This window comes from Enterococcus sp. C63, assembly GCF_040887215.1.
Taxonomy (GTDB): domain Bacteria; phylum Bacillota; class Bacilli; order Lactobacillales; family Enterococcaceae; genus Enterococcus_B; species Enterococcus_B hirae.
The window spans coordinates 1-57,671 of record NZ_JBFOFI010000008.1 but is presented as its reverse complement, the minus strand read 5'-3'; the positions used below and the strand labels follow the sequence as shown (position 1 = coordinate 57,671).

At 37.6% G+C, this 57,671-nt stretch carries 49 protein-coding genes, 1 pseudogene and 1 riboswitch (1 of these 51 running past the window's edge); of the genes and pseudogenes, 44 read left to right on the top strand and 6 right to left on the bottom strand.

Features of this window, described 5'->3' with window-relative positions; all coding sequences use genetic code 11:
* The 3 genes from rny to AB3H90_RS11810 all read left to right on the top strand — a co-directional run.
* On the top strand, nucleotides 1–262 hold the 3' portion of the coding sequence (rny, locus tag AB3H90_RS11820; protein ID WP_010720620.1) for a ribonuclease Y. It extends 1,295 nt beyond the left edge of the window; the window shows 262 of its 1,557 coding nt (coding positions 1,296–1,557); its start codon lies beyond the left edge, outside the window; it ends in the stop codon at nucleotides 260–262.
* A gap of 474 nt (nucleotides 263–736) precedes the next feature.
* Nucleotides 737–3,640, top strand: coding sequence for a type 2 lanthipeptide synthetase LanM (gene lanM / locus AB3H90_RS11815; protein ID WP_368016769.1), 2,904 nt, complete (start codon nucleotides 737–739; stop codon nucleotides 3,638–3,640).
* A 124-nt stretch (nucleotides 3,641–3,764) separates the two neighbouring features.
* Nucleotides 3,765–3,926, top strand: coding sequence for a hypothetical protein (locus AB3H90_RS11810; protein ID WP_010720618.1), 162 nt, complete (start codon nucleotides 3,765–3,767; stop codon nucleotides 3,924–3,926).
* Between the two features lie 153 nt (nucleotides 3,927–4,079).
* On the opposite strand, the gene proC is transcribed toward AB3H90_RS11810, so the two are convergent.
* Nucleotides 4,080–4,886, bottom strand: coding sequence for a pyrroline-5-carboxylate reductase (proC, locus tag AB3H90_RS11805; protein WP_010720617.1), 807 nt, complete (start codon nucleotides 4,884–4,886; stop codon nucleotides 4,080–4,082).
* A 174-nt stretch (nucleotides 4,887–5,060) separates the two neighbouring features.
* Between proC and mprF the strand changes: the two genes are divergently transcribed.
* The 9 genes and pseudogenes from mprF to thiT all read left to right on the top strand — a co-directional run bounded on the left by mprF (nucleotide 5,061) and on the right by thiT (nucleotide 16,060).
* The gene (gene mprF, locus AB3H90_RS11800; RefSeq protein WP_010720616.1) at nucleotides 5,061–7,634 is read left to right on the top strand and encodes a bifunctional lysylphosphatidylglycerol flippase/synthetase MprF; all 2,574 of its coding nucleotides are present in this window, start codon (nucleotides 5,061–5,063) and stop codon (nucleotides 7,632–7,634) included.
* 241 nt (nucleotides 7,635–7,875) lie between these two features.
* Nucleotides 7,876–8,724: pseudogene (ispE, locus tag AB3H90_RS11795) on the top strand (4-(cytidine 5'-diphospho)-2-C-methyl-D-erythritol kinase).
* Between the two features lie 324 nt (nucleotides 8,725–9,048).
* Entirely contained in the window at nucleotides 9,049–10,005 is a 957-nt protein-coding gene (locus AB3H90_RS11790; RefSeq protein ID WP_170081774.1) for a metal ABC transporter substrate-binding protein, read from the top strand.
* A 17-nt stretch (nucleotides 10,006–10,022) separates the two neighbouring features.
* Complete coding sequence (locus AB3H90_RS11785; RefSeq protein ID WP_368016768.1) at nucleotides 10,023–10,703, top strand: metal ABC transporter ATP-binding protein; 681 nt, start codon at nucleotides 10,023–10,025, stop codon at nucleotides 10,701–10,703.
* On the top strand, nucleotides 10,676–11,500 hold the full coding sequence (locus AB3H90_RS11780) for a metal ABC transporter permease (RefSeq protein ID WP_010720612.1): 825 nt from the start codon (nucleotides 10,676–10,678) through the stop codon (nucleotides 11,498–11,500). Before AB3H90_RS11785 ends, AB3H90_RS11780 begins: the two co-directional genes overlap by 28 nt.
* 165 nt (nucleotides 11,501–11,665) lie before the next feature.
* Nucleotides 11,666–12,484: a pur operon repressor gene (purR, locus tag AB3H90_RS11775; RefSeq protein WP_010720611.1), complete on the top strand. Its 819-nt coding sequence runs from the start codon at nucleotides 11,666–11,668 to the stop codon at nucleotides 12,482–12,484.
* 376 nt (nucleotides 12,485–12,860) lie between these two features.
* Nucleotides 12,861–14,234, top strand: a complete 1,374-nt coding sequence (gene glmU, locus AB3H90_RS11770; protein WP_094940743.1) for a bifunctional UDP-N-acetylglucosamine diphosphorylase/glucosamine-1-phosphate N-acetyltransferase GlmU — start codon at nucleotides 12,861–12,863, stop codon at nucleotides 14,232–14,234.
* 93 nt (nucleotides 14,235–14,327) lie between these two features.
* A complete protein-coding gene (locus tag AB3H90_RS11765) occupies nucleotides 14,328–15,296 on the top strand; it encodes a ribose-phosphate diphosphokinase (protein ID WP_010737274.1) in 969 nt (322 codons plus the stop codon).
* Between the two features lie 17 nt (nucleotides 15,297–15,313).
* A riboswitch (TPP riboswitch) is annotated at nucleotides 15,314–15,415 on the top strand.
* An 84-nt stretch (nucleotides 15,416–15,499) separates the two neighbouring features.
* Nucleotides 15,500–16,060: an energy-coupled thiamine transporter ThiT gene (gene thiT / locus AB3H90_RS11760; RefSeq protein ID WP_368016767.1), complete on the top strand. Its 561-nt coding sequence runs from the start codon at nucleotides 15,500–15,502 to the stop codon at nucleotides 16,058–16,060.
* 76 nt (nucleotides 16,061–16,136) lie between these two features.
* Here the strand turns inward: thiT and AB3H90_RS11755 are convergent, their stop codons facing one another.
* Nucleotides 16,137–16,913: a hypothetical protein gene (locus AB3H90_RS11755; protein WP_010720607.1), complete on the bottom strand. Its 777-nt coding sequence runs from the start codon at nucleotides 16,911–16,913 to the stop codon at nucleotides 16,137–16,139.
* 261 nt (nucleotides 16,914–17,174) lie between these two features.
* Between AB3H90_RS11755 and AB3H90_RS11750 the strand changes: the two genes are divergently transcribed.
* The 18 genes from AB3H90_RS11750 to AB3H90_RS11665 all read left to right on the top strand — a co-directional run bounded on the left by AB3H90_RS11750 (nucleotide 17,175) and on the right by AB3H90_RS11665 (nucleotide 35,370).
* Complete coding sequence (locus AB3H90_RS11750; RefSeq protein ID WP_034700036.1) at nucleotides 17,175–18,890, top strand: patatin-like phospholipase family protein; 1,716 nt, start codon at nucleotides 17,175–17,177, stop codon at nucleotides 18,888–18,890.
* On the top strand, nucleotides 18,860–19,078 hold the full coding sequence (locus AB3H90_RS11745; RefSeq protein WP_010720605.1) for a YdbC family protein: 219 nt from the start codon (nucleotides 18,860–18,862) through the stop codon (nucleotides 19,076–19,078). Before AB3H90_RS11750 ends, AB3H90_RS11745 begins: the two co-directional genes overlap by 31 nt.
* Before the next feature lie 18 nt (nucleotides 19,079–19,096).
* Entirely contained in the window at nucleotides 19,097–19,987 is an 891-nt protein-coding gene (locus AB3H90_RS11740) for a YicC/YloC family endoribonuclease (RefSeq protein ID WP_088775061.1), read from the top strand.
* A gap of 15 nt (nucleotides 19,988–20,002) precedes the next feature.
* Complete coding sequence (locus AB3H90_RS11735) at nucleotides 20,003–20,287, top strand: hypothetical protein (RefSeq protein WP_368016766.1); 285 nt, start codon at nucleotides 20,003–20,005, stop codon at nucleotides 20,285–20,287.
* A 303-nt stretch (nucleotides 20,288–20,590) separates the two neighbouring features.
* Nucleotides 20,591–21,205: a guanylate kinase gene (gene gmk / locus AB3H90_RS11730; RefSeq protein ID WP_010720602.1), complete on the top strand. Its 615-nt coding sequence runs from the start codon at nucleotides 20,591–20,593 to the stop codon at nucleotides 21,203–21,205.
* Between the two features lie 4 nt (nucleotides 21,206–21,209).
* A complete protein-coding gene (gene rpoZ, locus AB3H90_RS11725) occupies nucleotides 21,210–21,515 on the top strand; it encodes a DNA-directed RNA polymerase subunit omega (RefSeq protein ID WP_010720601.1) in 306 nt (101 codons plus the stop codon).
* 245 nt (nucleotides 21,516–21,760) lie between these two features.
* Complete coding sequence (gene priA / locus AB3H90_RS11720) at nucleotides 21,761–24,169, top strand: primosomal protein N' (protein ID WP_368016765.1); 2,409 nt, start codon at nucleotides 21,761–21,763, stop codon at nucleotides 24,167–24,169.
* Between the two features lie 13 nt (nucleotides 24,170–24,182).
* Nucleotides 24,183–24,674, top strand: coding sequence for a peptide deformylase (def, locus tag AB3H90_RS11715; protein ID WP_010720599.1), 492 nt, complete (start codon nucleotides 24,183–24,185; stop codon nucleotides 24,672–24,674).
* Complete coding sequence (gene fmt, locus AB3H90_RS11710; RefSeq protein ID WP_034700030.1) at nucleotides 24,667–25,608, top strand: methionyl-tRNA formyltransferase; 942 nt, start codon at nucleotides 24,667–24,669, stop codon at nucleotides 25,606–25,608. The genes def and fmt overlap by 8 nt, the downstream gene beginning before the upstream one ends.
* A complete protein-coding gene (rsmB, locus tag AB3H90_RS11705; protein WP_368016764.1) occupies nucleotides 25,608–26,966 on the top strand; it encodes a 16S rRNA (cytosine(967)-C(5))-methyltransferase RsmB in 1,359 nt (452 codons plus the stop codon). Before fmt ends, rsmB begins: the two co-directional genes overlap by 1 nt.
* A 12-nt stretch (nucleotides 26,967–26,978) precedes the next feature.
* Nucleotides 26,979–27,719, top strand: coding sequence for a Stp1/IreP family PP2C-type Ser/Thr phosphatase (locus tag AB3H90_RS11700; protein WP_368016763.1), 741 nt, complete (start codon nucleotides 26,979–26,981; stop codon nucleotides 27,717–27,719).
* Entirely contained in the window at nucleotides 27,716–29,749 is a 2,034-nt protein-coding gene (gene pknB, locus AB3H90_RS11695) for a Stk1 family PASTA domain-containing Ser/Thr kinase (RefSeq protein ID WP_368016762.1), read from the top strand. The genes AB3H90_RS11700 and pknB overlap by 4 nt, the downstream gene beginning before the upstream one ends.
* A gap of 128 nt (nucleotides 29,750–29,877) precedes the next feature.
* A complete protein-coding gene (gene rsgA / locus AB3H90_RS11690) occupies nucleotides 29,878–30,777 on the top strand; it encodes a ribosome small subunit-dependent GTPase A (RefSeq protein ID WP_010737282.1) in 900 nt (299 codons plus the stop codon).
* A gap of 12 nt (nucleotides 30,778–30,789) precedes the next feature.
* A complete protein-coding gene (gene rpe, locus AB3H90_RS11685) occupies nucleotides 30,790–31,440 on the top strand; it encodes a ribulose-phosphate 3-epimerase (protein ID WP_368016761.1) in 651 nt (216 codons plus the stop codon).
* A complete protein-coding gene (locus AB3H90_RS11680) occupies nucleotides 31,441–32,076 on the top strand; it encodes a thiamine diphosphokinase (RefSeq protein WP_010720592.1) in 636 nt (211 codons plus the stop codon).
* 155 nt (nucleotides 32,077–32,231) lie between these two features.
* On the top strand, nucleotides 32,232–33,086 hold the full coding sequence (gene mreC, locus AB3H90_RS11675; RefSeq protein WP_010720591.1) for a rod shape-determining protein MreC: 855 nt from the start codon (nucleotides 32,232–32,234) through the stop codon (nucleotides 33,084–33,086).
* A gap of 3 nt (nucleotides 33,087–33,089) precedes the next feature.
* Nucleotides 33,090–33,599 carry a rod shape-determining protein MreD gene (gene mreD, locus AB3H90_RS11670; RefSeq protein WP_010737284.1) on the top strand — a complete coding sequence of 170 codons (510 nt, stop codon included), beginning with the start codon at nucleotides 33,090–33,092 and terminating at the stop codon, nucleotides 33,597–33,599.
* 217 nt (nucleotides 33,600–33,816) lie between these two features.
* On the top strand, nucleotides 33,817–35,370 hold the full coding sequence (locus AB3H90_RS11665; RefSeq protein WP_368016760.1) for an NlpC/P60 family protein: 1,554 nt from the start codon (nucleotides 33,817–33,819) through the stop codon (nucleotides 35,368–35,370).
* Nucleotides 35,371–35,834: 464 nt separating this feature from the next.
* On the opposite strand, the gene AB3H90_RS11660 is transcribed toward AB3H90_RS11665, so the two are convergent.
* A complete protein-coding gene (locus AB3H90_RS11660) occupies nucleotides 35,835–37,637 on the bottom strand; it encodes a M3 family oligoendopeptidase (RefSeq protein WP_368016759.1) in 1,803 nt (600 codons plus the stop codon).
* Nucleotides 37,638–37,755: 118 nt separating this feature from the next.
* Here AB3H90_RS11660 and AB3H90_RS11655 point away from each other — a divergent pair, with 118 nt between their 5' ends.
* Nucleotides 37,756–38,262: a VanZ family protein gene (locus AB3H90_RS11655; protein ID WP_010720587.1), complete on the top strand. Its 507-nt coding sequence runs from the start codon at nucleotides 37,756–37,758 to the stop codon at nucleotides 38,260–38,262.
* 238 nt (nucleotides 38,263–38,500) lie between these two features.
* On the opposite strand, the gene AB3H90_RS11650 is transcribed toward AB3H90_RS11655, so the two are convergent.
* From AB3H90_RS11650 to AB3H90_RS11640, 3 genes are all read right to left on the bottom strand, one after another.
* Nucleotides 38,501–38,944 (bottom strand): hypothetical protein, encoded by a 444-nt coding sequence (locus tag AB3H90_RS11650; RefSeq protein ID WP_063627632.1) that lies wholly within the window; start codon nucleotides 38,942–38,944, stop codon nucleotides 38,501–38,503.
* 111 nt (nucleotides 38,945–39,055) lie between these two features.
* Nucleotides 39,056–40,462, bottom strand: coding sequence for a L,D-transpeptidase family protein (locus AB3H90_RS11645; protein ID WP_126342916.1), 1,407 nt, complete (start codon nucleotides 40,460–40,462; stop codon nucleotides 39,056–39,058).
* Nucleotides 40,463–40,632: 170 nt separating this feature from the next.
* Nucleotides 40,633–41,607 carry an L-lactate dehydrogenase gene (locus tag AB3H90_RS11640; protein WP_005875171.1) on the bottom strand — a complete coding sequence of 325 codons (975 nt, stop codon included), beginning with the start codon at nucleotides 41,605–41,607 and terminating at the stop codon, nucleotides 40,633–40,635.
* 353 nt (nucleotides 41,608–41,960) lie between these two features.
* Between AB3H90_RS11640 and pth the strand changes: the two genes are divergently transcribed.
* The 13 genes from pth to AB3H90_RS11575 all read left to right on the top strand — a co-directional run bounded on the left by pth (nucleotide 41,961) and on the right by AB3H90_RS11575 (nucleotide 57,148).
* The gene (gene pth / locus AB3H90_RS11635; protein ID WP_010720584.1) at nucleotides 41,961–42,521 is read left to right on the top strand and encodes an aminoacyl-tRNA hydrolase; all 561 of its coding nucleotides are present in this window, start codon (nucleotides 41,961–41,963) and stop codon (nucleotides 42,519–42,521) included.
* A gap of 15 nt (nucleotides 42,522–42,536) precedes the next feature.
* Nucleotides 42,537–46,058, top strand: coding sequence for a transcription-repair coupling factor (gene mfd, locus AB3H90_RS11630; protein WP_368016758.1), 3,522 nt, complete (start codon nucleotides 42,537–42,539; stop codon nucleotides 46,056–46,058).
* 15 nt (nucleotides 46,059–46,073) lie between these two features.
* Entirely contained in the window at nucleotides 46,074–47,684 is a 1,611-nt protein-coding gene (locus AB3H90_RS11625) for an oligosaccharide flippase family protein (RefSeq protein WP_368016757.1), read from the top strand.
* Nucleotides 47,684–47,938 (top strand): RNA-binding S4 domain-containing protein, encoded by a 255-nt coding sequence (locus tag AB3H90_RS11620; RefSeq protein WP_368016756.1) that lies wholly within the window; start codon nucleotides 47,684–47,686, stop codon nucleotides 47,936–47,938. Before AB3H90_RS11625 ends, AB3H90_RS11620 begins: the two co-directional genes overlap by 1 nt.
* Nucleotides 47,939–48,021: 83 nt before the next feature.
* A complete protein-coding gene (locus tag AB3H90_RS11615) occupies nucleotides 48,022–48,435 on the top strand; it encodes a septum formation initiator family protein (RefSeq protein WP_010737290.1) in 414 nt (137 codons plus the stop codon).
* Nucleotides 48,436–48,479: 44 nt separating this feature from the next.
* A complete protein-coding gene (locus AB3H90_RS11610; RefSeq protein ID WP_010720579.1) occupies nucleotides 48,480–48,962 on the top strand; it encodes a S1 domain-containing RNA-binding protein in 483 nt (160 codons plus the stop codon).
* A gap of 110 nt (nucleotides 48,963–49,072) precedes the next feature.
* On the top strand, nucleotides 49,073–50,515 hold the full coding sequence (gene tilS / locus AB3H90_RS11605; protein ID WP_368016755.1) for a tRNA lysidine(34) synthetase TilS: 1,443 nt from the start codon (nucleotides 49,073–49,075) through the stop codon (nucleotides 50,513–50,515).
* Complete coding sequence (gene hpt / locus AB3H90_RS11600; protein ID WP_010737292.1) at nucleotides 50,515–51,060, top strand: hypoxanthine phosphoribosyltransferase; 546 nt, start codon at nucleotides 50,515–50,517, stop codon at nucleotides 51,058–51,060. Before tilS ends, hpt begins: the two co-directional genes overlap by 1 nt.
* Before the next feature lie 90 nt (nucleotides 51,061–51,150).
* Entirely contained in the window at nucleotides 51,151–53,262 is a 2,112-nt protein-coding gene (gene ftsH / locus AB3H90_RS11595) for an ATP-dependent zinc metalloprotease FtsH (RefSeq protein WP_010720576.1), read from the top strand.
* A gap of 175 nt (nucleotides 53,263–53,437) precedes the next feature.
* Nucleotides 53,438–54,325: an Hsp33 family molecular chaperone HslO gene (gene hslO, locus AB3H90_RS11590; RefSeq protein ID WP_010720575.1), complete on the top strand. Its 888-nt coding sequence runs from the start codon at nucleotides 53,438–53,440 to the stop codon at nucleotides 54,323–54,325.
* Complete coding sequence (gene dusB / locus AB3H90_RS11585) at nucleotides 54,326–55,321, top strand: tRNA dihydrouridine synthase DusB (RefSeq protein WP_034700012.1); 996 nt, start codon at nucleotides 54,326–54,328, stop codon at nucleotides 55,319–55,321.
* 118 nt (nucleotides 55,322–55,439) lie between these two features.
* Entirely contained in the window at nucleotides 55,440–56,936 is a 1,497-nt protein-coding gene (gene lysS / locus AB3H90_RS11580; RefSeq protein ID WP_010720573.1) for a lysine--tRNA ligase, read from the top strand.
* A 14-nt stretch (nucleotides 56,937–56,950) separates the two neighbouring features.
* Nucleotides 56,951–57,148 carry a hypothetical protein gene (locus AB3H90_RS11575; RefSeq protein ID WP_325821916.1) on the top strand — a complete coding sequence of 66 codons (198 nt, stop codon included), beginning with the start codon at nucleotides 56,951–56,953 and terminating at the stop codon, nucleotides 57,146–57,148.
* Nucleotides 57,149–57,671 lie beyond the last annotated feature (523 nt).

The window sequence follows — 57,671 nt, the reverse complement described above, 5'->3', positions numbered from 1 at the left end:
AAGTGAATCCTTGGAAAATTATATCCGTCGCTTAAGAAGCTTAGAAAACATTTCAAATAGCTTTGCCGGAGTAGAATCTAGTTTTGCTGTTCAAGCTGGACGAGAAGTTCGGGTTATGGTAAAACCAGAAGAGATCTCTGATTTAGATGCAGTTCGTTTAGTACGAGATATCCGTAAACGAATTGAAGAAGAATTAGATTATCCAGGGCATATCAAAGTCATCGTTATTCGTGAAACGCGTGCGACAGACTACGCTAAGTAAAAAATAAAAGAACGTTACGATTAGTTAGGATAATCGTAGCGTCTTTTTTGTTTTAAACCACTATTTATTCAAGCTTGATCGTTTTAACATTATTTTGATAAGAGGTTGAGCAGCTATAAACATGGTGTGTTAACTTTGAGTTCTAAATTAGCTTCTTAATAAGAAGTAGGCATAATCTAACTAGAGACGATTATTCTATCATTAAAGTAAATCAAAATTATTCTTAATGACTACTAGAAAATCAAACTAGGATGAAGAATAGTTAGGAAATAAAATTTGTTGCATTAGTGTACATTTTGTTAACGAGAGATAAAAGTTGTATAAACTCGTAATATATTGATCTATGAGTTTGAAATCAATTTTATGTACAATTTTTTACTAGGATTTATTGGGTAGAAAGATATAGTTTTTGTTCTTGAAAACACAAGTAATTGATTCTATATGATCTAAATATAGATGAGGTGGGGTAAGCAGATGGATAATTATGAGTTGTTGGAATACAATTTAGCAGAATTTATGACTTCAGATATGCAAGAGGAATTTTTACAATTTTTTCATTTTCAGAATATTAATGAATTTAAGGAACAGTATGTTCATTCAAAAAAACTGCTAAAAGATCAGAACGAAGAGATGTTGAATGAACTAAAAGAATGGAGACAAGTTGATTCAATTGAAAAATTCTCGCAACAAGTAACAATAAAGCTAACTGAGCAATATTTTATGAAGTACCCAAATCTAATAAAATACAAAAATGTTAGCAATAACATTAATGAAAACCTTTGCAAAGATATTCATGAGATTCTTTTGCGAACGATTGTTTATGACTTTAATCTATTAAAGTCACAGTTACAAAAACTCTCTGTGAAAAGTTATATTAGAAATTATTTATCTAATGAGAAATACGTCACAGGTTTGTTTCAAAGATTTCCTGTTTTATTCAATTTAATAGATAAAAAAATCAAAGAAACAATCTGTTACATTTCTGAAGTTATCCAACATGTAGAGTATGATTCAAAGGAAATTAACGAATTGTTTAGCATTCAACTTGATCAAGAAATAGGAGTTGAATTTTCTTCGGGTGATCCGCATCTGTCAGGAAAATTTCCACTCGTGATAACAGGTAAAAAGAATAAAATTATTTATAAACCACGAAGTAATTACAATGATTTATTATTTGGAAAATGCGTTGCTTTATTTAATAAAAATAATTTTAACAAACAACTAGCACAAATAAAATTATTGAATCGTAAAACGTATTCTTGGTCAGAATTTATTGTAAGTGATCCTTGTCAATCAGAAGAAGAAGTTCAAGATTTCTATTATAAAATGGGGGCAATTATTGCAATTCTTTTCTATTTAAATGCTTCGGATATTCATCTTGAAAATCTAATTGCAAGTGGTGGTTCACCCATGCTCATTGATTTAGAATGCTTGTTTAACAATTTAGATCGTATGGAAGCATTATCTGTAAATGATAAGATACATGAAATTTTGACTAATTCTGTTCTTAATTCTGGAATTGTACCTATGTACAACGAATTTTTTAAAGATGATATTTCGGCTTTAGGAAGCCATGAAAACTTATTCCAACGTTTTTCAGTACCACAATTGATTGTTTCAGAAGATGATTTAGAAATTAAATTCACTGAAAATTCTGATGAATTTAAATATTCATATTCTAATGTTCCGATGTATCATGGACAAAATTATCGTTTTTTAGACTATAAGCAACAGATCTATCAAGGATTTACAGAAACATTTCACCTATTTTTGGATAAAAAATCAGAGCTGATTGATATTGTTGAGCGCTATAAAAATGATATTACTATCCGACATTTAATAAAACCAACAGCAACTTACAGTAAAATAGCGACTTTAAGTTATCATCCTAGGTTCTTGACAGCACCGTTTGATCGCTTGTTATTTGTCTATTCTCAAATGGCAAGATTTGGTTCTACACCATTTCTTACCTATGAAATTGAGGACATACTAGAGGGGGATATCCCTTATGTTTTTTCAAAACTTAACTCAAATACACTTAACATTTCAAAAAAAATGACATTTACGAATAACAGTCGTATAGATTTCTTAACACTATGGAAAAAAAAGATCCATTCTCTTAGTGAGAAAGATTTAAACTACCAATTAAATATTTTGCAAAAAAGCTTTGGAGATAAAAATATTACGTTAGAAGATCTTTTTATAATTGGAGAAAAAAATGATGAGATCAAGACTTTAGAGTCTTACATCCATAGTAAAAGGATAGTACACAATAAGCAGGTGACGTGGCTTCATACTGGTTATGAAGATTTAACAAAAGACAAAGATTTTAAAATTCGTTTAAAACTGCAGCCAATGAATAACAGTTTGTATAATGGGAAAATTGGTGTAGCAATCACTTACTATTATTTATGGAAAACAAAAAATGATTTTGATTACAAAAACAGATTTCTATTAATATTGAATGATTTACTTGATCATTTTGATTTATCTAATCAAAAAAATTATGATATAGGGGTTTTTTCTGGATTAGGTGGTTATATCTATTTATTTAATTTGATTGCTCCATCCTTGCGAACATCAAAACTGATCGCAATTGAGCAAGATATCCTTCAATATCTGGGACAAAAAATAAAAAAAGACAAAATTCTGGATATTATGAGTGGTACGGCGGGGTTATTACTACTTTTTTGTAATATTTATAAAAAGAGCCCTAATAAAGAATTAAAAAAATTAATTGGACTTTGTGTGGAGAATTTATTAAATAATTTAATAGAATCAGAGGGAAAAGGAAGTTATTGGGAATCCTCTGTAGAAAAGAAACTTATTTTAGGTTTTTCTCACGGAACATCAGGTATTCTTTATGCTTTAGCGATTTATGAAGAGTTATTTTCGGTAACCAAAATAAAAGAAACGATTGGCGCAGTTACCTTATTTGAAAACCAACATCGTAAAAACGGTGTGTGGTTTGATACAAGAGGAGAAAAATGGATTGAGCAAAATACTTTTTATTGTAATGGTCTTGTAGGAATGCTTACTCATCGATATCTTATGGAAGGAGAAAGCCCAGAGGAGCTATTATATTTTGCTCGATTAAAAGAAGAATTAAACAAAGAACGTGTAGATAGTTGCTTATGTCATGGCTTTTTAGGAAATATGTGGCTTTACCGTCATTTCTTCATTCATCATAATATAAAGTCATATGCGTTCTTACTCGATGATTGGAATGCATACTTAGACAAACGAACAATTAATGAAAGTTGTTTAGAAGACGAGTTTCTAGATGTTGGTTTGATGACCGGTCTTTCCGGGGTGATTTTGGGATTGTTAGCGTTGGAGAACCCTAACATACCAAACATACTTTTATTCGATTTATAGATAAATCCTTCAACCGAAAATACGAATGAAGAGATAGAATCTGATTGAATAATAGATTGATAAGTGTAACAAACAGTTGATGACAATAAAAAATGATTGATCAACTTGAAAGGAGGTGAAGAAAATGGCAGTAGGACTATTAATGAAAGCAGGCAATGTTTCTGAAGAATTAGCAGTATTAAACAACGAACATAGTTTGAATGCTTCGCTAGATACCATCTGCGGAACAATGGGTAGCCTTGGTTGTGGTAGTTTTGGTTGTGGCTCTTTATCTAGCTGTTGCTAAAATATATACGGATGAAAGGTTTCAGAGGTTTTATTGTGAATATTGAAAAATAATAATTCAGAATGAAGAGTCTGAATCTGGGACATTAATCAGAAAAAATCTGATTAATGTCCTACTTTTTTTAGTAAAAAGATTCCTTCAGACTCATTCGTTTTATTTCTTATCCAGCATTTCTCGATCTTTTTCGATCGTTGTATTGATCCCTTTGATAATAGCAGGAATGAAGCCAGCTTCTTCTAAAGCCACAACACCCGCAACCGTTGTTCCGCCAGGGGAAGAAACCTGGTCAACTAGCTCCCAAGGGTTTTCATCACTTGCTAGGAATTTTTGACAAGATCCCATAATAGCTTTGGCAGCGATCTCGGTTGCCATTTTTTTAGGTAAGCCATTAAAGACACCCGCACGACCCATGGCATCGATCAACATATAAATAAATGCTGGTGAACTACCGGCTAACCCAATAAACGTACTGAAATCACCTTCTGCTAGTGGATAGACACTGCCGATCGCTTCAAAGATTTGCGTTGCTTCTTTGAATTCCTCATATGTGACATGGTGATTTTTACAGATAGCAGAGACACCTGCACCCACACTAACGTTTACGTTTGGCATGACACGAATGATTTTCGCTTCGGGGTCATTTAGGGCTTTTTCCAGATCATGTAATGATTTTCCTGAAGCAATTGAAATAAAGAGACATTTCTGACTATATTTTCTTAAATCCTTCAGTACTTGGTCAATGATTTTAGGTTTGACTGCCAGTAAAATGACATCTACTTGTTTTGCGACTTCTTGATTTGTTTGACAGGCGGTTACACCAGTTGCTTCTGCAAAACGTTGTGCATTTTCGAAATGACCACTTGAGACAAAAATATCTTCTTTAGCTACTGTTTCGTGTTCAATCAAGCCGTTAATGATTGCTTGCGCCATATTACCTGTTCCAATGAATCCAATTTTCATGTTATCCTCTCCTTTTGTTTTAGCATAGCTTTCTTTTCAATGAAGGGCAAGCAAAGAATAAAGCGTGTGGATAGATACATAAACAGGTGAAACTAGTGCATAAGTGGTAAAAATAAGGTAAATAAGCTAACATTGATTTATAAATTGAAAGTTTTCAAGTAAGGATGGTAAAGTGTGAAAAATAAAAGTCATACGGCATTTCAGTGGTTGAAAAATCATAGCTTGATTTTAAAAATGATTTTTTTTGGATCTATTATAGTTTTCGTTGCCAATCAAGTCGTAAATATTGCAAATGGAATGAGTTGGCAAGATATTTGGCAAACTATGCGACAACAAAGTTATGTTACGCTGTGTTTAATGGTTTTAGTGGGGTTGATCGGTGTTTTGCCAATGTTGTTGTATGACTGGGTGACGATTCGCGTGTTGGAAAAACAAGGGAAACCTAAAATGAAGCGTCACGATTTTTTCTTAGCTGCTTTTATTACGAATACAATTAATAACTTAGCGGGCTTTGGAGGAATTGTTGGAGCTAGTCTTAGAGCAAATTTTTATGGAAAAGAAACAAATCGGAAAATGGTACTTGCTACCGTTTCTAAAGTTGCATTATTTATGTTGACTGGTTTATCATTATGGTCATTTCTAACGTTCATTGATGTTTTTTTTCTACAGACTACTAGTATTTTTAGAAGTTATTGGATTTGGTTACTTGGCGGTAGTGTGATAGCACCGGCTATTTTTTTCTTTGCTTATTTAAAAAGAAGAACATTATTTGCGGAATTCTATCCTAAGGGTCTAGTCGGGTTACTGTTAGCTTCTGTGGGGCAATGGACTGGAGCATTGGTCGTTTTTTTAGCGATTGGTTATTTGATGGATGTAGATATTTCCTTATTTTCGATTTATCCAATGTTTATTATCGCTACGTTAATCGGTATGTTGACAATGGTTCCTGGGGGTGTCGGGACATTTGATGTGTTGATGATCTTAGGTATGAGTCAGTTAGCTGTTCGACAAGATATTGCAGTGGTTTGGTTACTTTATTACCGTTTGTTTTATTATGTGGTTCCTTTTGCGGTTGGCTTATTTTTATTTCTGTCACATACTGGAGTAAAAGTGAATCGTTTTTTAGACAATATACCACGACTGCTCTTTCAAAAAATCGCGCATTTTATTTTGGTCACAGCCGTTTATTTTGCAGGGATCATGATGGTGTTACTATCTACGATTACGAATCTTTCTGCGATCAGTCGATTGTTTCAGATTTTATTACCTTTCTCGTTTAATTTTTTAGACCAAACGTTGAATCTATTGATTGGATTCTTATTGCTTGGGTTGGGAAGAGCGTTAGCAATGAAAGTGAAGAAGGCTTTTTTACCAACTATTGCTTTATTAGCTTTTGGAATCATTAACACAGTTACTCGAACATTATCTTGGCAATTGATTTTAGTGTATATCTTGATTCTTCTGGCTGTCTGGCTAGCTCGGAAAGAATTTTACCGTAAGAAATTTGTTTATTCATGGGGTGCCATTCTTTTTGATCTATGTTTGTTTGGGTTTCTATTTATCGTCTATGCAATTGCAGGGTATCATAGTGGACGTTTTTGGGTAAATCGATTGACAGCTGATCGCTTTCTCCTGTTCCCATCCGATGAAGTTTGGTTTTCAGGCTTGATTGGTCTAGGGATCTCGCTGTTGGCATTAGTAGCATTGTATCAGTACCTTGCTTCTGAAACGAATGAGTTAGGGTCAGATTTACAAATCGAAAGATTCAAACAGATGTTGACCGTCTATCAGGGGACATCTGCTAGTCATTATCTTCGTTTACCAGGATATAAATATTATTACTATCAACAAAATGGAGAGGATCAAGTCGTCTTTGGTTACCAGATCAAAGGAAATAAATGCTTTGTTTTGGGAGACCCGATTGGCAACCCTAAAATGATTCGTCCTGCTATTACAGAATTTATGCAAAAAGCTGATTGCTTAGGGTATCAAATTGCTTTTTACAAGATCTCAGAAAAATATGTGGTAATGTTGCATGAATTAGGTTTTCATTTTACAAAAGTCGGCGAGGTGGGAATGGCAGATTTGACTACAGAAGAAATGCCTTGGGTCAATCAACAGCTAGAGTACCAGCGTCTAACTAATGAAGGCTATCATTTCACTTGGTACGAACAATTACCTGAGGAATTATTAGCTGCGGTGAGTGAGGTTTCGGATCAGTGGTTACATGGTGCGAGAGAAAAGCATTTTTCTGTTGGGCGTTTTGACGAATCTTATCTGTTAGCCAGCGGTGTTGGAGTGGTACGCAAAGAACAAAAAGTGGTCGGATTTATTACAGAGCAACCAATATCTGAAAGCCAAGCAGGCTATGATCTATTACGTGTATTGCCAGATGAACCTGCTGAACTATCCGATTATTTATTAGTCAATCTATTTGTTGTCTACCAAGAAAAGGGCTATCTTGAGACAAATCTTGGTTTAGCTCCGTTAGCAAATGTGGGAGAAACAGACTTTGCATTCTTTCAAGAGCGCATCATGCATATTGTTTATAATTATGGTAGTTTCTTTTACTCATTTCAATCGACCTATGAAGAAAAACTGCGCTATGTCACTCGTTGGGAAGGTCGCTATTTTGCTTACATGAAGGGAAGCAGTTTTACATTTGCCACATTACAGTTGTTTATACTAATTGGGAAGGGAAAAGAAAAAAGTATCAGTTTTGCAGAAGAAGTATTAACGGAATTGTAAATTGCGTAAATAGAGGAATAACTGGTGACGTGTTTTAGCTACCCATAGTTTAAAACGTGAAAAAGCGATTGACGGTAGCTAGAGAAAATGAATGTGGTCGAAGGATGGTTTGTTTTATCTGTAGACAGAAAAGGTCTGAGAAAACCGCTAAGATCGTAAACACGTCACTCGTATGAGCTATACTTTTATTTTTCTCTGTGATAGAATACTTGCGACTTAGACTTTTTGAATGGGTGAGAGGATGGAACTGATAGAAAAAGCACCAGCTAAGATCAATTTGGGATTAGATGTCTTGTACAAGCGTCCCGATGAGTATCACGAGCTGGAGATGGTAATGTCGAGTGTAGATTTAGCAGATCACTTATTCTTTGAAGAGATACCTGAGGATTGAATCATCGTAGAAACGAATAAGGCATTTTTGCCAGTAGATCAACGAAATAACGTTTATCAAGCAGCAACATTGCTTAAGAATAAGTATCATATCAAAAAAGGCGTAAAAATATTTGTGAAAAAAAATATTCCAGTTGCAGCTGGACTGGGTGGGGGCAGCACAGATTGTGCAGCTGGACTGAGAGGGATCAATCAACTATGGAATCTCGGTTGTTCTCTGGAAGAATTAGCTGAGATTGGTTTGGAAGTTGGTACGGATGTGCCTTATTGTGTTTATGGTAATACTGCATTTGTTGGCGGCAAAGGAGAAGTGGTCCAAGTTCTCCCTTCAATGCCTCAGTGTTGGGTAATCTTGGTGAAACCTAAAATGAGTGTTTCGACTAGGACCGTCTTCAAAGAAGTAGATGCGCAAAAAATCCAGCATCAGAACATTCCTAGACTAGTGGAGGCAATCCAGCAACAAGATTACCATACGATGATTCAATACATGGGAAATAGTTTAGAAGATGTTACCGGCAAACGTCATCCAATTATCCATCAAATCAAAGAACGCATGTTAAAGTATGGGGCAGATGCCGCTTTGATGAGCGGAAGCGGACCGACAGTCTTTGCCTTATGTCAACATTATTCAAGAGCACAAAGAGTCTATAACGGGCTGAAAGGTTTCTGTGATGAAGTATATTTAGTACGCACGTTGTAAAATAGGCCAGAACTAGTTGTTGCTAAGAGATGGAGAATAAAAAATCTCAAAACAGAAGAAGCTGTTTTGAGATTTTTTTGAGTTGGTTGCAGTTTAGCTACTCTAAACGTTATTTATTCTATTTAGAAGTTGGAAAAAATGGACTAGAAAGCTTGTTTGGCTCTCAGTAACATGAACAAACTATCATTCATTTTACGGTTTACATTGAATTTATTCGTATAAATCAGAAATTGAAGGATTTCTATTGACTCTATTTTTTTATTCTGATACATTAAGTTCCGTTGATAAATCGTAATTTTACGATTTGTTCGAAAGGAGAGTCTTATGAAAAAATATATGATTGGTTTAACACTAGCTGTAGGGATGTTTTTATTAGCGGCTTGTGGTGGTACGAACCAAAAGGATTCAAAGAAAAATGAGTTAACGATTGTTACGACCTTTTATCCGATGTATGAATTTACGAAAGAAGTAGTTGGAAATGAAGGAAACGTCAAGTTGTTGATCCCGTCTGGGACTGAACCACATGATTTTGAACCTAGTGCAAAACAACAAGCAGAAATCGCTGATGCGGATGTGTTTGTTTATAATAGTCCAGATATGGAATTTTTTGTTGACTCATTGAAAGATTCTGTCGATACGAATAAAACATTGATGATTGAAGCAGCTAAAGGAATTGATCGTCTGAAATCAGCAGAAGAAGACCATGACCATGACCATGATCATGAACATGAAGAAGCTTCTTCTGAAAGTCATTCGCATGAGTATGATCCACATATTTGGTTAGATCCTGTGTTAGCAATCAAAGAGGTCAAAACAATTGCTTCAGAGCTTGGGAAAAAGTATCCTGATAAAAAGGCAACTTTTGATAAAAATGCGGATGCTTATATCAAAAAATTAGAAAACCTGAACCAAAAATATACGGATGCACTCAAAGATGCCAAAAACCGCACGTTTGTGACGCAACATGCCGCATTTGCGTATTTAGCGAATCAGTATGATTTACACCAACAAGCGATTGCAGGGGTAACGCCTGATCAAGAACCCACACCAAGCCGCTTAGCTGAACTAAAAGATTTTGTGAACAAAAATAAAATTAAAGTGATTTATTTTGAAGAAAATGCGTCATCCAAAGTGGCGGAAACATTGTCGAAAGAAACGGGTGTTAAATTAGAAGTATTGAATCCATTAGAGAGTTTGACAAGTGAACAAATCAAAGCCGGCGAAAATTATATTTCGGTAATGGAAGAGAACTTAAAAGCGTTAAAAGAAAGTATTAATTAAGAACGGAGGCATTTCGCGTGCATTATATCGAAATATCCGATTTGACTTTTTATTATGATGAAGAACCTGTATTAGAAGATGTGTCTTATCACGTTGATGCAGGAGAGTTCGTTATTCTAACAGGAGAAAACGGTGCAGCAAAATCAACATTGATCAAAGCTTCCTTAGGCTTGTTAAAACCTTCTAAGGGAACAGTGAAAATCGCCCCCAAAAATCAAGAAGGACAAAAATTAAGTATTGGTTACATTCCCCAACAAGTGGCATCTTTTAATGCTGGCTTTCCAAGTATAGTCTTAGAATTGGTTCGTTCGGGTCGCTATCCGAGAGGACGTTGGTTCAAACGACTTTCTGAAAAAGATCATCAGCATGTTAAACGAGCTTTAGAATCTGTTGGAATGTGGGAGATGCGTCATCGACGGATCGGAGAATTATCCGGTGGACAGAAACAACGGATTAGCTTAGCACGTATTTTTGCGACTGACCCAGATTTATTTATATTGGATGAACCGACAACGGGAATGGATGAAGAATCTCGTAATGAATTTTATCGACTATTGCGTCATAGTGCCCATGAACATGGCAAGGCAATTTTGATGATTACTCATGATCATGAGGATATCAAGCAATATGCAGATCGACAAATTCGTTTGGTAAGAAAGGAGGATTCTCCATGGCGTTGCTTTCATATGAATTCATGAGACGAGCTTTTTTAGCAGCCATTTTTATTGCGGGGATTGCTCCAATGTTAGGTGTCTTTTTAGTGATCCGAAGACAATCATTGATGGCAGATACACTGTCACACGTTTCACTGGCAGGGGTGGCATTGGGTTTCTTTTTGAATATCAATCCAACGTTGACTACGATGTTCGTAGTAATATTAGCTGCGGTGATTTTAGAATATTTACGTACGATTTATCGTACTTACTCAGAAATTTCAATTGCGATCTTAATGGCTGGCGGACTGGCGCTGGCATTAGTTTTGATGAATCTTAGTGGTGGAAACTCAGCCACAAGTATCCAATCGTACCTCTTTGGCTCGATTGTGACGATTACTTGGGATCAAGTTATCTTTTTGGGTGTATTATTTGTTATTATTGGTTTCTTATTCTTTTTGTTCAAGCGACCAATGTACGTGCTGACTTTTGATGAAGATACCGCCCATGTTGATGGTCTGCCTGTTCACCGTATGTCAATGCTGTTCAACGTGATCACGGGTGTTGCGATTGCTGTCATGATCCCAATTGCCGGGGCATTATTGATTTCAGCAATTATGGTCCTGCCTGCAGCGATCGGTATGCGCTTAGGCAAAAGTTTCAATGTGGTGATTGCCATTAGTATCGGTGTTGGCTTTATCGGCATGTTATCGGGACTAACAAGTTCCTTTTATCTAGATACGCCACCGGGTGCGACGATCACACTAGTCTTTATCGTGTTGTTTCTTGTGGTCAATTTGTTCAAGCGGGTGCTTGTTTCCATTAAGCGAAAAAATAAATAAAAAATCAAAAAGAAAAGCGATGAAAACGAAAAATTTTCATTGCTTTTTCTTATATTTAGATAAATACCGAACTATTTAACTTATTTTCTTACAAAATGCTCGAATTTTTAAATGAAAACTTATATAATGTAAAACGATATAATTTCTTAAAAGGAGCTGAAATATGTGAAAGTACGTCGCAGTGAACGTCTTGTTGATATGACTCAGTATTTATTAGATCATCCTCACGAATTAATTTCATTGACAAGTTTTGCCGAACGTTATGAATCTGCTAAATCTTCGATCAGTGAAGACTTGGCAATTATCAAAAAAACATTTAAGGAACGAGGGTATGGTACCCTAGAAACAATTCCAGGTGCCGCTGGTGGGGTTTTATTTATACCAGAGATTTCTTACGAAGAAGCCAAAAAATACATTGAGTCGTTAGCTGAACGATTGTCTGAACAAGATCGTTTGTTGCCTGGAGGTTATGTTTATCTATCCGATTTACTAGGTGAGCCCGAATTATTGCGCCAAGTTGGAAAAATCATTGCTTCTAAGTATTTAGGTGAAAAAATCGATGCAGTGATGACAGTTGCTACGAAAGGCGTGCCGATCGCGCAAGCTGTGTCCTATTATTTAAATGCACCGTTTGTTATCGTACGCCGTGATTCAAAGATCACAGAAGGATCGACAGTTAGTGTGAATTATGTTTCTGGTTCTTCTGAACGAATCGAAAAGATGGAATTGTCAAAAAGAAGTCTTAAACGTGGTTCTCGTGTCCTAGTCGTTGATGATTTTATGAAAGGCGGCGGCACAGTCAATGGAATGAAGAGCTTGATCGAAGAGTTTGAATCTGAACTTGTAGGAATCACCGTTTTTGCAGAATCCAAATTTAATGGTCATCGTGCAATTGACGATTATACTTCATTACTATACGTGAAAGATGTCGACACGAAGACCAAAAACATTACAGTTGTACCAGGAAATTATTTCAAAGATTAGAGATTGAAAATTTATTTATTTGCCGATCAATAATAGCTGGAAGAGATTGTGACAGAAGTGTCCAGCTCTGAGAAATAAGCCGGAGAATCCGAAAATAGTTTCACCTATTTTGGGAATTCTTTGGCTTATTTTCGATAGAAACACTACAGCAACAAGCAACAACAAATCAGATATCCAGCTGTTATCTGTCAGATGAGAGAAATTCGTTCTCCTTTTTCATACAACCCTATTTTTCTCTCACTATTGTTGATTGACTAAGTGATTTTTTAACCCCCAAGATAAAAATGGTCTAGTTACAAATATAGTCTGCTTGGTTGAAAAATTGAGTAGAGTGGGCTAAACTTAAAACCATCAAATACAATTAGGAGTGACGCAGTTGGACGCACGTTATGCAATCATTTTGGCAGCGGGAAAAGGAACTCGCATGAAGTCAAAATTATATAAAGTTTTACATCCAGTTTCAGGACAGCCGATGGTGGAACATATTATCAATCGAGTAAGTGAAACCAACCCAGATCAAATCATCACGATCGTCGGGCATGGCGCTGAGCAAGTAAAGGCACAGTTGGGTGAACGTAGTGAATACGCTCTGCAAGCAGAACAACTTGGTACAGGTCATGCAGTATTGCAAGCCGCATCTTTTTTACAAGGGAAAGAAGGCACGACACTGGTGATCAGTGGCGACACACCGCTTTTAACCACTGAAACATTGAACAATTTATTTGAGTATCACCAAGGAAAAAATGCGAGTGCCACGATTCTAACCGCACAAGCCGAAGATCCAACTGGATATGGTCGTATCATTCGTGACCATATTGGGATCGTTGAAAAAATCGTTGAGCAAAAAGATACTACACCAGAAGAAGCATTGGTCCAAGAAATCAATACAGGAACTTATTGTTTTGACAATCAAGCTCTGTTTGAAGCATTGAACAAAGTAGGAACAGACAATGCACAAGGGGAGTACTACTTGACCGATATCATTGAAATCCTCAAAGATGCTGGAAAAACAGTAGCAGCTTATCAGACAGAAGACTTTGACGAATCAATGGGAGTCAATGATCGTATTGCATTAGCTAAAGCTAATGAATTGATGCGCCAAAGAATCAACAAAATGCATATGGTCAATGGTGTAAGTTTTGTTGATCCAGCAACGACTTATATTGATGCCGGGGTAGAGATTGGTTCTGATACAGTGATCGAAGCAGGCGTCCAACTTCAAGGTAAAACCGTCATTGGATCAGATTGTGTGATCGGTGCCCATTCTCGAATCGTAGATAGTGTGATTGAAGATCATGTGGTAGTTGAACATTCTGTGATCGAAAAAAGTCATGTGAAAAGTCATGCGGACGTGGGACCATTTGCTCATTTACGACCAAAAGCAGAAATTGGTGAAGGTGTCCATATTGGTAATTTTGTGGAAGTCAAAAATGCTGAAATTGGTAAAAATACCAAAGTTGGTCATTTGACTTATGTCGGTGATGCCACATTAGGTGAAGAAATCAATGTTGGTTGTGGCGTGGTCTTTGTGAATTACGATGGGAAAAACAAGCACCGCACAACAATTGGGGATCATAGTTTTATCGGTTCTAATGCAAATATCATTGCCCCAGTGGAAATTGCTAAAAATACATCAGTAGCTGCAGGGTCAACAATCACAGAAGATATCCCTGAATATGCTATGGCAATTGCCCGTGCAAGACAGGTCAATAAAGAAGAGTATGCTAAAAAACTCCCTTATTTAAACTAAGACTTTTGTAAAACCCCTTGATTTATTCAGAAAATATGACTAGTATTTAATAGGTAGAATTCTAGAGTTGTGAAAAAGAAAGTGGAGGTCCCCATGTCAAAACATTACTTTGACCCAAGATTAAAAATTTTTGCGTTAAATTCAAATCGCCCGTTAGCAGAAAAAATTGCTGCAGCTGTCGGTGTCGAATTGGGTAAATCATCGGTTACTCAATTTAGTGATGGAGAAATCCAAGTGAATATTGAAGAAAGTATTCGCGGATCACATGTTTATGTTATTCAGTCAACGAGTAGTCCTGTAAATGATAATTTAATGGAATTGCTGATCATGATTGATGCCTTGAAACGTGCCAGTGCAAAAACGATTAACGTAGTAATGCCTTACTATGGATATGCACGTCAAGATCGTAAAGCTCGTGCCAGAGAACCAATCACTGCAAAACTTGTGGCGAACATGATTCAAAAAGCTGGAGCAACTAGAATGTTGACGCTTGATTTGCATGCTGTCCAAATCCAAGGATTCTTTGATATTCCTGTTGATCACTTGATGGGTGCACCATTGATTGCAAATTATTTCTTAGAAAAAGGGATTAAAGGGGACGATGTAGTAGTTGTATCACCTGACCATGGTGGTGTAACTCGTGCGCGTAAATTGGCTGAATTTTTAAAAGCACCAATTGCGATCATTGATAAACGCCGTCCAAAAGCAAACGTAGCAGAAGTAATGAATATTATTGGGCAAGTAGAAGGAAAAACTTGTGTATTGATTGATGATATGATCGATACAGCAGGGACGATTACCTTAGCGGCTAATGCACTAAAAGAAGCAGGCGCAGTAAGTGTCTACGCATCATGTACACATCCAGTATTATCTGGACCAGCTTTACAGCGTATTGAAGATTCTGCGATTGAACGCTTAGTTGTAACAGATTCGATCTATCTGCCAGATGACCGTAAGATCGAAAAAATCGATGAAGTAAGTGTCGGTGGTTTGATGGGTGATGCAATTAAACGTATCCACGAAAACAAACCTGTTAGTCCATTGTTTGAAACAAAAAAATAAGAATTAAAAAATTGAATAGTATCACAAAGGGGAGCCTTATGAGGCTGAGATTGAAGTTTTTCTAAACCCTTCGTACCTGTATCGGTTATGCGAGCGTAGGAATTGTGACGATCAATTGACGTTAGTCATGTAACGTTAGTTGTAGAAGTATGTTGTATTTACTTCCTCCTTTGTGATTTCAAATGAACGGAGGAAGTTTTTTTATGGAGAAAAAATATAAAGTATGGATTGAGGGGACACTTGTAGCTGCACTAGCGATGGTGTTATCCTTTATTCCTCTTCAAATAGGTAGTAGCTTTGAGATTTCATTAGGACAGATTCCACTGACATTGTTTGCGTTAAGAAGAGGCTGGAAGGCAGGGGTTTTATCAGGATTTATTTGGGGGATTTTACATTTTCCAACAGGACAAGTGTATTATCTCAGTGTCATTCAAGTATTGATCGAGTATCCGATTGCTTTTACCTTTGCAGGATTTGCAGGAGTGTTCGCTAAAAGGCTGCAAAACAGTCTAACGATGGGCAATAAAAAAGGGATGACAACCACTATTATATTAGGAACTTTAGTTGGTGTTGGTGCTAGATATTTCTGGCATTTTGTCGCAGGCGTCGTTTTTTGGGGAAGTTATGCTTTGTGGGGAATGAATCCATGGCTCTTTTCTTTAGTCATGAATGGTGCAAGTGCCTTGGCTACAGGAATTGTTACAATGGTTGTTTTGCTTGGGATCGGTCGGACAGTTCCAGCTTTGTTCATCGGGAAAAAATAAACGAAAAGAGCCTCAGTCACTATAAAAGTGTCTAGGCTCTTTTTTTATAAGTATAAAATGAGGGAACATCCAAGCATCAGCTTAAAGGAGTATAGTTGAGTTCCGCAGCTTCTCCTACAAGCTCCCAGCGTTTTTCTTCTGCATGATAAACTAAGGTGCCAATTGCTTCTTCATCAAGGTATCTTGTTCCTTTTAGCTTCCAAATATAATCTTCAATGACATAGATCGGGATATGATAATCGTTATCGATCAATCCACCTTGTTCAAAAGAAAAAATGATTCCTTCTTGCATCAAATTACGCATATTCTTCAGTAATTCCACACTAATTTTTTCAACCGGAATATCTCGTTTGAAAAACGATTTTTTCTCATTGATTTTTTTTGACAAGATGATACTTAGTTTATTGGCAAAGATCCGATAAAATTCATCTAAATAGCGGTAATAGATTCGTTCTAATTGATCGTTAAGATCGAAGTAGACGAAATTATTTTGTAATTTATAAAAAAATGGTGAGTGAAGATGGGTCTTCATGTGTCCAAAATATAACAATTCTGAAATTTCTAATGGCGTTAATTCTTTCAGCATCGTTAAGTCGTTAAAATCGATCCATTTTAAATCACTCGAATGATTACGATTACGTGCAGAAGAGAAAAAGCGTTGGATATTTTCTGTTCCACGAATCACTTTCAACCCAGTATGGGATTCGTATTCACCAGCATTTTCTGAAGGATCTAATAACAATAAATTTTGTGGGAAATGCACGATGTTGTTTGAAAAATCACTAATAGTCAGCCCCTTAGTCACAACCGCATTGCTAGTAGTATCAATATGTACATAAACTGACTCAGACATCATGCTCCTCCTCTCACTCATTATCACTTTCATTTTACAACATTTATTAAAAAAAAGCTTGTTTCTTTTATTTTAAAATTCCATTACAAAATCACTTTTTTTGTGATAAACATGGACATTTTCATTGTTTTTGTATAAATGGATGGAATGGATTTTGTTATAGCTTTTACAAGAACAATGTATTCATTTTAGTATTTCTCAAAAAAATAGTATACTTTAAAAGAATATATTTGTCTTGTTATAATAAAAAAGGAGAAGATTATGCTGATTCAACAAGTGTACGGTTCAGAAAAAACAGTCCTCTACTCTACACTTCAACGAGCCAAACAATTGCTACCCTTTTATGCTACCCATCAGGAAAGCCGTGATGCCTTTTGGTTGGCAACAAAGAAAAGGCAAGCTTGGCGGATGATCGGTAACAAACATACCCTTTATTTTATTGCCGAACGAACCAGTGAACAATGGCTGATTAAAAATGTGCTAGTGGTGGGTGACATGCCTGGTTGGACGCTCTTTTTTAAAGAGATAGAGTGGTGTTCCCGTTTTTATTTCAAAAAATATTGTTCTTTTCAATGGATTGAACCACTGTCGACATATTGGCAGACACTCCTATCTCATCATGGTTATACGCAAGACAATCAGTTGGCTCAGACAATTTGGCAAAAAAAACTGACCTATCATATTGGTTTAGTATTAGGTGGCGGTGGCGCTCATGGTGCCTATCAAATCGGTGTTTGGCAAACGTTAAAAGAACATCAGATTCATTTTGAAGTAATTACGGGAACTTCAGTTGGTGCGTTAAACGGTGTATTGATCTTGCAAGATGATTTATCGCAAGCTCTTTCTTTATGGCAATCCCTCGCAACGAATCAAGTATTACAGCTACCAGAAACTGCATTATCAGAAGATCTACGGAAAAGGTTTATCCAAGAAACACGGCAAATGACGAGAGCAGCAATTATCAAGGGGGGAGCCTCAATCACCCCTTTGGAAAAGTTACTCAAAAGTAAATTAGATGCTGAGAAGATTTTAAAAATGAAAAGTCCTCGTTTATTTACCGTTTCGACTCGACTTCCTGATTTTAAAGAAGTGGTGACACCGATCCAGCAATTGGCAAGCAATGAAATTGCTGATTGGATCCTAGCTTCGGCTTCGTTTTATCCCGCTATGAGTTATCGAAACATTGCTGGACAAAAATATATTGATGGTGGTTATCGAAATAATTTGCCTGTGGATGTAGCAATTAAAGAAGGGGCAACGGAGTGCTTAATAGTAGATGTGGATGGTCCCGGAGTGACTAAGAAGATTACGATACCAGAAGAGACTGTTCCATGGCTCTGCCGCTCTAATTGGTCATTGGGAACCTTCTTGATTTTTGATCGGCAGAGAAACCAATTCAATCTCCAATTAGGCTATCTGGAAATGAAAAAAAAGTTAGGTGATTTTGAGGGGAATTGGTATACGTTCTATTCAACGAAACTTGCAGAACAATATTGGCGTAAATTTTTAAGCTATCTAGTGAATGATCTTCAGCTAGAAACAACTTTTGTTCAACAACCAAAATTTTGGCAAACTCTGCGTAATATATATAAAGACAGGGTAGTAATTGAAACATGCGGGGTGGCGATGCTTGAACTATTAGCCAAAAAAAAGCTCGTTTTACCGAATAAAGTTTATGATGTAGATGAATTGATCGAACAGATCATTCAAAAAGAATCAAGTTCATTTTTCGATCAAATGATTCGAGAGGTCGGACAATTAAATAGTAATGAGTGGCGCAGAGTCCAAAAATACCAAAAAAAGCAAAAGAGTGAACAGGAACAAATCAATGAAATTGCTCATTTAGTTAAACAAAAAAAGAACGAGCAACTTCAATCTAAGCTTCATACGCAGTTATTTGACACCCTATTGAATTTATATTTACTTTATCTAAAGGAGGAACAACCATGGCACAAGAATTTTCCTACGAAATCATAGAAGAGATCGCTGTTTTATCCGAAAATAATAAAGGATGGCGAAAAGAGCTGAACCTAGTCAGCTGGAATGGCCGCCCACCTAAATTCGATCTTCGTGACTGGGCGCCCGAACATGAGAAAATGGGTAAAGGGCTTACTCTAACCAATGAAGAATTTGAGGCATTACAAAAAGCTATCGAAAATATGTAACAGAAAGGACCCTGTTGAATGAAAAGTATGACTGGTTTTGGTAAAGCCACCCATGAAACCGCAGAGTATCAAATAGAAGTTGAGATCAAAAGTGTCAATCAACGCTTTTTAGATATGCAAATACGTAGTCCTAAATTGTTAAATTATCTCGAAAATGATATTCGCCAATTGATGAAACAACATTTAAGTCGAGGTCGAGTCGAAGTTTTTATCAATCTGACGTATTTGGGACAAAATCAAAAACAAGTTTTTGTTGATTGGAATTTGATTGACGAGCTGATGACGAACTTAACTGAAGGAATAACCCAACGTTATGGAGAGAAACAGCAATTACAGATTGGACGTCTATTAGAAACTTTGACAACGAATGAATCTTTTGTCGTGATTGAAGAAAAAAATGAAAACAATATGGATGAACTGACAGCCTTAGTTTTAGAAACGGTCCATGAAGCACTAGCTGAAATTGAAAAAAGTCGCCAAAAAGAAGGGACAGCCTTAGAGGCGATCATTCAGAAAAACAGTGATGAACTGAAACAAGTATTAAATGACTTACAACAATTTGTTGAGTTATACGAACAAGAGTATCAGGAAAAATATCAAAAGAAACTAGAAGATTACTTGGGAGCAACGGTCGATCAACAAAGATTGCTGACTGAACTCGCTATTTTATTAGAGCGAGGAGATATTCATGAAGAATTGGATCGCTTAGTGATCCATATCGGCAAATTGGATGAATTACTTCAAGTAAAACAGCCAGTTGGCAGAGAACTTGACTTTTTGATCCAAGAAATGAATCGAGAAATCAATACGATTGGTTCAAAATCAAGTGCGATTGAAATCAAAAACCAAGTGATCCAGTTAAAAACGATTTTAGAAAAAATCCGAGAACAGATCCAAAATATTGAATAGCAAGGAGACGAAAAAATGAACTATTATGATATCACGTTTCATGAATTAAGTGGGAAAACGGTCATCAAAAGAAATGTTCCTTCTGAAAAAGCAGGATTTGAAGCTTGGCAGGATGCCTGTGCGCAAGTGACGGAGAAAGAAATTCAATTGATAGTTAACGATGGGACTTATGTGACGATGAATCGTCAATTTATTGTGAGAATCGATGCAGAAGAAGTGAAAGACCCAACTGAAAAAGCACTCTCTCGAAAAGATGAGATCATGGGTGTTGTCAATACCTTGTCAAACATGGGTTTTTAAAAACGACGGTAATCGGCATGTTAGTGAGAAGAGCTGCAACCATATGTTGCGTTTCTCACTATTTTTTTGAAAAAGAATGCTGCTCAGTTAGAACCTGTAAGGTGAGAGGGACCTTTTTTTGAACTTTTGAATGAAGGATGAACTTGATAGTTAATCACTATCATCAAAAGCCCGAGTGAAAAGCAAAGGTTTTGCCAGTCAAAGGCGCTTTTTTTTGCTATAATCAAAGATGCCCTTGAAAGTTGTCGAAAAAAAGTGCAAAATAAACGTTAGTATAAAAAGACTAGTTGAAAGGACGTCGTCATGTCAGAGCGTGGATTATTAATCGTGTTGTCTGGACCATCAGGTGTAGGAAAAGGCACAGTGCGAAAAGCAATTTTTGAGAGTGAGGATAATGATTTCCAATATTCGATTTCAATGACTACTCGTAAGATGCGTGAAGGAGAAGTCGAAGGAGTCGATTACTACTTTAGAAGCAAAGAAGAATTCGAAGCAATGATCGAAGCCGGAGAAATGCTGGAATATGCTGAATATGTAGGGAATTATTATGGAACACCTTTGTCTTATGTCAATAAAACATTGGACGAAGGAAAAGATGTATTTTTAGAAATCGAAGTCCAAGGTGCTCAACAAGTCAAAGAAAAAGTACCAGATGGCGTATTTATCTTCCTAACTCCTCCCGATTTAGCCGAATTAAAATCAAGAATCGTTGGCCGTGGGACAGATGCAGATGAAGTAATCGAAGAACGAATGAAAGTTGCCAAAGAAGAAATTGAAATGATGGCACTATATGATTATGCCGTAGTCAATGACCAGGTACCCCTGGCGGTAGAACGAATCAAAAATATCATTGCCAGTGAACACTTTCGTGTCGACCGTGTGATCGGCAAATATATCAAAATGTTAAAGGAGATGTAGTCTTATGATGTTAAAACCTTCAATCGACTCATTGTTAGATCGCGTAAATTCAAAATATTCTCTAGTTATCTTAGCAAGCAAACGTGCACACGAGCTAGATGCAAAAGCACAACCTACGATGGATTCATTTGAATCAGTAAAAAGTGTGGGACAGGCATTAGAAGAAATCGAAGCAGGAAATGTGATCAATGATCCTCATCCTGAATTAAAACGGGAACGCTTGAGAATGGAAGATGAAGAGCGTAAAGCCAAAAAAGATCGTGAACAACAAGAGTTAGAGTCACGTATCCGTGAAGAGCAAAACCAATAAAAAGTGCTAGATTCTTTGGATAAGCCGAAATTTCCGAAATTTGTATTCTCAAATTTTTGTGGAATTTCGGCTTCTTTTTAGGATCACGTTTTAGCATATAAGAATGACTTTTCTGCGGAATGCTGCTGCGCCGTTAATTTTTTGTAAGGATTCATCAGAAAATAAGACAAACCAAGCAATCTCTAGTAAAATAGGCAAGAACGATTTTGTCTATTTGATAGAGTAACTAAAGGAGGAAGGAAACCATGCCAATCACAGCTGATGTTATCGTCGATGTACCCACTATGCAAACCGATCAGCCTTTCACCTATCTGGTTCCTTCTGAAGTAGAAACGGCGATTCAAGTCGGGATGCGAGTAGAAGTTCCTTTTGGTAACGGCAACCGTCATGTTCAAGGGTTCGTTGTAGGTTTGCGAGTACAAGATAGCATCGAACAAAAAAATTTAAAAGCGATTGTCCAAGTATTAGATTTAGCACCAGTGGTTAATCAAGAACTACTTCAATTGGCTGATTATATGAAGACGATCACTTATGCGTTTAAGATCACTTGCTTACAAACGATGCTTCCTGCTGTCATGAAAGCATCCTATGACAAACAAATCTATCCTGTAAGTGAAGCGGCGGACGTCCAGGCATTCTTTAAAGGACGAACAGAAATCTCCTGGAAAGAAGCGCAAGAAGAGGGCATTTTATCCCAATTGATCCGTTGGCGTCAGGACAAGTTAGTAGATATCAGATATGAAGTACACACTAAGAACAAAGTCAAAACGATTCGTTTGATCCGCTCAAATTTGAATAGTGTCCAGCTTGAGGAAGAGTGGGGAAAGTTAAGAGCGAATGCGAAGAAACAAAAAGAACTTCTGCTTTGCTTATCTGAGCAAAAAAAGGCTGAACCAATTAGTTATTACAAAGAAAAAGGTATCAGCACGGCAACTTTGAATCAAGGAAAAGACAAAGGCTGGTTAACTTTTGAAGAAGTAGAAAGTTATCGTGATCCTTATAAAAATCGCACGTTTGAACAAACACAAGCATTCCAGCTAAATAAAGAACAACAACATGCAGTAGAACGTATCGTTGAAGCAGGGCAACAAGAGAAGAGTCACACTTTTTTATTAGAAGGAATTACTGGAAGTGGAAAAACAGAAGTTTATCTACAGGCCATTGCTGAGGTATTAGCTCAAAATAAAACAGCGATTATGCTTGTTCCTGAAATTGCTTTGACACCACAAATGGTAGAGCGTTTTAAAGGGCGTTTTGGAGAGGCGGTCGCTGTCTTACATAGCGGGCTATCTCAGGGAGAAAAATACGATGAGTGGCGTAAAATCGAAAGAAATGAAGCACAGGTTGTTGTTGGCGCCCGCTCAGCAATTTTTGCCCCTTTAGAAAATATCGGATTGATCATCATTGATGAAGAACATGAATCAAGCTATAAACAAGATGAAACGCCACGTTATCATGCCAGAGATCTAGCGATTTGGCGTGGAAATTATCATCATTGTCCAGTAGTACTAGGAAGTGCGACACCATCTCTTGAATCACGTGCTCGAGCACAAAAAGGGCTGTATGAATTACTCCATTTGAGTCAAAGAGCCAACTTTTCTGCTCAGCTTCCAACAATTGAAGTTGTTGACATGCGACAAGAATTGCAACAACATAATACGTCCACATTTTCCAAAAAGTTACAAGCAAAAATCCAAGACCGTTTGGCGAAAAAAGAACAGATTGTGCTGTTACTAAATCGGCGAGGATATTCTTCCTTTGTGATGTGTCGGGATTGTGGTTTTGTTTTACCTTGTCCCAATTGTGATATTTCTCTGACCCTTCACATGGACACCCACTCCATGCGTTGCCATTACTGTGGACATGAAGAACCAATCCCACACCGTTGTCCTAACTGTGGAGGGAATAAAATTCGTTACTATGGAACAGGGACCCAAAAAGTCGAAGAAGAATTAAAGACCCTTTTCCCAGAAGTTGGTGTTTTACGTATGGATGTTGATACGACCAGAAAGAAAGGTGCGCATGAACGTATCTTGCAACAATTCGGTCAAAAAAAGGCGAATATCTTACTGGGGACGCAAATGATTGCCAAAGGGTTGGATTTTCCTGATGTGACGTTGGTCGGCGTTTTGAATGCTGATACTTCCCTTAACTTGCCTGATTTTCGTTCAAGCGAGCATACGTTCCAATTGCTTACGCAAGTTTCGGGAAGGGCAGGCCGAGCCGAAAAAGCAGGCGAAGTGATTATCCAAACCTTTAATCCGCAACATTATGCAATTGAATTAGCAAAAGAACAAAATTATGAGCGATTCTATCAACAAGAAATGGCCGTCCGACATCGTAGTGGATACCCACCTTATTATTTTACTGTCAAAATCACGACCAGCCATGAGGAAGAACAAGTTGCTGCTAAGAAGATTTTTGAGGTTGCGAATCAGTTACGGCAAGTATTAGGAAATCAAAGCTTGTTATTAGGACCGACCCCTAGTACAGTGAATCGGGTAAAAAATCGGTACTATTACCAGTTGATCATTAAATATAAACAGGAGCCTAATTTAGCGAATATCTTAAAAAATATTTTAGACCAGAGCCAAAAAGAACAACGACAAGGATTATTTGTCGCGATTGATAATGAACCATTACACTTTATTTAAGAAGGGAATTTACATGCGCTATCCTATATTGATCCACCCCAATGATAAATTGAAACGTGTCGCACAACCAATCGATGTGATCACAGATGAAACAATTACTTTACTAGATAACCTATATGAAACGATGGTTGCTAACGACGGTATTGGCATTGCCGCTCCACAAGTTGGTCAAAACAAGCGAGTTGCAATCGTAGAAGTAGATGAAGGTGAAAAGTTTGAATTAATCAATCCAGAAATTATTGATGCAAAGGGAGAAAGCATTGATGTAGAAGGTTGCTTAAGCATCCCTCATGTTTATGGGACCGTCAAACGGTTTGACGAAGTAACGGTTCGCTATTATGATCGTGAAGGCGAAGAAATCGAAGTAGTAGCCTTTGGTTACTTAGCTCGTGCCTTTCAGCATGAGATCGACCATTTAGATGGTATATTATTCGTTGAAAAAATGATCGAGCAAATTCCAGAAGCCGAATTAGAAGAGTATATGGAGGAACATCTTGATGACTAAATTAGTATTTATGGGAACGCCAGCTTTTTCAGTACCGATCCTTGAAGGCTTGTTAGAAGAAGGGTATGAAGTAGTCGCAGTCGTGACACAACCTGATCGCCCTGTGGGACGTAAAAAAATCATCACCCCTACCCCAGTAAAAGAAGCAGCCGTGAAACACGGTTTATTGGTTTTACAACCTGAAAAAATCTCTGGTTCAGAAGAAATGGAAAAAATCATTGCCCTACAACCAGATGTGATTATCACAGCTGCATTTGGTCAATTTTTACCAGAAAAATTATTACAGGCACCTGTTCACGGAGCTATAAATGTACATGCATCTTTATTGCCAAAATATCGAGGAGGAGCGCCAGTTCATTACTCGATTATCAACGGGGAAAAAGAAACCGGTGTAACGATCATGGAAATGATCAAAAAGATGGATGCAGGGGGCATTTATGCTCAAGAAAGTTTACCAATCACTAAACAAGACGATGTGGGAACCATGTTTGAAAAGTTAAGTGCATTAGGGAAACAACTATTACTTAAAACATTACCTGATATTTTGAATGGAAATTTGAGTCCACGTCCACAAGATGAATCAAAGGTAACTTTTTCGCCAAATATCACACGGGAGCAAGAAGCAATTGATTGGAACAAGACAGCAGAAGAGATCGACAACCAAGTCCGTGGGATGCGACCATGGCCGATTGCATTTACGACATACGAACAAACTCGTTGGAAACTTTTAAATGTAGAAGCGTTAGCTGAGAAAACTACGGCGGAGCCAGGGACCATCATCAAAAAAGATAAGAAAAATCTGTGGATTGCTTGTGGTAAACAAACGGTGTTGGCAATCAAAGAATTACAGCCAGCAGGTAAAGGAAAACAAGCAGTCAATGAGTTTTTGAATGGTAGTGGACAACAGGTAATGATTGGGCAGCAGGTGAAATAATGGCAAAAATACCAAAAAAAATGAAAAAATCTGTTCGTTATATGGCACTGATCACCCTTGAAAGAGTAAACAAGGGCGGTGCTTATTCTAATTTATTATTGAACGAAATGATCAATCAAGGGGATTTAAATCAAAAAGATGTTGGCTTGTTTACTGAATTAGTTTATGGAACAATCAGTCGTCAACTTTTACTGGAATTTTATGTCGCTCCATTGATAGCAAAAGCAAAAAAAGTGGATGATTGGGTTAAAACATTACTTTATTTGTCAGTTTATCAGTTGGAATTTCTAGATAAAGTTCCAGCTCATGCGATTTTAAATGAAGCGGTCGAAATTGCTAAGATCAAGGGAAATCCTGGTACTGGGAAATTTGTAAATGGTGTTTTAAGAAATTATCAACGACAAGGTAAACCAGATGTTGAACAAATCAGTGATCCGATTGAACGCTTATCCGTAAAAATCAGTTTACCGATCTGGTTAACCAAGCGATTGACTGATCAAATCGGTTATGAAGAAACGGAAAAATTAGGACTTTCACTCTACCAGCCAAGTCACGTCAGTGGTCGAGTAGATATCAGAAAATACCCTAGAGAACAAGCAATCGAGACACTCCAAGCAGAAGAAATTTCAGCGACAGCAAGTAAACTTAGTCCTTATGGGGTAATTGCTGAAAAAGGACATTTAGCATCTAGTTCCTTATTCCATGACGGGGTCATGACGATCCAAGATGAAAGTTCGATGCTGGTCGCACCCGCTATGCAAATCGAGCCAGAACATCATGTTTTAGATGCTTGTGCGGCACCAGGAGGAAAAACAACGCATATTGCCACGTTTTTAGATTCAATATGTGGTGGCGAAGTTACAGCACTGGATGTTCATGAACATAAAGTAAAACTCATTGAAGAAAATGCGGAACGCTTAGGTGTTTTTACAACTGTTTATGCACAAAAAATGGATGCACGTGAAGTGAAAGAGGAATTTTCAGCTGAAACATTTGATCGTATCTTAGTTGATGCCCCTTGCTCAGGATTAGGACTATTGAGAAGAAAACCGGATATTCGTTATAAAAAAAATGCCAGCGAGTTAGCTAATTTACCAGCGATCCAATTGGCGATTTTGGAAAGTTGTGCATCTGTGTTAAAATCTTCTGGAATATTAACTTATAGTACTTGTACGATTCTTAAAGAGGAAAACCAAGAAGTCATTGAAACATTTTTACAGCGACATACTGATTTTGAAAGGATTGATGTTTTAGTTGATCCTGTGCTACAATCATCAATCGAAGATAAAATGTTGACTTTATACCCACATCAGTTCTATACAGATGGGTTTTTCATTTGTTGTTTGCGTAAAAAGTAATGAGGTGAAAGAATGCAGATTGAATATCAATCAGATGTAGGAAGACGACGTAATACAAATCAAGACTATGCGAGTGTTTTTACGAATCAAGCTGGAATTAAATTAGCAGTATTGGCAGATGGAATGGGCGGTCATCGTGCAGGTGATATAGCGAGCCAGATGGCAGTGACAAACTTAGGAGCTGCTTGGGAAAATCTAAGTTTAAATGATGACGAAAAAGTAGCGCAATGGTTCATCCAAACGATCCAAGAAGAAAATACTCGTATTTATCAACGTGGCCAAGAGCAACCAGAATACAATGGGATGGGAACGACGATCGTAGCAGCAGCTTTATCAGAAGATCAGTTTACTATTGCTCATGTGGGGGATAGCCGTGCCTACTTGATCCGTGAAGATAAAATCATTCAACTGACAGAAGATCATTCTTTAGTGAATGAACTAGTAAAATCTGGAGAAATCAGTGAAGAAATGGCAGCGAACCACCCACGAAAAAATATTTTAACTCGTTCTGTAGGAATGCCAGGATCTGTAGAAGTCGATGTATCGACTTATATTTGGCAATTAAAAGATCGTTTGTTGTTGTGTTCGGATGGGTTAACGAACATGTTATCTGAAGAAACGATTGGAACGATTATCAATCAAGAAGGGGCTTTGTTCGACAAGGTAACAGAATTAATCGAACGTGCAAATGAAGCAGGCGGAGCAGATAATATTACCGTTCTTCTGATCGAATACAAGGAGGACGTAGCATGATTGAGTTAGGCAAAAAGTTGAATGGTCGTTATCAAATCACTGGAAATATTGGTAGTGGGGGCATGGCAAATGTTTTTCTAGCCCATGACCTTATTTTAGATCGTGATGTCGCAGTCAAAGTGTTACGATTCGATTTCCAAAATGATCAAACGGCAATTAGACGATTCCAACGAGAAGCACTAGCTGCGACTGAACTAGTTCATCCTAATATTGTTAGTGTGTATGATGTTGGAGAAGAAGACAACATGCAGTATCTCGTGATGGAATATGTAAAAGGAATGGACCTGAAACGCTATATTCAGACCCATTATCCTGTTCCTTATGATACAGCAGTCAATATTATGCAACAAATTTTATCAGCTATTTCTTTAGCACATACGCACCAAATCATTCATCGTGATTTGAAACCACAAAATGTCTTGATCGATAATGAGGGCGTGGTCAAAATCACTGATTTTGGTATAGCAATCGCATTATCTGAAACATCGATCACACAAACGAATACGATGTTAGGCTCTGTCCATTACTTATCTCCTGAACAAGCTAGAGGAAGTATGGCTACGAAACAATCAGATATCTATGCCTTAGGGATCATTCTTTACGAATTATTAACTGGCAGTGTTCCTTTTGATGGTGAGTCTGCAGTGACGATTGCCTTGAAGCATTTCCAAGATGAGTTACCTTCAATCAAGGATCTAGACCCAACAACGCCGCAAGCTTTAGAAAATGTGGTATTGAAAGCTACTGCAAAAGAACCGGCAGATCGATATAAAACAGCAGAAGAAATGTCAGAAGACTTAGCAACAGCGCTGTCTCCTGCTCGGGCAAATGAAGCCAAATGGGTGCCACAAGCAATGACCAAAGAAACTCAAGTGATCACACCATTAGAAGAAGATACACCAATGCCAGAGTCATTTAAATCCATGCCATTACCTAAAGAAAAATCAGAAGAAACTCCTGTGATGGCAGAAGAGACAGTTCCTGATCCAAAGAGTAAAAAGCATAAAAAATGGTGGATTATTTTATTGGTGATCTTAGCCTTATTAGGAATCGGAACAGCCGTCTTTTTTGCTTCTGGAGGTCGTGGAGAAGTCGAAATTCCTGACGTTTCGGGATTATCAGAAGCGTCTGCCAGAGATACTTTAGCAAAAGCTAAATTAGAAGCAGCAACAAAAACCGAAGAGATCCCTGATGAACAAATCGAAGAAGGAGACGTTGTCAAAACGGACCCAGCAGCGGGAACTACAGTGAAACAAAACCGTGAAGTTACCCTTTACGTCAGCACAGGTAAGAAAAAAGTCAAGTTAGATGATTATACTGGGATGAATTTTGACGAAGTAAGTAGCCGATTGAAGAAGCTTGGTTTTCCAGCTGATAGTATCGAGAAAAAAGACGAGTTCAGTGATGAAGTAGAAAATGGACGAATCATTTCCCAGTCGGATGAAGAAGGAACGGAAGTCGATCCAACGACAGATAAGATCACATTTGTTGTGAGCCAAGGTGCGCAACCAACGATGGGGGAATATACTGGTCAAAATTATGACACCGTTCGTGGGATATTGAGCTCAAATGGTTATAAAAGGATCAGTGAGACGTATGATTACAGCGATACGGTTCCAGCTGGTTCAATCATTAGCCAATTACCTAGTTACGGTGAACCATTGACTGAAAATAGCTATATCAGTTTTGTCGTTAGTCAAGGACCAAATGCGAAAACATTAAATGATATTTCAGGCTATACGAAAAGTGATGCACAAAGTTATTTATCAAGTATTGGCGCAGAATACATCGGACATGAGTCTTATGAATATTCTGATACCGTAGAAAAAGATAAAGTGATCCGAACAGCTCCTGGCGTGGGGGCATCGATCACTCCAGGAACGATCGTCAATGTCATTTATTCAAAAGGACCAGAACCAACCAAAGAATCAAAAGAATCATCAAGTTCAACCAAAGAATCGTCAAGCAGCAAAGAAAGTTCAAGTACTACTACGTCTAAAGAAGAAAGCACGTCGTCTTCATCCAAATAGTAATAACAATAAAAAATAGCAGAGCGTTTCTAAACGTGCTCTGCTATTTTTTATTGAGTTTCGCTAAGTTTCTTGTCAGGAACGCCACATGATTTTTCTTTCCTGTGGTAAAATAAGGAAAACTGGAGGTGGCATACATCAAAGGACAAATCAGAAAAGCAATTAGTGGGTTTTATTATGTACACGCAGACGGTGAGACCTATCAAACGAGAGGACGAGGAAACTTTCGTAATCGAAAAATCACTCCGTTAGTGGGTGACCAAGTACTATTTGAAAGCGAAAACAAGACGGACGGTTATTTGTTAGAAGTGATGCCTCGTAAAAATCAACTGGTGCGTCCACCGGTAGCAAATGTCGATTTAGGTGTCGTAGTTACAAGCTTGGTAGAACCAAATTTTTCTTATAATTTATTGGATCGCTTTCTAGTGACTTTAGAATATGAATCCATTGAACCTGTCATATTTTTGACAAAAACAGATCTTGCTTCAAACGAACAGCAAATCGATGAGATCAAGCAAACGTATGAAACGATCGGTTATCCAGTGATTGTTCCGAAATATCCTGGAGATACTGCAGAATTAATTCGTTACTTCCCAGAACGATTGACCGTTTTTATGGGCCAATCTGGTGCTGGAAAATCTACACTCTTAAACCAAATTTCGCCAGATCTAAACTTAGAAACGGGGGAAATCTCTGATTCTTTAGGACGTGGGAGACATACAACGAGACATGTGGAATTACTCCCATTGTATGATGGTTTAGTAGCAGATACACCAGGATTCAGCTCGATCGATTTTTTGACGATCGAAACGACTGAATTACCAAAACAATTTCCTGAATTTGTCAGTGCATCGAACCATTGCCGTTTTAGAGAATGCATGCATGCTAAAGAGCCTGGGTGCGAGGTGAAACGCCAGGTCGAAACAGGTGAGATTGCCCAAACACGTTATGAGAACTATTTGCAATTTTTACAGGAAGTCGAAAATCGAAAACCAATCTATTCTAAAAAAGAAGGTAAACGAAAATAGGAGGAAGCATTAATGAAAATAGCACCATCTATCTTAAGCGCAGATTTTTCTAATTTACAAAGAGACATCGAACTAGTAGAAAAAGGAGGGGCAGATTACATCCATGTAGATGTAATGGATGGACAATTTGTTCCAAATATTACATTTGGTCCCAATATCGTACAAGCTATTCGACCAATTACTAAGTTACCACTAGACGTGCATTTGATGATTGTTGACCCGGAAAAATATATTCCGGCGTTTGCGAAGGCTGGAGCAGATATCATCACGGTGCATGTGGAAGCCACTCCACACATTCATCGGGCATTGCAAATGATGAAAGATCTAGGCGTGAAATCAGGAGTCGTGATTAATCCAGGCACACCTATAACGATGATCAAACATGTTTTACCGATAGCAGATCAGGTCTTAGTGATGACTGTTAACCCAGGATTTGGTGGACAAAGTTTCATTGAAGAAACGGTAGAGAAAATTGCTGAATTATCAGAATTACGCGAGCAAAATAATTGGCATTATTCCATTGAAGTAGATGGCGGTATCGTTTCTGAAACCGCACAAATTTGTCAAAAAGCTGGAGCAGATGTTTTCGTTGCCGGTTCTTATATCTATAACTCAGAAGATCCAGTGGGACAAATCAACCAGTTAAAAGAGGCATTGAAATAAATGCAGGTTTTATTAGTGGCAGGAGGTTCTCCTGAAAATTGGCCAGAACTACAAAACAGTTATGACTGTTATGTAGGCATTGATCGTGGTGCATGGTATCTTCTTCAAAACAATTTCCCCTTGGATTTAGCAATCGGTGACTTTGATTCGTTATCGGTAGATGAAAAAAAACAAGTTGAACAAGCAACGAATGAACTGATCCAAGCACCAGCAGAAAAAGATGATACAGATACGCAGTTGGGGTTGTGTCAAGCCATTGAACGATATCCAGAAGCAACAATCACGATCATTGGCGCAACTGGTGGTCGATTGGATCACCTGCTTGCTAACCTTTGGCTACCGTTAGAACCAAGATTTAAACCACATGCTCAAAAGATCATTATTTGGGATCGTCAAAATCATGTCACCTACTATTTACCTGGCAAACATGTGATTACCAAAATGGATAAAATGCGTTATTTGGCCTATTGTTGTTTGACGCCTGTAACAGAGCTGTCCATCCAAAAGAGCAAGTATGAACTGGAAACAACTGATGTGAGCCAAGCAACTTCTTATGCAAGCAATGAATTTGTTTCAGATACGGCTGATTTTTCCTTTTCAACTGGGATGGTCGCAGTGATTCAAAGTAAAGATTAAGTTTGCTCTAACCGAGTAAATACAACAGAAATAGTTAAAAATGACAAGTCAAATTATTTACTAAAAAAAAGCTTAAGAGAGGTGTCATACCTTTTGTTTCGCCTCAATTAGTGATAAAATTGATCATAAGAGTCTAATTAATTCGAGGTGTCTTTGTGAAGAAGTTCAATCCTAATAAAAATATTATTATTACCTTAATCATTGTTATCATTGTGGTGACAATCTTAAGTGTGACTGCCGCGCAACGAGCGAATGAAGGAAAACCTAATTTCTTCCAGTCTTTTGTCAATGACAGTGTTTCATTTGTTGACCGTGCAATCTCTGCGCCCGTAAGATGGGTCGAAAATGGAGTGGATTCAGTCCATAACCTTTTCACGACTTATTCTGAAAATGAGCGATTAAAAGAGAAAATCGATAGTTATGATGAATTAGCATTAAAAAATAAAAATGACCAAAAAGAAATCGAAGCATTAAAGAAAGAACTTAACTTAAATCAAACATTGACTAACTATGAAAAAGTAACGGCGAATGTGATTACACGTTCACCAGATACTTGGCAAGATATGTTGATCGTTGATAAAGGATCAAAAGATGGCATTGAAGTGAACATGGCGGTAATGGCACAAAAAGGATTAATTGGTCGAGTAGTTGAAGTCAATCGTACTTCTTCTAAGATCGAGCTGCTGACTTCGTCAAATGAAAGTTCGAATCATTTCCCAGTTCGGGTATCTTCTTCTAGTGGAGAAGCATTTGGATTATTGAAAAACTATGACGAAAAACTGCAAGCGTTAGTCGTGACACAATTAACTGGAGATACGAATATCAAAGAAGGCGACGTCGTTCAAACTTCTGGCTTAGGTGGGAACTCACCAGCAGATCTGCCGATCGGAACAGTCATCAAGACCAAACCAGATAGCTATGGCTTGGATCGTGAAGTATATGTGAAGCCTTACGCTGGAATGTATGATCTGCCAGTTGTGACGATCGTGCAACGACTGGTGGAGGATTAACCTATGCTGAAAAAAGATACAATGAAATATTACTTGCCAGTTGTATTGTTCTTATTGATGTTGATCGATGGGCATTTGACTAGAATGTTTGTCGAGTGGTCAAATGGGCAATACATGGCTAGTGCCCATTTTCTCATTTTGGCTTTGCTGTTTTGCAGTATGAAATTTCCTAAAAGGTATTTATTGATTACAACGGTCGTCCTTGGAGCAATCTTTGATACCTATTATATCGGTGTAATCGGGATCTATGCGGTGGCATTACCACTGATGGTCTTTATTATGTATTCGATGAGTTCTTATATCCACTTTAATATCTTTACAGAATTTTTTAGTATGATTATTTTTGTTACGGGGTATGAGTTGTTCACTTTAGCTGTACAATTGATTTTCAAATTAGTATCTGTAAATAACACTTACTTTATTACTAGATATCTTGGGCCAACTTTATTATTAACGATGATTCTATTCGCAGTTTTTGTTTTTCCATTCAAGAAATTATTCAGTGATGAATAATTTCTTTTTTTTGTACTGATTTCTGAAATAAATGTCATATTTTGTGAATAATCATTGAAACTTACATGTTTGTCATTTTAAGATTTTATTTTGAAATGTTTTTGTAACATAACTATTATATCGTTGACATACTGCTATGGTACAATTTTTATATCGTTAAGAAAGACTTAAATATATTTAGATATTTATTAAATTAAGCCAGTCGGAGGAATGAAGAGTGAAAAAGAGTTTATTATCAGCGGTAATGCTAAGTTCAATCGCTTTAACTGCCGTAGGATCACCGATCGCTGCCGCGGCGGACGATTTTGATTCTCAGATACAACAACAAGACAAAAAAATTGCAGACTTACAAAACCAACAAGCAAGTGCACAATCACAAATTGAAGCATTAGAAGGTCAAGTTTCTGCTATTAACACAAAAGCGCAAGATTTATTAACTAAACAAGATACATTGCGTAAAGAATCTGCTCAATTAAAACAAGAAATCAAAGATTTACAAGAACGTATTGAAAAACGTGAAGCAACAATCCAAAAACAAGCACGTGAAACACAAGTAAAAAATACTAGTTCAAACTATATTGACGCTGTGTTAAATGCAGATTCATTAGCAGATGCTGTTGGTCGTATCCAAGCAATGTCTACAATCGTTAAAGCAAACCAAGACTTAGTACAACAACAAAAAGAAGACAAACAAGCAGTAGAAGCGAAAAAAGCTGAAAATGAAGCAAAACAAAAAGAACTTGCTGACAACCAAGCTGCTTTAGAGTCACAAAAAGGCGATTTATTAGCAAAACAAGCTGACTTAAATGTCTTGAAAACTTCATTGGCTGCTGAACAAGCAACAGCAGAAGATAAGAAAGCTGACTTGAACCGTAAGAAAGCTGAAGCTGAAGCAGAGCAAGCACGTATCCGTGAACAAGCTCGCTTAGCAGAACAAGCTCGTCAACAAGCAGCTCAAGAAAAAGCTGAAAAAGAAGCACGTGAACAAGCTGCTGCACAAGCTGCACAAACACAAGCTTCATCATCAGCATCAACTACAACAGAAAGCTCATCAGCTGCACAATCTTCAAGTGAAGAATCAAAAGCTCCTGAGTCTTCAACAACAGAAGAATCAACATCTACTGAATCTTCTACAACAACAGAAAATTCATCAACTGGCTCTTCTTCTACTGAATCATCTTCAACAGAAGAATCAACAGTTCCTGAATCTTCTACACAAGAGTCAACACCTGCGAATACAGAAAGCAGTTCAAGCAGCTCTAATACAAATGTAAATAATAATACAAACAATAGCACTAATAATAGCACTAATAACAGTACAACAAATAACAACAATAACAACAATAACAACAATACTGTAACACCAGCTCCAACACCTACACCAACGCCTGCTCCAGCACCAAATCCTTCTGGTAGTGTGAACGGCGCTGCGATTGTAGCAGAAGCTTACAAATATATTGGTACTCCATATGTATGGGGTGGTAAAGATCCAAGTGGCTTTGACTGTTCTGGATTTACACGCTATGTATATTTACAAGTAACTGGCCGTGACATCGGTGGTTGGACAGTACCTCAAGAATCAGCTGGAACAAAAATTTCAGTTTCTCAAGCAAAAGCTGGAGACTTATTATTCTGGGGTTCTGCTGGCGGAACTTATCACGTAGCTATTTCATTAGGTGGCGGACAATATATCCATGCACCACAACCAGGTGAAAATGTTAAAGTTGGTTCAGTTCAATGGTACACACCTGATTTTGCAGTAAGTATGTAATAATAAATAGAATGAACAGGAGGAGAAATCTTCCTGTTCATTTTTTTTTGTGGCTCTATTCTTTTTGATGTTGGTGAAATTCACCAACATCTTTTTTATGGTTTAAAAAGTATAAAAATGATACCCTATGATTCTAAGATTTCTTTTTACCAATATCCTTTGACAACGTGTCTTTTTTAGTCTGTAATGCAATCAGTGAGTAAAGAATGAAGTTTATATGTAGCTATAAAATAGTAGGGGACATTGGTGATTTTCACAAAAAATGATCATGGATGTTTGGAATGAGAGACGAAGCAACCAAAATAAATGAGCTAGAGTGAAGAAGGTTGGTGTAAACCAATCACTATTCTCTCTAGCTCATTTGGACTTATTAGTCAAAATAGGATTTCCAATGAATGAAAAAACTGCTATTTTTACTGTTTATGAATCGATCATTTTATCTAGTAATGATTTAGCTTGATCAATTAATGTACATATTCTTCAGAAAGTGTCATGAAACTATTGATATCCTCTAAAACCATATCGATGCCAGCTTGCCAGAAATCTGGTTTCGTTAAGTCAACACCTAAATGTTTTTGAGCAAGTTCTTCGGTTGTCATTGAAGCTGTATCTCTTAATAACTCAATGTATTCTTGCTCAAAACTTGTCCCTTTTTTGTTTGTATAAGCATAAATACCTAAACTAAACAAATAGCCAAACGTGTAAGGGAAGTTATAAAAAGGAACATCATCAATAAAGAAATGCAATTTAGCTGCCCAGAAGTGTGGGTGGTAAGTAGCTAAGGCATCATGATAACCTTCTTTTTGAGCTTCAACCATCATTTGAGTGATTTCTTCTTCTGAAACAAGTCCTTCTTGTCGCGCAGAATAGAAACGATTTTCGAAAATGAAACGAGAATGGATATTCATAAACATGGCCAAAGCATTTTGTAATTTAGTATCTAATAAATTGATTTTTTCTTCTTTCGTTTTGGCTGCTTTTAAGGTAGCATCAGCGACAATCAATTCAGCAAACGTGCTAGCAGTTTCTGCAACATTCATTGCGTAATCACGGTTCAATGCTGGCAGATCCCACATGACACTGCTATGAAAAGCATGACCTAATTCGTGGGCTAGCGTAGCTACTTCATTGACTGAGTTACTATAGGTCATAAAAATTCTGGATTCTTGGGTTTCTGGCAGCTCAGTACAATACCCGCCAGGTCGTTTTCCCGGACGATCCTCTGCTTCAATCCAACTTTTTTCAAATGCAGATTGTGCAAAGGTTGCCATTTTGGGACTGAATTTTTGGAAATTCTCAATGATAAAAGAGGCAGCTTCGTCAAAGGTAAACGTCTTTTCCTTTAGATCTCCTAAAATAATTGGTGCATCTTGATCTTGCCACTCCATTTTTTCTTTACCGAAAAGATTGGCTTTTCTTGTTAAATAATCAACTAACGGTTGTTTATTTTTTTGGATAGTTGCCCACATCACATCAAGTGTTTCTTTTTTCAAACGATTGTATTCTAATGGTTTTTGTAAATAGTCGTTCATACCATGTAGTTTATAGGTTGATAAACGGAAACCATCTAAGTGATTTAATGTGTCCGATAGTAAAGACGTTTTTTCTTGCCAAGCTTTTTCCCAGGCAATAAATAACTTTTCACGTACGAGTGGATCTGGATCACCCATCATTTTATTGAAGGCTTGACCTGCTGACAAGTCAGTTACCTTGCCATTTTCTTCAAATGGAATCACGATTGTTCCCACAATTGTGTCGTAATGACTGCTCCACGCGTTCAGCCCGTCTAATGAGAGTGTATTGATGATGTTTTCTTCTGCTTCGGACAATAAACGATGACCGTCTCTGCGAATCTCATTCATACGAAAAGCAATCAAAGAAAATTCATCTGTTTGGAGCAATGTTTGCCAATTATTGTCAGATATTTCTGCAAATTTTTTCGATAAAATCGTATCGGCTGATTGCCAACGTGGTAATAGTGCATATAATTTTCCTGATAAAAGCTTTGCTTGGGTATCTTTGACATTCGCAGATAACAAAGCCGTAATATAACTATTACATTGAGAAAAACCTTCTGTAATTGTTTCTTGTTGTTTGATCAGTGTCGTAAGTTCGTCATTTGTACTGACTGAATGATCCCATTGATTAACGGATTGATAATAGGTAGTGATTTGTTTTTCTAATTGTTCTAAGCGTTCATTTAAGGCTGGGGAATCACTTCCACCTGAAAAAATTGAATCAAGATCCCAATTTAGTGAATATGTCATGAAAAAGCTCCCTTCAATTTATAATACAATTAGTATAGCATTATTTTCTTATTTAAGTCTCTAAGAAAAGTTTGTTGTTTCGCAAAAAAAGAGCTATTATAAATGGCAGAGGTGACTTATGAATTCAATAAAAAAACAAATGAAAAATGGCAACTTTTATTTAGTTATTGCAGTACTCATCATGGCTCTCTTATTTTACAGTTCATCGCAAACTTACGGACAACAATCCCAAGTCTCCAGGATCGAAGAGTGGTTTCCCAATCATCCGTTTAAACAAGTATTTGATAATATTCGTTTTACTTATGGCGATGGTGTAGTGAGTGTAGATCATTTAGGTTATGGTAAATTCGTTGAATTTTTCTTACGAAAAGGTGCTCATTTTGGGTCTTATTTTATTTTAGGTGGTAGTTTGTTTTTAGGGGTCTTTCCTAAAATGAAAATCTGGTGGTTAACAAGTGTCTTAGCTTGGTTATCGGCGACCGGTTATGCTGGGTTAGATGAATTTCATCAGATGCTTACAGGGGATCGAACACCGTCTTTCCAAGATGTCATGCTCGATTCAATGGGGGCATTGACAGCGATTGTCTTATGCTTGATCGTTGGTTTTGTGAGAAAAAAATTTTAGGTAGAAGTATCAATTAGTGTACATGAAAAAATGAGTTATAGAAGTAATTAAAATTGAGTATGAAGCCGAAAAATCCTAAAATAGTTTTCTATTTTAGGATTTTTCGGCTTCATTTCGTAGTATACTTGTGATTCATTTTTATAAAATAGAACTTGTGGATCAAAGCCAGCTGTTGTTTATTTATGGATAGATTGGATTGGAATTTATTTTAGGAGTGGTTGATTTTATCCTTGAATCATTATCTGTACCTCTCTTTGGGCACTAGTTTTTTATACGGTGACGCCTTTTGTGTATCGCTGTATAATCCTTTCATTATTTCTTCAAACAGAAGTTCATATGTATGTAATAATTTCTGGTGATTAGCCAACTCATTGGATGATGAGCGAAAAAACCTATTCCATAGCGAATTATTTTGATCTTGATTCGCGATCGTAGTATGAATATTATCCAGTTGCTGAAGGATTGAACGGAGGAGGCCCTCACCATTTAAAAATGATTGCATTTTTCTCTTGTCACTAGCTAGTTTTTTGACTAAAATCTTTTGTTCAAATTCATTATTCTCTGGTTTGACGAGTAGTTTTTGCTGGTCTGCGATACTGGCGGATAATTCTAAGATCTGTTGCTCAGTGTAATCAAGAAACTGTTGATAATAAGTTTTTTTAGCTTGTAACTTATCGTCCATTTTATTCCCCCTTTGATAGTGATAGACGTAAAAAAACTGGTCTCTCTAAAGTTTAAGATAAACTTTGTTGAGAAACCAGTTTTTTTACGAATTCATTTTTTATTGAAGCTATCAGAAAATGATTACTGGTGTACCTTTTTCTACCATGCCAAACAATTCTTTCATGACACTTGGCGGCGTATTGACACATCCATGAGATCCACGAGTTTTCCAAAGATCGCCACCATATTCAGGTTGCCAGTCGGAATCATGGATACCAACACCGGTCCAGTCAACTGGCATCCAGTAGTTTACAGGACTTGCATAAGGGGTTCCATCATCATTCGTTCCTTTTAATGTAGCATTTTCCTCTTTGTTCCAAACATAGAAAACACCAGCTGGAGTAGGGGTCTTAGGTTTTCCAGACACGATGTCAGTTTCTAGCGCAACTTTACCATCTTTGTAATACCACATATGCTGGTTTTTTAAATCAACTTCGATATAGGTATCTTCTATTAAAGGATGATCAGCTGTTGTGGCACCTTGAACAATTGGTGATCGGGTAAAGTCTTTACCTGCTAAAATGGCTGACTTCAAAGCTTCTGTTTCTGCATCAGTTTTGATTGACCAACTATAGGTACCCACAGGAACCGTTACTTCACCCCGTTTTGTACTTTTAAATTTTGTGTCATTCGTACTTGTGTTATATTTTTCTCCTAAACCTGTTACATAGTTTTTAACTTGTGTTGTATCTAAATCAACTTTACCATCTGTGTAAGTTAGCCAGTTAGCAATTTCAGAACGAGGTATCTGGAAAGTATTGCCGTTGATACTATAGGTTCCTTTGATATTAGCAATGGCATTCATTTCATCGACTTGTTTTGTTAAATTTTTATCGGTCGCTGTCACTTTTGGTTTTGTTTGAAATTTAGTTAAATCAATTTTGTTTTTGCCATCCTTCACACTGGTTTTCAGCGCGTTGATAGCTGCTGTCACATCAATCGTATCGCCAGTTATTTCTGGTTTTATTTTGAAAGAGTCACCAGATTTTTCAATTGTCGCATCTTGTGTCTGTGTCCGATCTTTATTTAATTCGGTTAGCTTATTCGTCGTGGAAGCCAGCGTTTCATCTAGTTTTTGATGATCAGTATCTTGCGGATCAATTTCTTGTTTTTCACTAGCGGAAACATAGTTCATGCCCCATGACCAAGCATTTTGTTGGTTTAACAATCGAGATAAATCTGCTGAAAAGTCATCTTTATAACCAAGCTCAGATTTTGCGATCTCTTCCCAAACTTTCCCATTTTCTTCAATCGTCAGCTTTTTATTGGAAAAGGTGTCTTTTAATTTGTCATTTGCCTGTTGCACGGTCAGGTTACTAACATTGATGGAATTAATTTCCGTGTTAGGTAAAAAATGATTGGTGTAATATGTACTGCGGTAAGCGTAAAAGCCGATTAATGCAAGGAATACGCCTAGCGTAGTTAATAGACCAATGTGTAGCGATTTCGATTTTTTATGATGAGAAGATCTTGTCATGCGGGCAGCTCCTTATTTGATAGTTTAGCGTATAACGAACTAATCATAGCATATTTTGAGAAAAAAGACGAAGGGGACAAATGATTTAGCAAAAATTTAACGATCGTTAAGTAAAAAAATCAAGCAGAATGCTGACATTCTGCTTGATTAAGTGGTTAAATTTATTCTAATTATTCAGCGTCTAATTTAGAAAAAGCTTCATCTAAGATTTCTTTTAATTGTTTAGCTGAAGCAGCCATACGATCTTGTTCGCTGTCACTTAGAGGGATTTCGATAACTTTTTGGATACCTTGACGGTTGATTACTGCAGGGGCACCAATGTAGATATCGTTCAAGCCGTATTCACCATTCATAAATACAGATAGTGGAAGTACAGCATTTTCATCATCTAAGATGGCACGAGTGATACGTGCTAAGGCTACAGCGATACCATAGAAAGTAGCGCCTTTCTTTTCAATGATTGTGTAAGCAGCATCACGTACACCAAAGAATAAGTTAACCATTGCTTCTTCATCAACGTCTGGATTGTTTTTAACCCATTCATAAATTTGTAAACCAGCAACGTTAGCATGTGACCAAACAGGAAATTCTGAGTCACCGTGTTCACCTAAGATATAAGCATGGACGTTACGTGCATCAACATCAACTAATTCTGCAAGTGCTTGACGGAAGCGAGCTGAGTCAAGTGAAGTACCTGAACCGATTACGCGTTCTTTAGGGAAGCCTGAGAATTTCCAAGTTGAGTAAGTTAAAATATCTACTGGGTTAGCAGCAACTAAGAAAATACCATTGAATCCTGATTCAACAATTTGTGTTACTACATCGCGGTTGATTTTTAAGTTTTTATTTACTAAGTCTAAACGAGTTTCACCTGGTTTTTGTGGTGCACCAGCAGTGATAACTACTAAGTCAGCATCATGTGCATCTGCATAAGTAGCAGAGTAGATTTTTTTAGGTGAAGTAAATGCTAGAGCATGTGATAAATCAATAGCATCTCCTTCAGTTTTTGCTGTGTTGATATCTACGATACCTACTTCTTGTGCAATGTTTTGAGTAACTAGAGCAAAGGCATAGCTAGAACCTACGGCGCCATCTCCAACAAGAATTACTTTTTGATGATCTTTTTTTTCTGCAGCTGCAGTCATTATATATCAATCCTTCCATTGATTTTGTTTTTTCCCATGCCTATGCTAACATTTATCAAGCCCGCTGTCACGCTATTTGGCTATAAAATATAACAGATAACAAGGTTGTATTATATGTAAAAGCTTACATGTGCGTGATTTCACTATTTTTAAAAGGTTATTAATTTATTAGACTTTGAAGAAAATTTTAATTTCTTTATCATTTGTTAAACATTCTCTTTTTGTTGAAACAGGTACTTGTGTGTTATACTTAATAGTAGAAAGTAAAAAAATGAAAAAATGAGTCAAAGACTGGATTGCTTTAGGGCGCTCCAGCCTTTTGTGCTGCTTTTTTCAATTAGGTGGTAGAACAAATGAAAATGATCGTAGGGCTTGGAAACCCAGGAACCAAATATGCACAAACCAAACATAATATCGGCTTTATGGTCGTTGATCGCATGGCTGAAAAGCAACAAGCTGTGTTTAAAAAAAATACATTTGAAGCGGAAGTTGCAGAGTTTTTCTATCAAGGAGAAAAAATCTTATTAGTGAAGCCGCAAACTTTTATGAACGAATCTGGTCGTGCTGTAGGACCATTAATGACTTATTTCGGTATTTATCCGGAAGAATTAGTTGTTGTTTATGATGATTTAGATCTTGTAACTGGCAAGATCCGCTTGCGCCAAAAAGGGAGTGCTGGAGGGCATAATGGAATAAAAAGTATCATTTCTCACTTGAATACGAATGTATTTGACCGTATCAAAGTAGGCATTGGTCGACCAGAAGGAAACAAAACTGTTGTTCAACACGTGCTAAGCCCATTTAGTAAAGAAGTTCAACCATTGATTGAAGCAAGTATCGATCAGTCAGTGGCAGCACTCGAGTTTATGCTGGATGGTCATTCGTTTATCGATACGATGAACAAATTCAATTAGCGAAGGAGGAAAAAAATGGATATCGTTCAATTAATTGGTAAAGATCCACAGGTGAAGGAATGGCTCAACCAGATAGAAGAAAAATCACCAAGACAATTGATCACTGGTTTAGCTGGTTCAGCCAAAACTCTTCTCTTTGCTCGAGCGTTCAAAAAAACAAAGAAAAACTTAGTCGTATTAATGCCTAATCTGTATTATGCGAATCAACTAGCAGAAGATTTGCAACATGTTTTGCCAGCAGAACAAATACATTCTTTTCCAGTAGATGAAGTTCTTTCTGCGGAAATGGCTTTTTCTTCCCCAGAAGCAAGAAGAGAACGAGTTGCTACACTAAATGCCCTGCAACAAAAACAACCAGGGGTCTATTTATTACCAGTAGCAGCATTGCATAAACGATTACCCAGTCCAAAAGTTTGGAAACAAGCCCAATTGACTTGGCGAACGGGAGAGGAAATAGCCGTTGATGATCTGCCTCGTCTATTGACTTTATTAGGCTACGAACGAGTTGAAATGGTGGCAAAAACGGGAGAGTATAGTATTCGTGGCAGCATCATTGATATCTATCCGATCAATCTCGAACATCCCGTACGTATCGAATTATTTGATGTAGAGATTGACTCCATGCGATATTTTGAAGTAGAAACTCAACGCTCGATCGAAAAAGTAACAGAAATTTGGATCGCACCGACAAGTGAACAGGTCTACGACCAAGCTGATTTACTTCATGGGATCGACCGACTGGAAAAGTTGTTAGAAAAGAAACTAGCGACGATTTCAGAAGAAACAGACCGCCAATTCGTGCAGGATTATTTTGGACAAGTAATCGCGCAATGGCAAGCAGGAAATCCGACAGAAGACGCGAAACTTTATGCTGATCTACTTTATCAAGAAGAAACGACAATTCTTGATTATTTTCCAACAAGTAGTTTATTCATTGTGGATGATTATCAACGAATCATGGAAACAAATCGGGAGATCGAAAGAGAAGCAGCTGAATGGCAAACACAAAAAATTAGTGAATTACGTGTCTTCTCAGAGCAAGTCTTTGTCAATGATGTGCATAAATTAGTTCAAAAAGAAAAATTTGTGACGACTTTTTTTGCGCTTTTTCAAAAGGGTATGGGGAATTTACGTTTTCAAGCGATTCACAATTTTCAATATCGTACGATGCAACAATTTTTCGGTCAAATGCCATTATTGAAAACAGAAATGGACCGATGGCGTAAGCAAGAACAAACAGTAGTCATCTTTATTCCTACGAAAGAACGGATTAGAAAAGCGGAGCAGATGTTACGTGATGAAGAGATCCTAGTCGTGGAAACCGAAAAAGAAAAACTGATCAGAGGACAAGTGCAACTAGTGGAAGGGGCGCTGCAAACAGGGTTCGAACTTCCTCAAGAGAAAATAGTCGCAATTACGGAAAAAGAAATTTTCCAAAAAACGACGAAGAAACAAACACGGCGACAAACCGTAACGAATGCGGAACGTTTAAAAAGCTATAATGAACTAAAAGCAGGCGACTATGTCGTTCACGCAAATCACGGGATCGGTAAATATATTGGGATGGAAACGTTAGAAGTGGATGGTGTCCATCAAGACTACATGACGATCCTTTATCAAAATGACGATAAATTATTTATTCCGGTTACCCAGCTGAATTTGATCCAAAAATATGTTGCTTCTGAATCAAAAGCACCTCGTATCAATAAATTAGGCAGTAGTGAATGGACGAAAACCAAAAGAAAGGTTTCGTCTAAAATTGAAGATATCGCAGATGATCTGATCAAACTATATGCTGCCAGAGAATCAGAAAAAGGGTATGCGTTTGGACCGGATGATGGGTATCAAAAAGAATTTGAAAATGCCTTCCCATACTCTGAAACGGATGACCAATTACGGAGTGCCGCAGAGATCAAACGAGATATGGAAAAAGAAAAACCGATGGATCGTTTGCTCGTTGGTGATGTTGGCTACGGTAAAACGGAAGTGGCTTTACGAGCTGCTTTTAAAGCCGTCAAGGAAAGTAAACAAGTTGCCTTTTTAGTTCCTACGACCATTCTCGCCCAACAACATTATGAAACGATGTTGGAACGTTTTGAAGGATTTCCAGTAAATGTAGGTCTATTGAGTCGTTTCCGAACGAAAAAACAACAAAAAGAAACGATTGAACAATTACGTACTGGACAAATCGATATCGTAGTCGGAACGCATCGTATCTTATCTAAAGACATTGAATTTAGTGACTTAGGGTTATTGATCGTTGACGAAGAACAGCGTTTTGGTGTAAAACATAAAGAACGTTTGAAACAACTACGTGCCCAAGTGGATGTCTTGACGTTGACAGCGACACCGATCCCACGGACACTCCACATGTCAATGCTCGGGGTTCGTGATTTATCAGTGATCGAAACACCGCCTGCCAATCGTTATCCGATTCAAACTTACGTGATGGAAAAAAATCCTGGAGCGATTCGTGAAGCTATCCATCGAGAAATGGGGCGTGGCGGTCAAGTGTTCTATCTCTATAATCGAGTAGAGACGATCGAACAAAAAGTGGAAGAAATCCAAGAACTTGTACCAGAAGCACGAATCGGTTATGCGCATGGTCAAATGACTGAAGCACAATTAGAAAATACATTGTTTGATTTTATTGAAGGACAATATGATGTGTTAATCACAACGACGATCATTGAAACGGGTGTCGATATTCCAAATGCGAATACGCTCTTCGTTGAAAATGCTGATTACATGGGGCTATCGACTCTTTATCAATTACGTGGTCGTGTGGGACGAAGCAACCGAGTGGCGTACGCCTACTTCATGTATGAACAACAAAAAATCTTGAATGAAGTCAGCGAAAAACGTCTTCAAGCCATTAAAGATTTCACCGAACTAGGCTCTGGTTTTAAAATCGCTATGCGGGATTTATCGATCCGAGGAGCAGGAAATCTGCTAGGTGCGCAGCAGCACGGCTTTATTGATGCTGTCGGATTCGACATGTATTCGCAAATGTTAAGTGATGCTGTTTTACGTAAACAAGGAAAGAACAACCAAGTGGAAAAAACAGCAGTTGAAATCGATCTTGGGGTCGATGCTTACTTGCCAGAAGAATATGTTTCGGACCAAAGACAGAAAATTGAAATTTATAAACGGATCAGGGAACTTGATTCACAAGAAATGCTTGATGAATTAGAAGATGATCTTTTAGACCGTTTTGGGGAATACCCTGAAGAGGTGGCACATCTCTTAACGATTGGTCAAATCAAAATGGATGGCGATCGCGCCTTGATTGAAACAATTCGCAAGCAACAGCAGACTATCGTCTTTAATCTAAGTAAAGCAGGAACAAAACGCTATACTGTAGAACAGTTATTTGAAGCTTTGACTGCAACAAAACTAAAAGCAAGTTTAGGTGTAGAAAAAGAAAAAATGGTGATTCGACTAACGGTTCCTAACAAGACCGATGAAGCAGTTTGGTTGCAAGAAATCCAACGTTTTGTCAAAGCTTTACGTGAACAAAAATATCTGTCTGCTTAGGAAGGAGCGAATACTTTGGACCATAAAGAGATGCGTCGCGTGATGCATGGCGCATTTATATTGACGATTGCTTCTTTCATAGCAAAAGTCCTAAGTGCGCTGTACCGCATTCCGCTCCAAAACTTAGTTGGTGATGAAGGATTTTATGTATACCAACAAGTATACCCAATCTATGGGATTGCCATGACTTTAGCGTTGTCTGGTTTACCGCAATTCATTTCAAAATATGTCGCTGAACGAAAAGATCCAATTCAGCGAAAAGAAGCACTGCAACGGCTTTATCCATTAGTTTTTTGGACAGGGATTGTTCTGTGGCTGTTTACTTTTCTCTTTAGCCGTTGGATTGCTTGGATGATGGGAGATCAGCAATTACGACCGCTGATCCAAATCGTTTCATTTACTTTCTTACTGATGCCAGGACTATCTTTTTATCGAGGGAATTTCCAAGGCAGATTTTTGATGGAACCGACAGCTGTTTCACAAGTCGTTGAACAATTTGTGAGAGTGGCGATCATCGTTTTCAGTGCCTTTGCTTTTCGACTATTTGGCTGGTCAGTTTACCAAACAGGAACTGCTGCTATGAGTGGTGCAGTCATCGGGGGACTTTGTGCCTATGGTGTGTTGCGCTATTATGAACAAAAAATCCATGGTGGAGCGTTAAGTTTTCGACATTTTTCGGTCACGAAACGACCTGACAAACGATTGATCCGGCGTTTTTTAGTTGAAGGGGGCTTAGTGTCAATCTATAGTGGTCTGCTGATTTTCTTTCAGCTGATCGACTCATTTTTTGTAAAAAATGCGCTTCAAGTTTATGGATTTTCTGAACAAAGTGCAAAAATTGCAAAAGGGGTCTATGATCGTGGGCAACCGTTAGTTCAATTAGGACTAGTGATTGCGACTGCATTAAGTGCGACTTTTTTACCTGCATTGACGAAGTACTTGATGACGGCTGTGCATAGTCAATTTCTAAAGACTGCCAAAATCTATTTACGGTTAACAACGACTTTAGCATTAGCTGCTTCTGTAGGACTAGCTATGCTTTTACCGTATATCAACTATGCGCTATTTAAAGATTACGCTGGGAATGCAGCGTTGGTGCTATTCGTCTTTGCAATTGCTTTAACAGCAATCATCCAAACCTATCAAAGTATTGCCCAAAGTAAAAATTCTTTTCGTCCCTCTTTGAAAGGTGCAGGCTGGGGGCTGTTAGCCAAAGCTTTGGCAACCCCGTTTCTAACTGGCTATCTAGGGACAGTAGGAGCTAGTTTGTCGACTTTGCTAGGATTGGCTGTCACTCTATGGTATTTTGTCCACACGGAGACTAGTGAAATCAATCAGTTCTGGAAAGAACGTCGCTTTGGAAGTAAATTGCTTCAATGTTTGGGATGGATGATCTTAGCCTTACTGATTTATTATGGCGGACTGACGATGATTTTTGGACCGGTTGCTCATCGGTCTTCTGCATTCTTTGCCAGTTTAGCAGGTGTAGGAATCGGGGCGTTCGTCTTTGTGAATGCTGTGATCTGGACAAAATTATTTACGGTTAGAGAATGGTTGATGTTACCGTTTGGAAAAAAGATTTTACGATTTAATAAACTTATAAAAAATAAAAGTGAGGAATCCTAATGCGATTAGATAAATTTCTTAAAATTTCCCGAATTATCAAACGCCGCTCTGTAGCAAAAGAAGTGGCAGATAAAGGAAGAATTCAAATCAATGGAAAATTGGCTAAATCTTCTAGTGATGTCAAGGTAGGCGATCAATTGAAGATCCAATTTGGAAACAAAACAATGGAAGTAAAAGTCAATGAATTACATGAGTCAACGAAAAAAGAAGATGCTCAAAAAATGTATGAGATCATTTCGGAGATTCGCAAGTAAAACACTGACGAAATAGATTAGACAACCCTCAATGATATTGGTATAATGAAAACGACAATCAAAAAAGATTGGAGCGAAGAGAAGTGACAAAAAAAAGCAACAAAATTGCTGCTTTAGATACAGAGTATGCAAAGAAAAAATATGTCGAATTTCAAGAACAACAACGCCAGTTGATTTTTCGTAGACGTCGATTAGCAGTTATTTTTATAGGTGCTTTGGTCATTTTCGCAATTTTAGGTTTTCAAATTTTTCGTGATATGCAAAGAATGAATCAATTAAACGAATTGAAAGTTGAAGCAAATACGGAATTAAGCCAAGTCAATGCTGATGTGGATCAGCTAACACAGGATGTCTCATTATTGAAAGATGATGACTATGTGGCGAAACTTGCGAGAAGCAAATACTTTTATTCAAAAGAAGGCGAGCAGGTTTATCCAGTATTAGAATCAAATACGGATGACACAGACCAAACAACTAGTTCAACAACTGCAAAATAAGCAGTATTATAAATAGGTTAATAATTAGGAGGAACATTTTTTTTATGTCAATCGAGGTAGGAGCAAAACTGCAAGGGAAAGTATCAGGAATTACAAATTTTGGCGCGTTTATTGATTTAGGAGCTGGAAAAACTGGTCTAGTTCATATCAGTGAAGTCTCAAATGGCTATATCAAAGATATTCATGATGTTTTAAGTGTCAGTGATGAAGTAACTGTTAAAGTTATCTCAGTTAATGATGATGGTAAAATTGGATTATCAATCCGTCAAACACAACCAAAACCAGCGGAATCAACAGAATCAGATGATGATAAGCGTCCAAAAAAATATCAACAAAGAGATCCTCGCGATAATCGAGGTCGTTCAACACAGAAAAAACCTTTTTCTCGCAGTCAATCTTCTAATAACCATAAAGAAGACTTCGATTCATTAATGAGTTCATTTTTAAAGGATAGTGATGATCGATTGACTTCCTTGAAGCGCAATACAGAAGGTAAACGTGGCGGACGCGGCGGACGTCGCAGCTAACCAAAAACTTAAGAGCAGGCAATTGTCGCAGACTTTTGTCCGCTCTTTTTTTCATTGGAATCTTTGATGGTAGGTTGATCGAAGCCGAGAAGGAACAAGGAAGTGATTCGATGGAAGAAGAACAAGACGCAAGGAAGATCAGACAACGTTTTTTGACAAATTGTGAAATCAATGGTTATTTGAATGAAAAAACAAGAGCACTACTGGCGGTTTCTGGGGGAGTAGATTCTATGGTTCTTCTGGATTTAATGATGGAAGCGCAAAAAAAATGGGGTTTCTTTTTGGCAGTGACCCATATCAATCATCAATTAAGAGAAGAATCTGTTCATGAAGTTGCGTATTTAAAGAAGTATTGTCGACAACATCAACTCCCATTACAAGTGGAAGTTTGGGAAAAGCCAACAAAAAAGGGCATTGAAACAGCGGCTCGAGAGTTTCGTTATCAAGTGTTTGCGAAGCAGATGCAAAGCGGCAGCTATGACTGCCTAATGACGGCACATCATGGGGATGACCAAATGGAAACGGTTTTAATGAAGTTGTTGCGTGGGGGGCAACTTAGTACCTATGCTGGGATCAAAGAAGCCCAACCCTTCTCCAATGGTCGATTGATTCGTCCGTTACTAGGATTTAGTAAGGCGCAATTATATCAATATGCTTCAGAGCGAGAGCTGGTTTATTTTGAAGACCATACGAATCAAGAGTTGGATGTTCAACGTAATCGCCTTCGTCATTTGGTTCTGCCTCAACTAAAACAAGAAAATCCACAAGCAATGGTTCATTTTCAACGTTTTTCGCAGCAGATCCAATGGGCAGATCGATTGATTCAAACACACATGAAGAAAGTCTTGATGGAAAATGTCGTAGAAGAAAACGAATGGGTGCATTTTCCTTGGAAACTATTAGCGGAGATGCCAGAAGAAGAAAGCTATTATTTCTTATACGCATTCTTTGATCAATTTTTTGAAAAAACAGCGATCGTGATCAAAGAAAAACAAATCCAACTGATTTTACAACAGTGTCAACAGAAAAAAGGCCAATGGAAAATTACTCTTGAACGAGGGTGGGTTCTGCAACGTAGCTATGAAAAAATCTATCTTATCCAAGAGAAAGCTGATCCCTCAAAAACAATACAAGAACGAACAGAGGCGTATAAGTTGGAGTTGAATCAACGCATCAGGTTAGATGAAAGCTGCTGGATCGGCTTGTTTACACCTGAAGCAGCCGAAGAAGCTAGAAAAGCAGATGATTGGGACGAGTTTTCTCATGATCTTTGGCTATCTTCACATCAAGAACTGTTTGTAGGAAAGAGACAAGCAGGAGAGCGTATCCAGCTAAATAGCAAACTAAAAAAGAAAATATCCAGATATTTGATTGATAACAAAGTACCTGATTCACAAAGAAAAGAGGCATGGGTCGTGAGGGATCAAAATGAAAATATTTATAGTTTGGTCCCATTTACCTATTCCTATTTGAGTATTGGTGTAGAAACTGATAAAATACACTACATACTTCTTTACAAATATCACAAAGAAGCAATTGGAAGGAGAACCTGATGTTAGAAAAGGATATTGAAAAAGTTTTGATTACAAGAGAAGAAATACAAGTTCGTTGTGAAGAACTAGGCAAAGAATTGGCAGAAACTTATAAGCATAATAATCCACTCGTTGTTGGTGTTCTAAAAGGCGCTGTTCCATTCATGGCAGATATCATACGTTCGATTGATGCTCACTTGGAAATAGACTTTATGGATGTTTCAAGTTATGGAAATGCAACGGTTTCATCAGGAGAAGTCAAAATCGTCAAAGATTTAGATACCAATGTTGAAGGCCGTGACTTACTGATCGTTGAAGATATCATCGATAGTGGAAGAACACTCGCTTATTTGGTTGATCTATTTAAATACCGTAAAGCAAAATCAGTGAAAATTGTCACATTGCTTGATAAACCAGAAGGTAGAGTAGTTGATATTGAAGCAGACTATGTTGGATTCAATGTTCCTAATGAATTTGTAGTGGGTTACGGATTAGATTATGCAGAAGCTTACCGTAATTTACCATACATCGGTGTATTGAAGCCTAGCGTTTATCAATCAAATTAGTGCTGTATCTACTATAAATTGTGTTACAATAGAATGGTCAGGATTGATAAAAAAAATGCTAAATTAAAATAACGCATAGGGAGGGCAACTATGAACAAAAAAAACAATGGCATGATGAAAAATGCCTTGTACTATGTCCTCGTAATCTTAGCGATGGTTATGGTCGTATATTTTATCTTTGGTAATAACGGCCAACGATCGTCAGATATCGAGTACACAAAATTTACAGAACAATTACAAGCAGGTAAAATCAAAGAATTTGAAGTGCAACCTGCAAATGGTGTATATAAAATTTCTGGAGAGTATAAAGAACAGCAAACCGTCTCTAACAGTGGTGGACTTGCTATCTTAGGATCGACAGATACAAAAACGACACACTTTACAACGATTATTTTGCCAAACGATACCACACTTAGCCAAGTGACTGATTTAGCGAAAGAACATAACGTAGCTACAACAGTCAAAGAAGAATCAAGCAGTGGCGTATGGGTATCCTTATTGCTAAGCTTCTTACCAATTATCATCCTTGTGTTCTTCTTCTATATGATGATGGGGCAACAAGGTGGTGGCGGAGGCGGCGGTGGCCGTGTCATGAACTTTGGTAAATCAAAAGCCAAAGAAGCCGACAAAAAAGCGAACCGTGTACGCTTCTCAGATGTCGCTGGTGCAGAAGAAGAGAAACAAGAGTTGGTTGAAGTTGTTGAATTCTTAAGAGATCCGCGACGTTTTGTTGAGTTAGGCGCACGTATCCCAGCTGGTGTTCTTTTAGAAGGACCTCCAGGAACTGGTAAAACATTGTTAGCAAAAGCTGTAGCTGGAGAAGCGGGTGTACCGTTTTACTCTATTTCAGGTTCTGACTTTGTAGAAATGTTTGTGGGTGTTGGGGCAAGTCGTGTTCGTGACTTATTTGAAACAGCGAAGAAAAATGCTCCAGCAATCATCTTCATCGATGAAATTGATGCTGTTGGTCGTCAACGTGGCGCAGGCATGGGCGGTGGACATGATGAACGTGAACAAACACTGAACCAATTGCTAGTTGAAATGGACGGATTTGATGGGAATGAAGGTGTTATCGTCATTGCTGCAACAAACCGTTCAGATGTACTTGACCCTGCACTTTTACGTCCAGGACGTTTTGACCGTCAAATTTTAGTTGGTCGTCCAGATGTGAAAGGTCGTGAAGCAATCTTACGTGTTCACGCACGAAACAAACCGATGGCAGATGACGTTGATTTGAAAGTCGTGGCACAACAAACACCAGGTTTTGCTGGTGCAGATTTAGAAAATGTCTTAAACGAAGCAGCTTTAGTTGCGGCTCGTCGTAACAAGAAGAAAATCGATGCTTCAGATATTGATGAAGCAGAAGATCGCGTGATTGCAGGTCCAGCTAAGAAAGATCGCGTAATCAGCAAAAAAGAACGAGAAATGGTGGCTTATCACGAAGCAGGTCATACGATCGTTGGTTTAGTCTTGAGTCGGGCACGTGTGGTTCATAAAGTAACCATTATTCCACGTGGACGTGCAGGTGGTTATATGATCGCTTTACCAAAAGAAGATCAATTCTTGATGACAAAAGAAGATATGTTTGAACAAATCGTTGGTTTGCTTGGTGGTCGAACAGCAGAAGAAATCATCTTCAACGTTCAATCAACTGGGGCTTCTAATGACTTTGAACAAGCAACAGCTTTAGCACGAAGCATGGTAACTGAATATGGAATGAGTGATCGTTTAGGTCCAGTTCAATATGAAGGAAATCATCAAGTATTCGTTGGTCGTGACTATGGTCAAACGAAAGCTTACTCTGAACAAGTGGCCTTTGAAATTGACCAAGAAGTGCGTAAGATTTTGATGGAAGCTCATCAAAAAGCGCATGAGATCATCGAAGCACATCGAGCACAACATAAATTGATCGCTGAAAAACTGTTAGAATTTGAAACACTCGATGCGAAAGCAATCAAATCTTTATTTGAAAAAGGTGTTATGCCTGAAGGTTCAGAATCTGCTAACTATCCTAGTGAAAAAGAAGCGCAAACTTTTGAAGAAGCAAAACGTGCTTTGGAAGAAAAAGACGCAGAAAAACAAGCGGAAGAAAAGCAAGATTTTGAGCACGATAAGAAAGAATTTGAAGAAGAGAAAAAAGAATTAAATGAAGAAGAACATCAAACTTCTTCAACAGATGATTCGGATGATCAACCGAAATAATCGCTAAAAAATGAGAGCTACGACAAAAGTCGTGGCTCTTTTTTAGTAGTTGTTTTATTTTTTATTATAGAATAGGCAAATAAAAGAAAAGATAACATTCATAAGTTGAAAATTATCAGCGTAACTAGTATGATTCACTATGAATTTAAAAATCGGAAAAGAGGTACATAAATAAATGGAAGATTATTTGATCAAGGCACTGGCCTATGATGGCTATGTACGTGCTTATGCAGTTCAAGCAACAAATACTGTTGCAGAAGCCCAAAAACGACACGACACTTGGCATACATCATCGGCTGCATTAGGTCGTACGCTTGTTGGCGGACTTTTACTAGGTTCGACGCTAAAAGGCGAAGACAAGTTAACTGTGCGGATTCAAGGGAATGGTCCGGCTAATGGGATTGTGGTAGATGCGAATGGCAAAGGAGAAGTCAAAGGCTATATCCAAAACCCTCATTTGAGCCTACCTTTGAATGAAGCAGGAAAAATTGATGTGCGTGGTGCTGTGGGAACGCAAGGGATGTTCAGTGTTACTAAAGATCTCGGTTTGAAAGAACCATTTTCGGGACAAACACCTATTGTTTCTGGAGAAATTGCGGAAGACTTTACCTATTATCTTGCAATCTCAGAACAGATTCCTTCAGCAGTTGGATTGAGCGTATTAGTTAACACGGATGACAGTATCAAAACAGCTGGTGGATTTATGATCCAAATCATGCCTGGTGCAGATGAAGAAACTATCAGTAAAATCGAAGAACAATTAAAAACGACACCACGTATTTCTACTTTATTAGACGAAGGATTAACACCTGAAAAAATTCTTGAAGGTTTACTAGGAACTAGTGAGTTGAATATTTTAGAGAAAATGCCGGTACAATTCAAATGTGATTGCTCAAAAGAAAAATTTGGGGAAGCAATTATTGCTTTAGGGGCAGAAGAAATCCAAGCGATGATTGATGAAGATCACGGAGCAGAAGCCGTTTGTTCATTCTGCAACAACAAGTATGAATACAGTGAAGCAGAATTATCCGAGCTAAAAGCAGAAGCGCTGGGAGGAAAATAAGTGGAACATACATGGAAAATCGGACATGTTGAAATTCCCAATCGAGTAGTTGTCGCACCGATGGCTGGAATCACTAATTCAGCTTTTCGTGTGACCGTCAAAGAGTTCGGTGCTGGATTAGTCGTCTGTGAGATGATCAGTGACCAAGGAATCCATTTTAGAAACAAGAAAACATTAGAGATGCTGCATATCGAAGAAACAGAACATCCACTAAGCTTGCAAATTTTTGGTGGAAACAAAGATACTTTGGTCGAGGCTGCCCAATTCGTTCAAGAAAATACAGCGGCTGACATCATTGATATCAATATGGGTTGCCCAGTGAACAAAATCATCAAAGCAGAAGCAGGCGCTAAATGGTTATTGGATCCAGATAAAGTTTATGAGATGGTGCAAGCTGTCTCTTCTGCCGTTGATGTACCAGTTACTGTGAAAATGAGAATCGGTTGGGATGAACAACATGTCTTTGCTGTGCAAAATGCTTTAGCGGCTGAAGCAGCTGGCGCCAGTGCAATCGCCATGCACGGACGTACGAGAGTACAAATGTATGAAGGTAAAGCAAACTGGGAAGTATTGAAAGAAGTTAAAAGTCAGCTCAAGATCCCATTTATGGGCAATGGAGATGTCAAAACTCCGGAAGATGCTAAAAGAATGTTAGAATACGTAGGAGCGGATGGTGTGATGATCGGGCGTGCAGCGTTAGGCAATCCTTGGATGATCCATCGCACCCAGCATTACTTAGAAACCGGCGAGTTAATCCCTGAACCAACACCAAGAGAAAAAATCGAGACCGCTAAATTACATTTGAAACGTTTAGTCGATTTAAAAGGGGAGGTTGTTGCGTGCCGAGAATTTCGGACACATGCTTCCTATTATTTAAAAGGAATCTCTCGAGCAGCAAAAGTAAAAGTTGCAATCAATCAAGCAGAAAAACAAGTAGAAATCAATGAACTGCTTGACCGCTTTTTAGAGAAAACAGAAAAAGTATCTGTGAAATAATCCAGTGATTTTCTAAGTTTTTCGTGAATTTTCAAGTCGAACTTTAAGTTCGGCTTGCTTTTTTTGTGTTTCATTGGCATTATAGGAAAGAGAATAACATGAGAATGGAGGAACTTTTGTGACACAGGAACAACAACATCAAGTAGAAGATTTAAACGATCAAATGCTTGTTCGCCGTCAAAAAATGGAGCAATTAAGAGAAAATGGGATTGATCCTTTTGGTAAACGATTTGAACGTACGCACAATTCAGAAGAATTACATGAATTGTTTGATCCAAGAACAAAAGAAGAATTAGCAGAGATGGGGCTAACTGCAAGTGTAGCCGGTCGAATGATCACTCGTCGTGGTAAAGGAAAAGCTGGATTTGCTCACTTACAAGATCGTGAAGGCCAAATCCAAATTTATGTACGTAAAGATCAAGTAGGTGATGAAGCCTATGATGTATTCAAACATGCTGATTTAGGAGACTTCTTTGGCGTAACAGGTGAAATCATGAAGACTGATACTGGCGAAGTTTCAATCAAGGCATCAGAAATCACTATTTTATCAAAAGCTTTACGTCCGCTACCAGATAAATACCATGGATTGACTAATATCGAACAACGTTATCGTCAACGTTATCTTGATTTGATCAGTAACCGTGAAAGTTTTGATCGCTTCATGAAACGTAGCCAAATTATTAGCGAAATCCGTCGTTACTTAGATGGTAATGGCTATATTGAAGTAGAAACACCAGTCTTACACAATGAAGCCGGTGGTGCTGCAGCTCGTCCATTTATTACACACCATAACGCACTAGATATTGATTTATACTTACGTATTGCGTTAGAACTTCATTTAAAACGCCTAATTGTGGGTGGAATGGAAAAAGTTTACGAAATCGGTCGCGTTTTCCGTAATGAAGGGATCGATACAACTCATAATCCAGAATTTACGATGTTAGAAGCTTACACCGCTTATACAGATTTCCAGGATGTCATGAACTTGACTGAAGGAATCATTCGTAATGCAGCCCAAAAAGTTCTTGGTACAGCAGAAATCACTTATGATGGCCAAGCAGTTGATTTGGAAAGTGACTTTAAACGTATCCATATGGTAGATGCGATCAAAGAGCAAACAGGTGTCGATTTCTGGAAAGAAATGACATTAGAAGAAGCATTAGCACTTGCTGAAGAGCATCACGTAGAAGTGACCGAAGCAATGGGTGTAGGACATGTCATCAATGAGTTCTTTGAAACTTTTGTGGAAGAAACATTGACACAACCAACTTTTGTTTACGGACATCCAGTAGAAGTATCTCCATTGGCGAAAAAGAATCCAGAAGATCCACGCTTTACCGATCGTTTTGAATTGTTTATCGTTGGTCGGGAATTTGCGAATGCCTTTACCGAATTAAATGATCCAATTGATCAAAGAGAACGTTTTGAAGCCCAAGAAAAAGAACGTGAGCTAGGAAACGATGAAGCACACGGTGTCGATGAAGACTTCTTGGAAGCTTTAGAATATGGTATGCCACCAACTGGCGGTCTAGGTATCGGAATTGACCGTTTAGTTATGTTATTGACGGATGCACAGTCGATCCGTGATGTTTTACTATTCCCAACGATGCGTTAGGCAGGGTAAATATGATGAATAAAAAAGAAGCCAAGGACTGTTGGCTTCTTTTTTATAATCTAGTAAAAGAGAGAAGTCAAAGGATCACTCTATTTTTAGTAGATAGCGTAAAACTTACACCACTTTTTGTCAGTTTCTTTTTTGAAATAATGAGGTACGGTAAAAAAATGCAAGGCGAGAATAATCGAGAAATTTATTATGTGGAGGCGTAGATAAAGGAATTGCTTGCTTGTATTTGAGTGGATTGATTAAACTATCTTCTTATTTATAACGAATATTAAAGAATAAGGGATGAGTAATATCGCAGGAAAACTATTAAAATACGAATGATTATTTTTAAAATTACAGAAATGATCGTCCAATGAAAAAAACTTGAAAAAATACAAAAAATTCGTTGACCGTTAAAGGTTTAGTTGGTATATTATTATTTGTTCAAAAGTTATCACTAAATAACTTCTGACAAAAATAAAAAATAACTTCAAAAAGTTCTTGACGTGTGAGAGATCACATGATAAGATAACTGAGTCGTTAAAAAACAACAGCTTACGAAGCTTGATTCTATCGAAAAAAACTTCAAAAAAGTTGTTGACAAATAACAAACGATGAGTTATGATAAATGAGTTGCTGAAACACTTCTGAAAAATGAAGTTAAAAAACTTTTAAAAAAGAGTTGACAAACAAACGTCACTCTGATATGATATAAAAGTTGCTACGGCAATCTCAACTGATTAGCAT

Coding starts and splice junctions, on each gene's coding strand:
- def (WP_010720599.1), top strand. CDS start 24,183: ATGCGCTATCCTATATTGATCCACCCCAATGATAAATTGAAACGTGTC.
- rpe (WP_368016761.1), top strand. CDS start 30,790: ATGAAAATAGCACCATCTATCTTAAGCGCAGATTTTTCTAATTTACAA.
- AB3H90_RS11740 (WP_088775061.1), top strand. CDS start 19,097: ATGAAAAGTATGACTGGTTTTGGTAAAGCCACCCATGAAACCGCAGAG.
- rpoZ (WP_010720601.1), top strand. CDS start 21,210: ATGATGTTAAAACCTTCAATCGACTCATTGTTAGATCGCGTAAATTCA.
- AB3H90_RS11780 (WP_010720612.1), top strand. CDS start 10,676: ATGGCGTTGCTTTCATATGAATTCATGAGACGAGCTTTTTTAGCAGCC.
- AB3H90_RS11765 (WP_010737274.1), top strand. CDS start 14,328: ATGTCAAAACATTACTTTGACCCAAGATTAAAAATTTTTGCGTTAAAT.
- ftsH (WP_010720576.1), top strand. CDS start 51,151: ATGAACAAAAAAAACAATGGCATGATGAAAAATGCCTTGTACTATGTC.
- AB3H90_RS11745 (WP_010720605.1), top strand. CDS start 18,860: ATGGCACAAGAATTTTCCTACGAAATCATAGAAGAGATCGCTGTTTTA.
- AB3H90_RS11750 (WP_034700036.1), top strand. CDS start 17,175: ATGCTGATTCAACAAGTGTACGGTTCAGAAAAAACAGTCCTCTACTCT.
- proC (WP_010720617.1), bottom strand. CDS start 4,886: ATGAAAATTGGATTCATTGGAACAGGTAATATGGCGCAAGCAATCATT.
- pknB (WP_368016762.1), top strand. CDS start 27,716: ATGATTGAGTTAGGCAAAAAGTTGAATGGTCGTTATCAAATCACTGGA.
- AB3H90_RS11575 (WP_325821916.1), top strand. CDS start 56,951: ATGAATAAAAAAGAAGCCAAGGACTGTTGGCTTCTTTTTTATAATCTA.
- tilS (WP_368016755.1), top strand. CDS start 49,073: ATGGAAGAAGAACAAGACGCAAGGAAGATCAGACAACGTTTTTTGACA.
- mfd (WP_368016758.1), top strand. CDS start 42,537: ATGGATATCGTTCAATTAATTGGTAAAGATCCACAGGTGAAGGAATGG.
- AB3H90_RS11640 (WP_005875171.1), bottom strand. CDS start 41,607: ATGACTGCAGCTGCAGAAAAAAAAGATCATCAAAAAGTAATTCTTGTT.
- AB3H90_RS11790 (WP_170081774.1), top strand. CDS start 9,049: ATGAAAAAATATATGATTGGTTTAACACTAGCTGTAGGGATGTTTTTA.
- AB3H90_RS11700 (WP_368016763.1), top strand. CDS start 26,979: ATGCAGATTGAATATCAATCAGATGTAGGAAGACGACGTAATACAAAT.
- gmk (WP_010720602.1), top strand. CDS start 20,591: ATGTCAGAGCGTGGATTATTAATCGTGTTGTCTGGACCATCAGGTGTA.
- rsmB (WP_368016764.1), top strand. CDS start 25,608: ATGGCAAAAATACCAAAAAAAATGAAAAAATCTGTTCGTTATATGGCA.
- AB3H90_RS11645 (WP_126342916.1), bottom strand. CDS start 40,462: ATGACAAGATCTTCTCATCATAAAAAATCGAAATCGCTACACATTGGT.
- lanM (WP_368016769.1), top strand. CDS start 737: ATGGATAATTATGAGTTGTTGGAATACAATTTAGCAGAATTTATGACT.
- pth (WP_010720584.1), top strand. CDS start 41,961: ATGAAAATGATCGTAGGGCTTGGAAACCCAGGAACCAAATATGCACAA.
- thiT (WP_368016767.1), top strand. CDS start 15,500: ATGGAGAAAAAATATAAAGTATGGATTGAGGGGACACTTGTAGCTGCA.
- AB3H90_RS11735 (WP_368016766.1), top strand. CDS start 20,003: ATGAACTATTATGATATCACGTTTCATGAATTAAGTGGGAAAACGGTC.
- fmt (WP_034700030.1), top strand. CDS start 24,667: ATGACTAAATTAGTATTTATGGGAACGCCAGCTTTTTCAGTACCGATC.
- priA (WP_368016765.1), top strand. CDS start 21,761: ATGCCAATCACAGCTGATGTTATCGTCGATGTACCCACTATGCAAACC.
- AB3H90_RS11810 (WP_010720618.1), top strand. CDS start 3,765: ATGGCAGTAGGACTATTAATGAAAGCAGGCAATGTTTCTGAAGAATTA.
- AB3H90_RS11655 (WP_010720587.1), top strand. CDS start 37,756: ATGAATTCAATAAAAAAACAAATGAAAAATGGCAACTTTTATTTAGTT.
- AB3H90_RS11650 (WP_063627632.1), bottom strand. CDS start 38,944: ATGGACGATAAGTTACAAGCTAAAAAAACTTATTATCAACAGTTTCTT.
- AB3H90_RS11660 (WP_368016759.1), bottom strand. CDS start 37,637: ATGACATATTCACTAAATTGGGATCTTGATTCAATTTTTTCAGGTGGA.
- AB3H90_RS11620 (WP_368016756.1), top strand. CDS start 47,684: ATGCGATTAGATAAATTTCTTAAAATTTCCCGAATTATCAAACGCCGC.
- AB3H90_RS11610 (WP_010720579.1), top strand. CDS start 48,480: ATGTCAATCGAGGTAGGAGCAAAACTGCAAGGGAAAGTATCAGGAATT.
- hpt (WP_010737292.1), top strand. CDS start 50,515: ATGTTAGAAAAGGATATTGAAAAAGTTTTGATTACAAGAGAAGAAATA.
- mreD (WP_010737284.1), top strand. CDS start 33,090: ATGCTGAAAAAAGATACAATGAAATATTACTTGCCAGTTGTATTGTTC.
- AB3H90_RS11755 (WP_010720607.1), bottom strand. CDS start 16,913: ATGTCTGAGTCAGTTTATGTACATATTGATACTACTAGCAATGCGGTT.
- hslO (WP_010720575.1), top strand. CDS start 53,438: ATGGAAGATTATTTGATCAAGGCACTGGCCTATGATGGCTATGTACGT.
- AB3H90_RS11680 (WP_010720592.1), top strand. CDS start 31,441: ATGCAGGTTTTATTAGTGGCAGGAGGTTCTCCTGAAAATTGGCCAGAA.